A 55691-nucleotide genomic window follows, 5' to 3' on the forward strand; every position below is an offset into this window, starting at 1 on the left:
CTAACATTTCCATGGTGATCACCCTTTCTCTCCTGCCTAGAAATTAGGCAGGGCAAGTAGAACACCTGGGTCAGTTTTGAATCGGCACTAGCACTTTGGCTGGGTCAGTTTTCGGTCAGCCGCAACAGCTAAAGCACTGAAGCAGGCTGAAGCCGATGGCATTGTGGCGCCACATGAAATTCACCAGTTGATGGCGGAAGCCGGCGGCACGATGTTGGACCGCCAGCCGGGACTACGCGCGTTCAAAGCGATTTGGGGCTCCATGTTCGCCTTGGCCGAGTCGGTCAATCGGCGCATGACGTTTATCGCAGCGTTCGAAACGGCAACGGAAGAGAAAATCAAAGATCCTTACCAATTCGCTGAACGTGCAGTACAAGAAACGCAGGGCCTGTATAACCGGGGTAACCGGCCGAATTGGGCACGTGGCGTCATCGGTGCGACGGTATTTACTTTCAAGCAATACAGCATCAGCTATCTGGAAATGTTTAAACGGATGGACAGACAGGGGCAAGCCATCGCCTTGGCGGTGCTGCTGTTGGCTGCTGGTCTGGAAGGACTGCCCTTTGCCGAAGACATCCAAGACTTGATCGATACGTTGGGCCGATTCATGGGGTACAACACCGACAGCGAAACGACGCTACGCCGTGCGGTGATCGGTACCTTTGGCAAGGCCATAGGCGGTATTGCACTGGATGGTGCCAGTGCCTTGCCCGGTATGCCATTGGATGTGCAAGGCCGTTTAGGACTGGGCAACTTGTTACCCGGTACACGCCTGCTGACGCCGTTCGAAAACAACAAGACGGATGATATTGCCCAGTTTGCGGGGCCAGTGGGTGGATTACTAGGTCAAGCAGGTAAAGCGTTTGGGAATTTGGCGAGCGGTGACGTAAAGGCAGCGTTTGGTGCGATAGCGCCAGTAGCGATCCAGAACATTGCCAAGGGTGCGGATATGGCCATGACGGGTATGTACCGTGATACCAAGGGCCGTAAGGTGATTGATACCAGCATTACGCAGGCACTTATCAAGGGAATTGGCTTTCAGCCGAGGGAAGTGGCGGAGACGCAGCAGGATATGGGACAGGAAATGCGCCGCATCGAGCTGCATAGAAGCGTCAAACAGTCGATTGCCGATCAATTGGCTCAAGCCATTGCGCTGGGGGATAACGAGGGGAGGGCGGAAGCACTACGCCGCCTGAAGGCATGGAATGCCAAAAACCCAGGCACGCCGCTTCAGATTACTCGAACGGCGATTGGACGACGAGTAAAAGAAATTCGGATGAGTAAACAGGAACGGATAGCAAAGAGAATTCCGCGGGAACTCCGGGGAGGTTAATGCACGAAATGACGAGCAAGTGGCCCTATGGCAGGTATGCCAATAGTCTGACAGAGCACACCATAAATCACCTTGCTTCAGGTTGGTTATGACTGGAAATCAATAGGCAGGCGGCGGCAAGCTATTGATTACAAAGAGGTGCCAGTTTCACTCGTAAGACTCAAAATCCCCCGCCGCAAGGCGTGTCGGTTCGAGTCCGACCCCGGGCACCAAATATAAAAACCCCGTAAAGTTTTAAGCTTTACGGGGTTTTTTGCTTTAGCTCTCTTCATCGCTGCCGGTTCTACAGCCTGCACCGGTTAAGCTTTTGGCGCGCTGAAAGTTACCTGTGCGAAATTTATCCAGCAGCGTATGTCGTTTCGAATGATCCCCCTATTGATGGCACGCGCGGTATAGCCCATTCCATCTGTCTAGAAAATAGTACACAACAGAGTTATCCAGTGGTGGATATTGCCTGAAACAGTGTCGGAATGAGGCTAAGACTGCCTTTTACCATGTGGCGCATTCAAATTGTATTGCATATATGAGCTGCTATTAAGGAGAGATGTTCTTAACTCCAGCTAGGGTGATGTGATGACTAGGACCGCCAAGCCACGCAGACTAACGCCACTATTTCTTATAGTGGGAGCTATATTTCTTCCAGTAGTAGCAGATGTAGGTCCCCCAAAGAAAAACAATGCGCCCACTTCATCTGTGAGAAAAACACAGGACTATGAGAGTTATGAACGCAATTTACAAAATGTTCAGCAACAACGAAGCATGCAGAAAAAAGATGTCGCTGCAGAGGCAAAGAATAGCGGATGTAGAATAGGCGATATGGCTGCAATGAGTGGCGATAGCTTAATAAAAGAGATCCAATCTCTTAATTGTTTTGAAATGCTTTTTTATACTAACGGCTATGAGCGGTCCTTATTTGAAGAATCAAAAATGAAGACTGTTGCCGATGAGTTGGTGCGTCTGACTTATAGTTATGAGACCTCATATAAAACCAATGAATTATCTGCAATCTTGGCATATCTTCAGGCGGGCTATACTTATCGATACTATAACGATGATAAATTTGAATACAGCTATGCATTAAAGCAACGAGTTAAGCAAGGGCTTGAATATCTATTAAATAGTGGTACTAGTCGAATAGTTGACTATAATAATCAAGATAATATTGGCAGGGCTTATAGAATAATTTTCTATTCTAGGGATTTCGCAAATTACTTGCCTGTTCTAAAGACTAAGCTGTTGGAAACAAGAAGTGATTTTTTTAGAGATAACAAGTCACTTGATACAATGAAAGTAATGTTTTTGATATGGACGGCGGCTACTCGGGTTGATCCTAATGATCCATATTTAAAGGATATGCCTGCCTATAAAATTGACGCGAATAAAATAGTTAGGAATGATTATTCATATTTTTCAGCATTCAAAACTTTTTATGATAATAATATTTCGTTATTGGGAACCAATAACGATGATGTACTCATGAGTGCAGCAAGCAATTTGGTTAATGGGATGTACCAGGAGCAATTCAAGTCGAGAATAAAATCAGAAGTAAAAGGAATTTTAAAAGGTATTGATCTTTATGGTAAGGGTAATGGTGTGTATGTTACTTTAGCAGGAGCGCTGGATGAAATTGATATAGATGCAAAAACAAGGAAAAGTAACTGCGCTGAATATAATACATGTAATTTAAAAGATGCTTGGGTGGCAAGATATATGCCGTCAAGGAAATCTTGTTCGCCATATATCAGGCTAATAGCTCAGCCTGATATTCCATCAGGACGGCTGGATGAGGCTTGTCAGTTAGTGCTGGCAGAGGAAAAGTTGTTTATTAACGCCTTGTTTGGAGTAAGCCCTGATAAGGCATATATGGTGGCGGGTCCCAAAGACAAGCCAAAATTTGATAGTGGTATAGAAATGACCTTTTTCAAAAGCAAAGAAGACTATGCGAAATTTGGTAGGGCAGTTTTCAAAATAGATACAAATAATGGTGGGTATCAACTAGAAGGTGATACGAGTAATATTGGCAATATCCAACACTTTTGGGCCTACCATAAAGATGGTGTAGATGGGACAAATGAATTGGAAGGGCAATATATTTGGAATCTGAAGCATGAATTTGTACATTATTTGGATAATGTATTCAACCATGGAAATTATGGTGGCTTTTATGAGAAAGAGAATCGCTTAGTATGGTGGATGGAAGGTGTAGCAGAATATATTTCCCATCAAAATGTATATCCTCAAGCAATAGAAGCGGCACGTAAGAAAACCTATACACTCAGTAATATATTTAACCATACCTACGATATGAGCGATTACTTTGGCCGTGCTTATACGTGGGGGTATTTAGGGGTGAGGTTTATGTTTGAGCGGCATCGTAATGATGTAGAAAAGATGCTGGTTACGCTTCGTAACGGTCAACCAGAAGCGTATCAAAAACTGCTATTTAGTGATATTGGTACGCGTTACGACAATGAATTTACTCAGTGGTTAAGCACAGTAAGTGATGGTGGGGAGTTCGCAGGAGCGAAGTATGCGGGAGGGATTAACGTAGCAACACCGAATCGAGGCGTGGGTAAGATAACTTTTGATGCGGCCCGTGAGTATAAACATAGTGATTCTGTGCTGATTTATGGAAACCCATATACCTATTCCTTGCTAGAGAATGGCCAAGTCAATAGCAAAGATTCAACAACTGGTTGGCGGTGTATTCCTTTAACTTGTAATAAGACATTCCCTTATCAGTGGAGCAGCCAACTTGGATATTGGACACCTGGGGGCACTGGCACAACGGGTGGCGGGACTACGGGCGGTGGTACAACAGGCGGTGGCACAACGGGTGGTGGCACAACGGGTGGTGGCACAACAGGTGGAGGTACAACAGGTGGAGGTACAACAGGTGGAGGTACAACAGGTGGAGGTACAACAGGTGGAGGTGCAGGCGGTACGTACGATGGCGGTGCCAAATACAAGAATGGCGATGTGGTCGAAGTAGGTGGCAAGCGCTACACCCTTACCGTACTGGTAAACAATCAGCCTGGTGGTACTTATTTGATCTGGGGGTCATACTGCGATCCTGCTGTTTGTAGCGAAGATAGGCCCTATAAATTCGGCGGTTGGCTGCATGCCTACTGGGCTACTGTGGGCAGCGGAGGGGGCACTACAGGCGGTGGCGGTACGAGAGCGACTGGCACTTTCGATGAATACCGTCAATATCGGAATGGTGACAAGGCGGTTTTCAATGGGCAGAGCTACACCCTTACCATCACTGTCGATAGGAATCCGGTGGACAACTATCCAATTTATGGCGCGACTTGTGTACCTACACGTTGTACGTATTCTCAACCGTGGGTTAACACAGATGGTCGCTCCTCTGCATACTGGCAGTAAATAGGCTGAATCTTTTATATTCCCCTGAGCTTGGGCCAAGTCAGGGGAATATTTCGACTTGCCTATTGGATTTGAGATGTTCGTTTGATCTGAAAGTCTATATATTTTGAATGATTACTGTTGTTTATAATTGCCGGTAAAGGTGACATTCATACCGCCGCACTGGTTGTTGTCTTTTACTACCAAGTTTGGTTTCTTGAGGTCTATTTCAACCTTGCAATTACCCTCCTGCAAGGAAAATGAAGCTTGCTTATTATTTACATTACCAAATCCGTCTATATCACCAGTATGTGTACCACGGCTTGAATAAGTGCCAAGTGCGTATCCATAGACATAAATTCGATTGACTTTCAGACCAAGCAGAAAAAGATTTGCAGGTGTGCCATGGTCAACCTTTCCATTTGAATATCTTGCGTACTCACCAGTCCAAGCACCTATTTCACCTTCTGTAACGACGCTTTCCAGTAATTCAGTTCGTTTTGATATTTCTGTTTTCAAGCAATCAACAGTCTTACATTTCTGTATATCACTTAGCCAAGCCTTCTGTGAGGTCTTGAAAAGAAACTTGGTGTTCATACGGGAAAGGACTGTCATATAAGCCTCACTAAGCCTTTCATCAAGTTCTGAAAGTTCTGGCGTTGTACAAATAAGCCGTTCTGTTTCTGTTTTGGCCTTGGCACAATCAAAACTTGCGGCAGATACAGAATATGCAAATATCGATGCTGATATAAATATAAGGGAGCGTGTAAACAATTTCGTTCCTTCAATTGGTTATCTATAAAGTGACGTGCTTAGAATTCAATTTCATGTGTAAAATAAAAGTCAGTGCCAAATATTGAAATAGACAGTCAATATCAGTTTGGTTTACAAGCATGGCAGCTTATCTGCTATGTGGCTCAGCTAACAGTTAGAGCAGATAAGCTAGCTGAACAAACTGGGGTTTGTCTACTGTATTCCTGATACAGGTAATCCAAATGGTCTGCGGAACAGTGGGGTGCTTCATTGAGTTTTTGGCTTGCCCCGATAGGCCTGGCTATTTCAGGTAACTGTGCGTGGCTTGATTATCGAAACTCGAAATCTAACTGGTAGGGCTTCAAAGTTTCACGCCATATCGGGTCGGATGCCATGTTGGTTACGATGGTGATTAGTCGCTTGGCAAGCTCAGGCTGCTTTTTGTTGATGAGGATATGCCGTGTGAAGGGAGGGTCGCCAGGGATAGGCAAAGCGACCAGCTGCTCTGCAAATAAATTTTCGCGATATAGGGCGGTAAAGGTGGAATTGGCCAGTTGCGTAAAATCGATACGATTGGCTTGTAGCAAATTAAGGTTGAATAGCTCGGATGTCCCGTCGATGCGGGTAATCACGCCGGCTTTGTTCATATCATCGAGATCTTTGTAACGATTTTCCAGAATCGCCCCGAATCGCATGCCTTGCAGCGTCTTCAGATCTTTAATTTCAGTTGGCGCCACCAGCTTACGGAAGATCAATACATTCTGGTCTTTAAATAATGCGGGGGTCCATAAGAAGTGCTGCTGGTTGGCATCGTCCACAAAGCGGGGGTTAAGGAAGAGCACTATCCCATCCAGGCTTTCTTCGCGCTTGATCATGCTGCGAACCAGACGCGAGCGTGGCATGTTGATGAGCTGTAAACGGTATTCACCCAGCAGTTTCTGATTGAGATAAGTGACGAGATCGGCAGCCAAGCCGCCATTCTGGGCAAGATAGGGGGGGAACAGATAGGTATTGTAAGTGTTTACCGAGATAGGCTCGGCCCTGGCCAAGCCGTTGAAAAACAGTGCGAGTATCAGGCAACCGTGGCGTAGGAGCGTGTAATAAAGGCGCATTAAACTGGTCTCGTGTAGGTTACCGCTCCAATGTCCTTCCAGTAGCCAATATAGCAGTAAGAACCTGTTCAACGTCTGCTGTACGTCAGCAATACGACGTCATGAACCTCATCAGTATGCTCATTTACCCCTTGTAGATTCTGTTTTCTCAGTTGTTTTCGCCTTGCTTTGCCTTAGCAAGCAGATTGATGCTTCGAAGGCTTTTCCAGCCTTATGTATGGAAGTTACTGGCTTGTATTCCCAAGTAGTTGCGTCAGACTGGATTGTCTTGATGGCAGAAAACCACCCGATCCTTCATGAAAAAACTGACCAAATTACTTGCCGAGCGGCGAAAGCTGCGTAAACCCACGGCCTTTCATATCGCGGTCGCCGACCGGATTGCCCAGTTGAATTTATCCGAGTGGGCTTCACTGACAGCATCAGACAGTTACTTCCTGTCTGCTGACTATCTGGCCATGTTGGAAAAAGTGGGGCCAGCGAATCTGGAACCCAAATATGCGTTGATTTCAGATGATGAAGGGCCGGTAGCTGCTGTAAGCATGCAGGTGGTCAAGGTCACAGCCTTGCACAATTGCGGGAAGCCAATGAGGCCTCGTCGATATGGGGATTGGGCGCGATTCATAAAGGTAAACACAAACTGGAACGTGCGTTAACTCAGCGTGTTCTGGTCTGTGGGAATTTGCTGACCTATGGCATGCATGCTGCTGCATTTGCACAGGACGTCGACCCGGTAGTGGTGTGGCCCGCTATTGCTGAAGCGCTGTATCGCGTGCGGCGAGCCGAGAAGATCGCCGGGCAGACCAATATCGTACTGGTCAAGGACTTGCCCGATGCCGACTTCGAGCAGAGCAAGGCACTGAGTAAGCTCAGTTACGGCATGGTAGAGACCGAGCCGAATATGGTGCTGATGCTGGATGCTGCCTGGAAGAGCCATGCCGATTACCTGGCCGGCATGGTGTCGAAGTACCGCAGCGCGGTCAAAAAGCAGGTGTTTGAGCCAATTGAACAGGCGGGTTGTACGGTGGAAGTCTTGGAGGACATTGCCAGCCACGCAGAACGCCTACAGGCACTTTACCTGGAAGTACAGGGCAAGGCGGGTGTTCGGCCATTTACCCTGCGGGCGGAATATTGGCCGGCGTTGGCGGCATTCGGGCCTGAGCGTGTGTGCTTCAATGTCATCAAGCGTAATGGCACTCTGTTGGGTTTTATTGTGACCCTGAAGGACGGTGACATGGGATATGCCTACCACATCGGTTTTGATCGCACTGCGGCGTCGGAAGGATTGCCAATCTATTTACGTCTGCTGCACGCAGCCATAGCGCAATCCATTGCGTTCGGGTGCAAGCGGGTCTCGTTTGGCCGTACTGCGTTGGAACCCAAAGCGCGATTGGGGTGCCAGCCTGAGACGATACGGGTATGGGTACGCCATCGCCAGCCATTGCTGAATCAGTTTGTGAAACCGATGCTGAAACTGATTCAGCATGAGGAAGCGCCGGAGAATAACCCCTTCAAGAAGCCCGCCAAGTCATCGAATTCAGTCAGTGAAGCGTAAGATTGTATTGCTCATCACTGTCCGCCGTGCATTAAACGAAAAGCCCCTCAATAGAGGGGCTTTTTGCTGCTTAACGGTTACAGCGTGCTGACCGGTATCTTGCCGATTCTGGCCTGCCACTCTGCAGGGCCAGTCTTGTGTACCGAGCTGCCTTGCGAATCCACCGCCACGGTTACCGGCATATCGACTACATCAAATTCGTAGATCGCCTCCATGCCCAGGTCGGCAAAGCCGACCACACGTGACGCTTTGATGGCTTTGGAAACCAGGTAGGCTGCACCGCCTACCGCCATCAGGTAAACAGACTGGTGCTTCTTGATGGCATCCAGCGCTGTCGGTCCGCGTTCTGCCTTGCCAACCATGCCAAGCAGGCCGGTCTGCGCCAAAACCTGTTCAGTGAACTTGTCCATGCGGGTGGCGGTAGTCGGGCCTGCTGGGCCAACCACCTCGTCACGCACAGGGTCGACCGGGCCGACGTAGTAGATGAAGCGGCCTTTGAAGTCGACCGGTAAAGCCTCGCCTTTGTTCAGCATGTCCACCATGCGCTTGTGGGCAGCATCGCGGCCAGTCAAAAGCTTACCGTTGAGTAGCAGCGTTTCGCCGGGCTGCCAGCTGGCGACGTCTTCCTTGGTCACCATATTCAGGTCGACACGACGGGCGTTGGCTGAGGGCGACCAGGTCACATCCGGCCAGTCTTCCAGCTTGGGTGCTTCCAGTTTGGCTGGACCACTACCGTCCAGTTCGAAATGGACATGGCGTGTAGCAGCGCAGTTGGGGATCATGGCGATCGGCAAGCTGGCGGCGTGGGTAGGGTAGTCGTTGATCTTGATATCGAGCACGGTGGCAAGTCCGCCCAGACCCTGTGCGCCGATGCCAAGTGCGTTGACCTTCTCGTACAGCTCGATGCGCAATTCTTCAGCGCGAGTCTGCGGGCCACGGGCGATCAGGTCCTGGATATCGATCGGGTCCATCAACGATCGCTTGGCGAGCAGCATGGCTTTCTCGGCAGTACCGCCAATACCAATACCGAGCATACCCGGCGGACACCAGCCGGCACCCATTAACGGCACGGTTTTCAGCACCCAGTCGACGATGGAGTCGGATGGATTGAGCATGGCGAATTTGGATTTGTTTTCCGAACCGCCACCCTTGGCTGCAATGTGAACTTCCACAGTATTCCCCAACACCAGGTCGATATGGGTGATACCCGGGGTATTGTCCTTGGTGTTTTTGCGGGCGCCGGCCGGGTCGGCCAGTACCGAGGCACGCAGCTTATTGTCCGGGTGCAGGTAAGCGCGGCGGATACCTTCGTTGACCATGTCCTCCACGCTCATGGTGGCGTCGGCCCACTGCACACCCATGCCGATAGTGACAAAGGCACAAACGATGCCGGTGTCCTGGCAGATGGGGCGATGGCCTTCCGCGCACATACGGCTGTTGGTCAGGATCTGCGCGATCGCGTCTTTGGCTGCCGGGCTTTCTTCCAGCTCGTAAGCACGGCCCAGGGCATCGATATAGTCCTTGGGATGGTAATAGGAAATGTACTGCAGGCTGTCGGCAATGCTGTCGATGAAATCCTGCTGGCGGATAACAGTCATGGGGTATTCCGGTGCAATCGGGAGAACTTTGATTATACCGGAGTCGGCTAAAGGGTTTTGAGGGCGGCGCTACCGCAAAGAACCGGTTTTCTCGGTAGACTCTCGCCTGTTTCTATTTTTTTGCTGATTTTTTGTCATGTTGATCGATGCTGCACAACTCACCGCCGAACAAACCGCTATCGTGGCGATGGGGCAGCGTAACCAGTTGGTGTTTGCGACAGCGGGCAGTGGTAAGAGCACGTTGTTGGCGCACTGGGTATTGGCCCGGTTGGCGCAGGGTGCAACGTCTGACCGTATTTTGTGTACCACCTTCAGTAATACCGGTCGCAAACGGCTGGAAATTCTGCTGCAAGCGTGTGGTGTGAACGCGCCCAAGGTACATACCGTGCATGCGGTCGGTTTTGCTGCATGTAAGCGTTTGGTAGACACCGGTTGGCTGCACAGCATGCCCAAGGTACTCAACCCTGCAGAACCAGATGACGCCGATATCTTGCGCGGCCATTTATTCGCCACCATGGAAAAGCTGGCGGAAACGCGGCGCGATTTCGACGCTATCGACCCGACCAATCAAAATTGCGATGACTTGCTGCACCTGTTTGACCGTATCAAGGCGGAGCGTAAGTTTGCCGATTTCAGCAGCGAAGATTGGCATGACGAATGGGCTGCCGAGCGCCTTGGTATAGAAGAGCGAACGCTCGTGCTCTATATCGAATTCGAACGCCTGCGGCGCCAGCATGGGTTTTATACTTTTGCCGACTTGATTCATGAGCCACTGCAGCTACTTGCCCGTGAGCCGGAAGCAAGGCGCGATCTGGCCGGCCGTTATGATTTCGCCGTGCTGGACGAAATCAATGACCTGAGCCTTGCGCAGCTTCAGTTGTTACGTGCTGTGTTGGGGCGTAAAGCGGTAATGGTTGCCGTCGGTGATGAAAGCCAGTGCATCCATGCTCAGCAAGGGGCTGATCCGAGCCTGATGCGTGAACAGTTCGTCGCATGTTTTCAAGACCTGCACGAGGGACGTTTATCTGGCTCTTTCCGGTTTGGGCCGGAGCTTGCCTATGCGATGAATCAATTCATGCAACGGGCACAGCCTGCACCCACAGTGGTTTGCCGGTCACTCAGTAAGCAACCCACCCGTATTGTGCGTATGTACCGCGATGACGAGCCCGAGGCGGTTGTCGGGGTACTGAAGAAAGTACTGGATGAGGGCAGGGCGCTGCATGATTACGCGGTGCTGTTTCGGACCCCTGCAGATGCAATCGCAACTGAATATGCGCTGATCACAGGGGGTATCGCCTATCAGTATGTCGATACGCCGCCTTTTGGCCAGCGTAATGAAGAAGCGGGTCTACTGGGCTTGCTGGCAATGGGAGGAGGCCGTCTGCAACGATTGCCCGAAGCACGGCGTGTTTTCTTGTTGCAAGCGGCTATGGGCTTACTGGCGCCAGGACTGAGCCGTGCTGTCGACCCGCAAACTGGACGGGCCGATTGGCTGCAGCAAGGTATTCGGCAGTTGGCGCAGCAACCCAGCTTGCTTACAGATTTCGATTACTTGTTACGCGCTGCAGAGAAGTTGCGTGATACCTATCCCGATTCCCCTCAGGCCCGTCGGCGTGCAGAGCGTCTGATCCAGCATCGCGCTGCGTTGTTGGGGCTGGAAGATGATGCACCTGCTGCTGCCAGTTTGATCACCCTATTGGAAGTCTTCGAAGTAAAGGATGAGCTGGGGAGAATGTTGATCGATCGCGAGAAGTTAACGGAGCTGCGGCACGCATTCCAGCAGACTATCGATTTCTTTGATCGCCAAGGGTGGGGTGTTGCCGCAGCGATTGCAGCGCTGGAGAAGTTGAATAGCCATACTGCCCGCCGCACCAACCGGCATGGTGCGCAGTTATTGAGTTATACCCAGGCAAAAGGGCATGAATGGTCGGTGGTGATTCTGCCCAGTCTTAGCCGCGACAAACTGCCGCGTCGTCAGCAGGGAAACTGGTTGGATAGCGCCCGACACAGCCTTACCGAACGGCGGCTTTTTTATGTGGCGGCGACACGCGCAAAGGATGCACTGGTACTGATCGCACCACAGGACGAAGCCTTGAAGGCATCCATGCGTCAGGCCCAATACAGTGCCCCACCGGCTGACCATCGCGCTTCGCGCTTCTTATATGAATTGCAGTTGCGTGCGGCGAGGGATGCGGCAAAGCCGGCTTAGCGCCTGTCTACGATCCTACTGCGCAGCCGTGATCAGGGCTCATGTGCTGCTCGAAATCCTCATGTACCTAAGTACACTCCGGTTTCTGCGCTGCGCTTCACCCTGCTGACGACTGCTCGCGACAGATCGTAAGTAGGTTCTAAGAATCTGCTCAAGGTCTCGCGAGCTAGAGCAAGACAAGGCGAAAACGCCCGAGGAAGCGGAGTTTACAAATGGTAAATGCGCATTCTGAGGACGTTTTTTACGCCGTATTGCCGACGCGTAGCAGACTTTAGACAGGTTCTTAGCCATTCAGCGCGTAGTCCTGCAACGCAACCAACTCCTCTTCCTGAAAACCAGCACGTAAGCGGGCTTCTATGTTGAGTTCGCCAATCTGACGTGGCGCGCGGTGGGTGGTGAGCAGCTCACGGAAGGTTTGTACTGGGTCGAGATTACGCTCGGCGCAGCAAAATCGGAACCAATGGTTACCAACCGCAACATGGCCGACTTCGTCGCGAAAGATGATATCCAGAATGGCGACCGCTGCTGGGTCGCCCGCTGCCAAAAGGCGGGCCTGCATGCCGGGTGTGACGTCGAGGCCACGAGCTTCCAAGAGGCGCGGTACCAGTGCCATCCGTACCAGGACATGATCGGCGGTTTTCTCAGCCATTTCCCATAGGCTGTTATGGGCAGGGAAGTCACCGTAACGGTAGCCTAAGGTCTGTAGGTGATCGCGCAATAGGCGAAAGTGTCCTGCTTCCTCCGCAGCAACCCTGATCCAGTCACCATAATAGTCGTCAGGCATGTCGGGAAAGCGCGCCGCGGCATCCAAGGCCAGATTGATGGCGTTGAATTCAATGTGGGCAATGGCATGCAGTAACGCTGCCCGCCCCTCAATACTGCCTAAACGTCTACGGGGTACCTGCTGGGGCGGTAGCAGAATTGGTTTTTCTGGGCGGCCCGGCCGTTGTGGTGGTGTTTGCCAACCGATTGTGTGATTGAACTTACCGGCTTGCCAACCATCCCAAAGTAGATCAGCAAGTTTGGCTTTGCTGTCCGGGTCGGACTGGCTTAGCGCTTCACCCAGCGTGGGGTAGAGGGCAATCTTCATGTGGCTTTGGCAGCCCGGCGCGCAGCTTTGGCAGCATTCACTGCGGCTTGCGCCGCCATCTGGTCCCCCTGCTGTGCGATAACGACTTCGCTTTCATCTATAGCCTTGAAGCGGGCGTGGAATTCATCGCGATTGCGTACCCATAATCCTGGATTGAATGGCCAAAGATGTTCATAGATAACGACGGGTCCATTGGTATCGGCAGACATGGCGTCTGCGACAAAGCGATAGAGCCCGCCATCCAGGTGGCGGTAAAAGCGGTCAGACATGAAAGTGCCCGGTAAATTGAGAAAAAAGGATTTTATGGTTTCCGGGAAACTTTGGTTGCAATCCTTGTGGAATAGAGCCGCAAAGCGCCAGATAGCAATTTGCCTTAGAACCTGTTTACGATCTGTCACGAGCAGCTGTCAGCAGGGCGCGGAGCAGCACAGAAACCGGAGTGTACTTAGGTACATGAGGATTTCGAGCAGCACATAAGCCCTGATCACGGCTGCGCAGTAAGATCGTAAGCAGGTTCTTACGCATTCCGATAGACGCGTACCAAGATAAGGACTACTCGATGAAAACAGCATTGATTGTCATTGATTTCATTAACGACATTGTGCATGCGGAAGGGAAGATTCCCAGTTGTGCTGCGCATGTCGAAGAACGCCAAGCGATTACCAAGGCTAATACCGCTTTGCAATATGCCCGGGCAAATGGCTGGTTGCCGATTCTGGTGAAGGTGGGATTTTCAGCTGCCTATCAGGAACAGCCCAAGGATTCGCCTATGTTTGGAAAAGCACATTTGGGCAAGGTGCTGACATTGGGGGAATGGGGTACGGCGTTTCATGCTGATCTGGACGTACAAGCTAGCGACGTCGTAGTGGTGAAGCCTCGCGTTAATCCATTCTATGCCTCGGTACTGGAAGCGGCGTTACGGGCAAATAAGGTAGAACGCCTGGTGGTGTGCGGTGTCAGCACCACTTGGGCGATTCAATCCACAGTGCGTGATGCGCACGATCGTGACTATCAGATAGTGATTCTGGAGGATGCGTGCGCAGCTGCTGATGAACAGGAACATCGTGCTTCAATTGCGCAGCTGATCCGTATCGCCAAGGTGGTTACAGTGAGCGAGTTGCCCAGCTTGAACTGATAAAGCCAGTGCGTATACTGCCGGCCTTGTACTTTACCCTGAATCACCCATGCAAGCCTTTTTCGCCCAATTAAGCGCGCTGACACAGCTCGAAATAGTCGGTTTCATACTGACCATTGCCGGTATCTGGCTGGCTGCGCGTAACCATTGGCTGACCTGGCCTTTGCAAATGGCGGCGGGCATGCTGTACGTGGGTCTTTTCGTGCAGTTTCATCTATTCGGTGAGGCGGCACTGAATGGGCTATATGTCCTGCTTGCGATCTTCGGCCTGTTTCAGTGGCGACGAGGGGTTACCAAGGCTGAATTGCCCATCAGTCGGATGAATCGGCAGGACTATGTGCTGTTCTGGGGGATAGGCGTGCTGAGTACCGTGATCGTGGCGAATCTCCAGGTCAATTTCCTGCCGACTGACCTGCCATGGCTGGACTCCACCGTATTTGTCTTTGGCGTATTGGCCCAGTGGTTACAAGCCCGGCGCAAATTAGAGAACTGGCCTGCCTGGATAGCACTCGACTTGCTTGCGGCGGGCATCTACTTGCATAAAAATCTGCAGGTGACGGGGGTGCTCTACCTGTTGCTGGCGGTATTGGCAGCTTACGGTTGGTGGGACTGGCGCAAGCTGATGCGGAATACAGCCGATGCGTAAACTTGCCGTGGTTGGGGCCGAGTCATCTGGCAAAACGACTTTGACGCGGGATCTAGCGGCAGCGCTTAGTGCGCCTTGGGTGGATGAGTACGCCCGTGCTTATTTTGCTGCGAAGGGTGATACGTCTTACGTATTGGACGATGTGATTGCTATTGCCCAAGGCCAACATGCCAGCGAGTGTGACGCGGGGCGGTGGCATGGGCAAATGAGCGATGAATGGCTGGTGTGTGACACGAACGCGCTCGTGTGCAAAATCTGGGCGGAAGTGCGATTTGGTCATTGCCCTGTGGCGATTGAGATGGCGTGGCCTGCACGGGATTACGCGCTGCATATCCTGCCTACACCGGACATCGCCTGGGAAGCCGACCCGCTACGCGAGAACCCAAATGACCGGCAGGCCTTGTTTGCCCGTTACGAGGCGGCATTACAGGCGGCTGGTGTGCCGTATTGTGTGGTCAGTGGAACACCCGATGAGCGTGTGACGATGGTTTTACAATGCTTAGGAGCTATTGCTTACCCAAAGTGACGCGATCTGTCACGAGCAACACACAAGCCCTGATTACAACTGCGCAGTAAGATCGTGAAGGGTTCTTAGGGTGTTTGTGGACGTAGGGTAATCGACTCCCCCGGCGCCAACATAGCCTCCGTACGCAAGCGCCAATCGCTTTTCCCGTCATGTGCATTTTCTTCCAGCTGCACCAGCCAGCGTTGGGTTGGCAACGGTTTCTCCAGTTGGACCACCAGCATACCGCCCTCTTCTGGTTTTAATTCGAACACCTTGTCCATGCCTGCACGGGTTGGGTGGGATAGCCGTAGAGTGACCGGCTGGGATTTGTCGGGCAGCGGGATCATCAATGCGCGGAGACTGAGGCCATCCTGGGCAAGAAAAAGCTGGGCTGATAGTCCGAGCTTGGCAGCCTCTGTATCGCGGGACATCTCCATGCCGATTTCGTTACCCTGCTTGTAATAGTCATCAGTCACCAGACCATCGTCGGTTTTGACTGCCACAAACATCAGGCCGATACAGGCAACGACAGTTACCAATAACAAACTGAGAAAAAGCAGAACAACGGGCTGGCGATACCAGTGGCTGGATTCAGACATAGGGTGTAACTCATATTGAAAGTAGGGGAGGTGGTGTATCGCGTACAAATACACCACCAGAAGATTCTTACTGCCCGATAAAGCTCGATTTCTCACGTACCTTGAGGGTCAGGTCATCCGCTGCTTGAACTTCAAAGTAGATTTTCTTGGAGCCACGTGAGACGAACTGTGGTTCAACCTGTACCCGTATCCCAACCTGGGCTGAGCCGTTGGCGGGGACTTCGACGATTTCACCTTGGTCTGTCAGTACTTTCAAGTCGGGTAATCCGTCAGCACGGATGATAAAGCGGTGGCCCTTTTCATCCGTATTCTGAATCTGCAATCGGTAGCTGTTCTCCAGCAAGCCTTCATCGGTTTCACGTACCAGTGCGTTACGGTCCCGCATGACGTTGACCTTGCAAGGGGACTTGAACATCAGCGACATGACCACGCCAGCTGTGACGACCATCAACATGACGCTGTAGAGGATCACCCTGGGGCGCAAGATGTGGTTGGCGATTTCCGATTCCGGGTACTTGTGCGCCAAGGCATTTTCTGTGGTGTAACGCACGAGGCCACGTGGGTACTCCATCTTATCCATGATGCTGTCACAGGCATCAATACAGGCACCGCAGGCGATACATTCGTATTGCAAGCCATCGCGGATATCGATACCGACTGGACAGACCTGTACGCACAGCTTGCAGTCGATGCAGTCACCCTTGCCTTCGGCTTTATAGTCTTCCCCTTTTTTACGGCTACCACGCGGATCGCCACGTCCTGTGTCGTAGCTGATGATCAAGGTATCGGAATCGAACATTGCGCTCTGGAAACGCGCATAGGGGCACATGTATTTGCAGACCTGCTCACGCATCCAGCCGGCATTGCCGTAGGTGGCGAATCCGTAGAACAGGATCCAGAAGGTTTCCCAGGGGCCGGTGCTCAAGTTGAGTACCGAGGAGGTCAACTCGCGAATAGGCGAGAAATAACCGACAAAGGTGAACCCAGTCCAGGCTGCAATCACAAGCCAGATGGCGTGCTTGGTGTATTTGAGTCTGAGGCGACGCGCATTCATCGGGCCATTGTCGAGCTTCATCCGGGCCATACGGTCGCCTTCGACCCACTTCTCGACCCATAAGAAGATTTCGGTGTAGACCGTTTGTGGACAGGAATAACCGCACCAGAGCCGCCCCCCGATCGAGGTCCAGACGAAGAGGCCGAATGCGCTCATCAACAGCAGCGCTGTCAGGTAGATGAAGTCCTGCGGCAGGAAGATGAGGTTGAAGATATAGAACTTACGATCGACCAGATCGAACAGCAGCATCTGCCGATCGCCCCAATTAAGCCAAGGCATGCCATAGAAGAACACCTGGGTGGCGACCAGCCAAAACCAGCGCCATTGGGTGAAGCGGCCGGTAATCCAGCGTGGGTAGACTTTCTTGGCTTTGGCATAGAGGACGCGATCTTCGTATTCAACAGCGTCTTCAGCCGGTTGTGCCGGTAGCACCTTGATGGGAATGTTTTTGAAGGATTGTTGGGACATAGGTTCTGTGACCTTTGGCAACCATGATCGGGTTCATGTGCTGCTCGAAAGCCCCCACAAGGGGGACGTCGAACTGTTAAGAACTGGTTCTCGATCTTGCTGTGCAGCGGTGATCAGGGCTTACGCACTACTCCGCACCCTGCTGACAGCTGCTCGTAACAGATCTTGAAGAACAAGTTCCAAGGCGCTTCGCGCCAAGAAGTTCTTCGCCTCCTATAGAAAATTTCCGGCTTTTGCTTCTTGTTCTGCTGACGACTGCTCATGAATAGCCATGAACAGGCTCAACGGTCCGGAAACGGTTTTCAAAAGCCACTGGGCTTTGGGAAGCCGTCTACGTGTTAGTTACACTTAAGAGCGTACCGGACAACGCCGCATCCGGCCTGCGACTTGCTGTCGCACTAGAGGCCGCCATGTCGTGGGTAACGACATGGCGGCAATGGGTCTATTTGTTTTGTGCTGCTTGTTCGTGGTGCGACAAGCCATAAACATAGGCAGCTAGCAGATGCACTTTGCCGTCACCTAAAGCATCTTTCCAAGCAGGCATGCGGTTCTTGCGGCCATTGGTGATGGTTTCGATGATGGCGCGTTCACTGCCGCCATACAGCCAGATCTTGTCGGTAAGGTTAGGCGCGCCGATCAATTGGCTGCCCTTGCCATCGGCCTGATGGCAGGCCACGCAAACCTGGGCGAAAGTTGTTTCACCACGGCCTGCACGTACCGCGTCGTAATTCCGGCTGGCGAGCTTGAGCACGTAGTTGGCGACGTCCTTGACCTTTTCTTCACCAAAGGCCGCGCCAAAGGCCGGCATTTGGCCCGAACGACCATTGTTTATGGTTTCCACGATTTTTTCGGGCGTGCCGCCATAAAGCCAGTCGTTGTCGGTGAGGTTCGGGAAGCCTTTCGCACCGCGTGCATCGGAACCATGGCACTGCATGCAGTAGGTCAGAAACAGGCTCTGGCCGGACTTGTGTGCTTCCTCATCCTTGGACAGCGCAACGATATCGACTTTCAGGTACTTATCGTACAGGGGTTTGATAGCCGCTTCCTTCGCAGCCGACTCCTGCTCGTACTGACTGATCTTTGTCCACTTCAACACACCCGGGAAGCTGCCCAGACCGGGATATAGAACCAGATACACCACTGCGGTGACGATGGTGATGTAGAAGAGTCCCATCCACCACATGGGCAGGGGATTGTTGTACTCCTCCAGATCTTCGTCCCACTTGTGGCCGGTTACATCGGCCTGTTGCCCTTTGGGTAGCTTGACCACGCTCTGCGATCTGAGCAGATAGGTCAGCCAGATCAGCGACAGCACAACGATGCCGGTGACCCAGTAGCTCCAAAATTGGCTAATAAAATCGCTCATTTACTTACTCCCGGCCTGCTCATGGGGCAGGTCGTCGTCATTGATCGGCTGCATGGCGGCTTCGTCAAACCGCTGACTGGCTGGTTTGCCATAGGCCCATAGGGCGATGGCAACGAAACAAGCCAATCCAGCCACAGTGAGTACTTCCCGAAACAGATTGATATCCATGGCAAAGCTCCCGCTTAGCGTATGCCCTTCAAAGCAAGGCCCAGGCCCTGCAAGTAGGCGACAACCGCATCCATTTCCGTCTTGCCGTCCACAAGCTTTGGTGCTTCAGCAATTTCAGCATCGGTGTAGGGCACGCCAACCTTACGCAGTGCCGTCATGCTGGCTTGTACTTTGGTTGGGTCAACCTTGCCGGATGCCAACCATGGGAAAGCGGGCATGTTCGATTCGGGCACAACATCGCGTGGATTGGTCAGATGCACCACATGCCATTCATCCGAGTAACGGCCGCCGACACGCGCCAGGTCGGGACCGGTACGCTTGGAACCCCACTGGAACGGATGGTCATAGACGGACTCGCCAGCAACCGAATAATGGCCATAGCGTTCGGTTTCGGCACGGAAGGGGCGGATCATCTGCGAATGGCAGTTGTAGCAACCTTCGCGCAGGTAAACGTCCCGACCTGCCAGTTGCAGTGCGTCATATGGCTTTACGCCTGGCGTGGGCTGCGTGGTGGACTTGGAGTACATCAATGGCAGGATTTCCACCATCATGGCCACGCTGATAATCAGTATCGTGAATACGATCAGGTAGCCGACATGCTCTTCGATCAATCTTTGAATTCTGTTCATGACGTCTCTCGGCTTAAGCGTGGGCGTGTTGCAGAGCAGGAATCGGCGCATCCACCGACTTCCCCTGCATGACGGTGCGGGCCACGTTGTAGGCCATCACGAACATACCACTAAGGAATAATGCTCCACCCAGTACGCGGATGTAGTAGTAGGGGTAGCTGGCCTTGACTGAGTCAATAAACGCGTAGGTCAACGTGCCATCCGCATTGGTGGCACGCCACATCAAGCCTTGGGTCACACCCGAGATCCACATCGCGGCGATATAGAGCACCACGCCCAGCGTTGCCATCCAGAAATGTGCTTCGATCAAGGGAATGGAGTACATCTTGTCACGGCCCCACAGGCGTGGGATCAGGTAGTAGATGGAACCAATCGAGATCATGGCAACCCAACCGAGGGCGCCAGAGTGCACGTGGCCAATGGTCCAGTCGGTGTAGTGGCTCAGTGCATTGACGGTCTTGATCGACATCATCGGGCCTTCAAAGGTCGACATGCCGTAGAAAGACAGTGCAGTAATCAGGAACTTCAGGATCGGGTCGGTACGCAGCTTATGCCACGCGCCGGACAGGGTCATGATGCCGTTGATCATGCCGCCCCAGCTTGGCGCCAACAGAATCAGGGAGAAGACCATACCCACGCTTTGCGTCCAGTCAGGCAGCGCGGTGTAGTGCAGATGGTGTGGTCCCGCCCACATATAGGTAAAGACGAGCGCCCAGAAATGCACCACCGACAGGCGATAGGAATAAACAGGACGGCCCGCTTGCTTGGGGATGAAGTAGTACATCATCCCGAGGAAGGCGGCGGTCAGAAAGAAGCCCACCGCGTTATGGCCATACCACCATTGCACCATGGCATCCACAGCGCCGGCGTAAGCCGAGTAGGACTTCCACATGCTGACGGGTACGGCCATGCTGTTGACGATATGCAGCAACGCCACCGCCAGGATGAAAGCACCGTAGAACCAGTTAGCCACATAGATGTGTTTTTGGGTACGTTTGGCAATGGTGCCGAAGAACACATAGGCGTAGGTAACCCAGACTATCGTGATCAGCACATCGATAGGCCATTCCAGTTCTGCGTATTCCTTACCCTGGGTATAACCCAGCGGTAAAGTGATCGCGGCGAGGACGATAACGAGTTGCCAACCCCAGAACGTAAAGGCTGCGAGTTTGTCGGAAATCAGGCGTACGCCACAGGTGCGTTGCACGACGTAGTAGCTGGTGGCGAACAATGCGCTGCCGCCAAAGGCGAAGATGACCGCATTGGTATGTAGTGGACGTAAGCGGCCGAAATGGAAATAAGGACCGTAATTCAGTTCTGGCCAAGCCATCTGAGCGGCGATGACTACGCCGGCCAGCATACCCACAATCCCCCAGACTACCGTCATGATGCTGAACTGCCGCACCACTTGGTAATTGAAGGTTTCCACCCCGTGATGGGGTTCAAGCGCCGAATTGGCTTGCATGGAAGTCTCCGAAAACGCGTATAAAACAAACAGGCCGTATTGCGATACCGTACGCAGCCTGAGGTAAACAGGGGGCGCGACCGTAGCAGAACCGGATTTGTTGGTGGTTGCTGCAGCGTAGGTACCAGGGGGCTCGTTCAGCCTACCGCAGACACCGGATGTCGGCCTTGACTTATATCAACCGCGTCAGCGGCGCACTGAATAAGTACGGGACGAGGCCGAGAAAGTACCTGCATATCAGTACTTAAATCTTTGCTGCGAAACCGCAAATCTTACCGTCAGCTAGGGCGGCGGGCAATCGAGCATTTACTCCCAAAGGTCCATGTAGAGGGCAATTCAGCTTGCTGGAGGCTACTCATCAAGAACGGTTCTCATTTTTTAAGGACAATTTCTTAATTACGGGTATGGCCGGCTTGTCTGCTGACTCAGCCAAGCAATTGTATCGAAAGGCATTTCGTCGGCATCTCTGCTAGCTATAGTCCGCGGCTGAGCAGAAAACAAAAACAAAAAACGGCGAACCTGGGTTCGCCGTTTTTTTCGGGGTCGCTACTTAGATTTAGTGATGATGACCATGTGGGCCGTGGACGTGGCCGTGGTCCAGTTCTTCCTTGGAAGCAGCCCGGACTTCTGCAATCGTAGCGACAAAACGGATGCGCTTACCGGCCAGCGGATGGTTGCCATCGACCACGACTTTGCCGTCGGCGATCTCGGTTACGGTGAACAGCATCACGTCACCGCTTTCAGGGTCATCGGCTTCAAACATCATGCCGACTTCCAGTTCTGCCGGGAAAACGTCCTGGGATTCAATACGCACCAATTCAGCGTCGTATTCGCCAAAAGCATCGTCGGGCTCCATGGTCACGTCGATTTTCTCGCCGACTTTCTTGCCATGAAGGGCTTCTTCCACCACAGGGAAAATGCCGTCGTAGCCGCCATGCAGGTAAACCATCGGCTCGTCTGGCTGGGTTTTGTCCAGCGAGGTGCCTTCGGCATCAAACATTTCATATTGCAGGGCGACTACCGAGTTCTTCGCGATTTCCATGGGCGGATTTCCTTGGGGTGATGCCAGTCAGGCATCAAGTTGCTGAATGAGTTTGAGGACATCCGCCGCATGCCCGCGCGGAGCAACGTTATACAGCGCGTGGCGCAGCGTGCCTGAGCGATCGACGATGAATGTCGAGCGGATGGTGCCGAATTTTACCACGCCATTGCGTTCCAACTGCCGAAGTGTGTGGTAGCTCTTTGAAACTTCTGATTCGCTATCGGATAAAAGCCGCACCAAGAGGCCGTGCCTGTCGCGAAAAACCTCATGGCAGAATGGGTCATCCAGGCTGACACCGAGCACCACGGTGCCGGACTTCGCAAAGTGTTCGGCCAGATCAGTGAACTCCAGGGCCTCCACTGTGCACCCTGGTGCGTCATCACGATGATAGAAATACAGTACGACTTGCTGTTTATTGCGATAGTCAGACAATCTGACCATATCCATTGCGGCGTCGGGTAGCTCGAAGTCGGGTGCAGCTTGGCCTGGTGTCAGCATATGTACCTCGGTGAATTTCCCCCTGCTGCATGGTCTGGCCTGGGATGCGATAATCGGGGCCACCTTACTTTTCCCCTATATAGCCCAGATGCCCAAATCGCTACTCGGGAATCTGACAGCCGAGCAATTTCTGTCCGATTACTGGCAAAAGAAGCCCCTCTTGATTCGCCAGGCCGTGAGCCAGTTCGACTGGCAACCTGAACTCGCCGATCTGATCGCGCTTGCAACGCAGGATGATGTCGAGTCCCGCTTGATTGAGAACAAACAGGGTAAATGGTCTTGTGAATCCGGACCTTTTCGGCCGAATCGCTTCAAACGCTTGCTGCCCACGGATTGGACTGTGTTGGTCCAGAACGTCAACCATCATGTTCCGTTTGCAACCGAGTTACTGTACCGATTCGACTTCATTCCCCATGTGCGCCTCGATGATTTGATGATCAGCTATGCGCCAGCCGGTGGCGGCGTTGGTCCTCACTTTGACAGTTATGACGTCTTTTTGCTCCAGGTTGGCGGCAAAAAGCGTTGGCGTATTTCCGCGCAAACTGACCTGGATTTGGCGGAAGATGCGCCGCTCAAGATATTGAAGCGCTTTGAAGCCGAGCAGGAATGGGTGCTGGAACATGGCGACATGCTCTATCTGCCGCCCAAATACGCGCACGAAGGCGTAGCGTTGGAGGCAGGGCAAACGTGGTCTATCGGTTTTCGTGCGCCGAGCGCGCAGGAGATGGGCGGGGCATTCCTGGATTTCCTGCGGGATCGGATCGAACTTGATGGCTTATATGCCGACCCTAATCTGCAAAAGCCCATTGATCCAGCACGGGTGCCCTACGATTTTGTAGTACGCATTAAAGCCATGCTGGATGGCATACGCTGGAATGAGGCTGAGGTGCGTGAATTCATTGGACATTATTTTTCCGAACCCAAAGCCCACGTGTTCTACGACTCGCCGGACGAAGAGGACAGCGAGCCCGCCTTTGCCCGCAAGTTGGCCAAGCAAGGCGTTCAGTTGGACATGAAAACCGTACTGCTTTTTGACGACGCACGCTTTTACATCAACGGCGAAACGCTGGACGCAGGGCTGGATGCAATTGAACATTTACGACAGTTAGCTAACCAACGTCGACTGCCACCCGCCGTTTATCCTGCTACGCTCATTGCTGCGCTTTACCCCTGTTACCAATACGGATACCTGCATCTTGGCTAAGTACGCCTTCCCTTCTGACTGCCCCTGCGGCAGTGGCAAGTCCTATAAAGACTGCTGTTTTATGTACCACATGGAAAAAATCCACGCACCGACGCCAGAGGCGCTGATGCGTTCGCGTTATGCCGCTTACGTGCTGAAGAAGGCGGATTACCTCTTGTACAGCTGGCACCCGGATACCCGGCCGGCCGAGTTAGACCTTAACGACGATGTGAAGTGGGTTGGCCTTACCATTGTTGGGACGGAGCTTGGCGTGGATGGTCTGGAGGGTACGGTTGAGTTTGTCGCCAAATATAAGATTGGTGGCAAGGCAGCCAAGATGACGGAAAAGAGTAATTTCGTCCGGCAGGGTAATCGCTGGTATTACTTCGACGGGGACGTCGAGGAGTGAACTGCTAGCAGCGGTAGATGCCATCTGCCTTGAGCACAGCTGCAGCAAGATCATGTTGCTCAGCAGTACTGAGCGCGAGGATGCCCATCGCTTTTTTGAACAGAATGCCTATCAAGGCGACCGCAAGCGTGGTTTTGTGAAATATCGTCGATCTTTCGGCAACCCGTTTTCGGCAGGCGAGCCCTGCGCTGCATTGGTTGAAAAGGAAACCCTATGAGTAAGCTAACGATTAGCACCCAGTTTGATTCTGGTTCTATCGAGGTGGTCAGTTTGGTTGATCATCGTGACATCCAATTGCGAATCAAGCCTGACAATGCGAGTGAATTCGCTCAGTGGTTTCATTTCCGCCTGCAAGGGGCTGTAGGGTTGCCGACGCAGCTGCGGTTTTTAAATGCCGGCAAGTCAGCATATCCGGATTGGTATGGTTACCGCGTGGTGGCTAGTTACGACCGCCAGCACTGGTTCCGTATCCCCACGGAGTTTGATGGTCAGGTCATGACAGCGAGTGTCACCCCTGTAGCCAACAGTATTTACTTCGCCTATTTCGAGCCGTACAGCTATGAGCGGCATCTCGATCTGATCGGCTTTGCCGGTGAATCGGACAAGGTCGAGCTGGAGCATCTTGGGAATACCCTGGATGGCCGGGACATGACACTCTTGCGCATTACCGATGAATTGGCGCCTGTACCGCTGGGGAAGAAGAAAAAGGTTTGGCTGACTGCACGGCAGCATCCAGGTGAAACCATGGCTGAATGGTTTATCGAAGGTTTTCTGGAACGCCTGCTTGATGTGGACGACCCGGTCAGCAGGGTATTGCTGAGTAAGTGCTGTTTCTACGTCGTGCCAAATATGAATCCAGACGGTGCGGCAAGGGGTAATTTACGGACCAACGCGGCGGGCGCCAACTTGAATCGCGAGTGGCAGAACCCATCCATGTCACATAGCCCGGAAGTGTTCCTAGTTCGTGAGAAGATGCTGGCGACAGGTATCGATCTTTTTCTGGATGTACATGGCGATGAAATCCGCCCTTATAACTTCGTGGCTGGTTGCGAGGGAAACCCAGGTTATAGCGACAGGTTGCATAAGTTGGAAAATGCTTTTAAAGCTGCTTGGATGGCCATCTCACCCGATTTCCAGGACGTTCATGGCTATGAAAAGGAAGCCCCGGGCCAAGCCAATCTGACCTTGGCAACGAACTGGGTCGGGCAGCAATTTGATTGCCTTGCCTACACCATCGAAATGCCCTTCAAGGACAACGCGGACCTGCCCGATGAGGAATACGGCTGGAGTGGTGAGCGTTCCAAGAAGTTGGGAGCTGGCGTGTTGTCGCCTATTTTGGCGATGGTTGATCAGGTCCGTTGATTACAAAGGGCTTCCTGGCTAAAAGACACCTCGCTGGTGCGAGGTGTTTTGTTTTCTAATGGCACCCGTATGGAAGGAATATTTTTGGTGCATCTCGCGCAGGCATTTCTTTCAGCACATGAAATAGTCGAGTAAAATCCTCGGCCTTTTCCGACGCTTCCCAGAGCCATCAATGTTTGCGCGACTACGTGAAAATATCGCCATTGTTTTCGAGCGTGATCCGGCTGCACGCTCGACGTGGGAAGTGCTCACCTGTTACCCCGGTTTGCATGCGCTGACATTCCATCAACTCGCCCATATGCTTTGGCGTAACAATTTCAAGTGGTTGGCGCGCTTTACCTCGCATATCAGCCGCTTTCTGACGGGTATTGAGATACATCCTGGCGCTACGATAGGACGATGTGTGTTTATCGATCATGGCATGGGTGTGGTGATCGGTGAGACGGCGGTGATTGGGGATAATTGCACGCTGTACCACGGTGTGACCTTGGGTGGAACGAGCTGGAATAAAGGCAAGCGCCACCCAACGTTGGAAGCCGGCGTGATTATTGGTGCTGGCGCGAAGATTTTGGGACCGATCACATTACATGCTGGTACCAAGGTCGGCTCGAACGCTGTAGTAGTCAAGGATGTGCCGGCCAACGCGACAGCTGTGGGCATACCCGCCCGTATTGTAGCGAGCGAGGCCGCCCAAGTGCGGGAAGCTGCTGCGGAGAAGATGGGGTTTTCGGCCTATGCGATTTCAAGTCAGATGAATGACCCGGTCGTGCAGGCTATCCATGGGCTGGTTGACCATAGCGCGAATATTGATGCGCGGATAGAAAAGATACTGCAACGCCTCGAACATCTGGGTGTGGATTGCGCAGAAGAGCGTGCTACTGCCGATAAATTTGATCCTAATTATCTGAACCGAATTGTTGACTAAATCAGTTGGTTAAAAGCTTGACTAAAAAAGTCGGGTATTTTATTCTTCGAGCTATACATACTCAGGAACGCATATGCGTTTAACCACTAAAGGCCGCTTTGCCGTCACAGCCATGTTGGACTTGGCCCTGCGTGAGCAGAAAGGGCCGGTTACCTTGGCGGGTATTTCTGAGCGGCAGCAGATTTCACTTTCCTATCTTGAGCAGTTGTTCGGCAAACTGCGCCGCAATAACCTTGTGGATAGCGTGCGTGGCCCCGGTGGGGGTTACTGCCTGGCGCGGCCGGTGGCGGCTATTTCGGTGGCCGACATCATTACCGCGGTGGACGAGCCCTTGGATGCCACTCAATGCGGCGGTAAGGAAAATTGTCTTGAAGATAACAAGCGCTGCATGACGCACGACTTGTGGTCTGACCTTAACCGTACCATCTATGAATACCTTGCATCGGTGAGTTTGGCGGACCTGATCGAGAAACAGCGTGGTCAATGTCCTGCCGCGCAAGCCAGCCCTGAATGCAGCGTATTGCACGACAAGCGCAAGAGCACGCAAGAACAACAGATCATCGTTTGATCTGTTGATGTAGAGAGGCCAAAAGGTCCTTTTTCAACTGGGAGTTGATGTACCGCATGGAGCGTAGTAAATGAAACTGCCGATTTACCTCGACTATTCCGCCACCACACCGGTGGATCCGCGTGTTGCCCAGGCAATGATTCCTTGGTTGACTGAGCAGTTCGGCAACCCGGCCAGCCGTTCTCATCCTTTTGGCTGGGTAGCGGAGGAAGCCGTTGAGAATGCCCGCGAAGAAGTGGCCAGACTGGTTAATTGCGATGCCAAGGAAATTGTCTGGACGTCTGGTGCGACCGAGTCCAACAATCTCGCCATCAAAGGCGCAGCGCATTTCTACCAAGACAAGGGTAAGCACCTTATTACCATGAAGACCGAGCACAAAGCGGTGCTCGATACCATGCGGGAGTTGGAACGCGAGGGTTTTGAAGTTACTTACCTGAGCCCGCTGGAAAATGGTCTGGTCGATATGGAAGTGCTCAAGGCTACGCTGCGCGATGACACCATTCTTGTGTCCATCATGGGTGTGAACAATGAAATCGGTGTGGTACAGCCAATAGCAGAGCTGGGCGAATTGTTGCGTGAGCGCGGCATCTTGTTCCATGTCGATGCAGCCCAGGCGACCGGCAAGATTGTGCTAGATCTTTCAGTACTGAAGGTTGATTTGATGAGCTTCTCGGCCCACAAGACCTACGGCCCGAAGGGTATTGGCGCGCTTTACGTGCGCCGTAAGCCGCGTGTTCGCCTGGAAGCACAGATGCACGGTGGTGGTCATGAGCGTGGTATGCGTTCTGGAACCTTGGCGCCGCATCAGATCGTTGGTATGGGTGAGGCTTTCAAGCTTGCACGGGAAGAGATGGCGACCGAGCTGGATCGCATTCGTATGCTGCGTGATCGCCTGTGGCATGGCATCTCCGGCCTGGAAGAGGTTTACCTGAACGGTGATATGGATGCCCGTGTGCCCCATAACCTCAATGTCAGCTTCAACTATGTCGAAGGTGAATCACTGATCATGGCCTTGAAGGACTTGGCCGTATCGAGTGGTTCTGCGTGTACTTCAGCCTCGCTGGAGCCCAGCTATGTGCTGCGAGCCCTGGGCCGTAACGATGAGCTGGCGCATTCGTCGATCCGTTTCACCATCGGTCGTTTCACCACGGTGGAAGACATCGATTACGCCATCAAGCTGATTCACGAAAAGATCGGCAAGTTGCGCGAACTCTCTCCTCTGTGGGACATGTTCAAGGAAGGCATCGACCTGAATACGGTGCAATGGGCGGCGCACTAAGAGCTGGTTAAAAGTCTCGCGAGCTAAGACAAGGCAAACGCACCCGAGGAAGTAGTGCTTAGAAGGGGTAAGTCAGCATTCCGAGGGTGTTTAACGCCGTATCACTGGCAGCAGATTTTGAACAGATGCTAAGTGCATCGCTCTGATTCGTTCCCGTACGGATCACTGAAATAAAAGCGGAACAACTGGGGTCCCGCTAAGGAGTTAGAAAAATGGCATATAGCGAAAAAGTCATCGATCATTACGAAAACCCGCGTAACGTCGGCTCTTTTGAAAAGGGTGACGAATCGGTAGGAACCGGCATGGTAGGTGCGCCTGCCTGTGGCGATGTGATGAAGCTGCAGATCAAAGTGGGTCAGGACGGTGTGATTGAAGACGCCAAGTTCAAGACCTACGGTTGCGGTTCGGCAATTGCCTCAAGCTCACTGATCACCGAATGGGTGAAGGGCAAAACCCTGGATCAGGCCATGGCGATCAAGAATACGCAGATCGCTGAAGAGCTTGCGTTGCCACCGGTCAAGATTCACTGCTCCATCCTGGCTGAGGATGCCATCAAGGCAGCTGTAGCCGACTACAAGGCCAAACACGAGGCTTGATCATGGCGCTTACTCTGTCGGAAAAAGCGGCCAAGCATGTTGCTAACTACATTGCCAAGCGTGGCAAAGGGGTTGGTGTACGGCTTGCTGTGCGTACATCGGGCTGTTCGGGTATGGCTTATAAGCTCGAGTTTGTCGATCAGGCTTCGGATGATGATTTAGCCTTCGAGAGCCACGGCGTCAAGATTTTTACCGATGCCAAGAGCCTGCCTTATCTGGATGGCACCGAGCTTGATTTCGTCAAGGAAGGCTTGAATGAGGGCTTCAAGTTCAATAACCCGAACGTGAAGGACGAGTGCGGCTGCGGGGAAAGTTTCAATACCTGAGCACCTGTTCAGTTGTTCCCTGCAGTAAGGCTGTGACAGGTTATGAGCTCGTGATGAACCGGGCGAGAGGAAATCCAGCGCCGCCCATAAGCGGCGTTGCTTTTTATTGCACCGGGTAAACAGGTTGGAACACCATGGCTTTTGATTTCTCGTTGGATCATTTCTCTTTATTTGGCTTGCAGCGTACGTTTGCGTTGGATAGTGCCGTGCTGGAGTCAGCATATCGGGCGTTGCAGACGCAATATCATCCGGATCGCGCCGCCAGTTTGCCTGATGCCGACAAACGACAGGCATTGCAAGCGGCCACCCGCGTGAATGAAGCTTTCCAACTTCTGAAGTCCCCCATATCGCGTGCACGTTATCTGCTGCAGCTGGTTGGGGTTGATACGCAGGAAGAAACGAACACCAAGATGCCGGTGGCTTTCCTAATGCAGCAGATGGAATGGCGTGAAACGGTAGCGGATGCACGCGCCAGCCAGGATATGCCGGCATTGGACCAATTAGCCGAAGATTTGGGCAAGGAAAGACGCGGATTGGAAGCAGCATTGGTTATTGATCTGGATGTACAGCATGACTATGAGCATGCAGCCCTGACGGTGCGCAAGCTCAGGTTTCTGGAAAAGCTGGATCAGGAAATAGGTGATGCTGTCGAGGTGCTGTTGGACTGAATCATGGGTACAGCGTCAGTTTGGCTAACTAACTGCAATTGAAAGGATGCTGCAATGGATACCAGCAAACATGATTTTGGCGGGCTGTTTGCCCAATTGGGGTTGCCGAACGATGTGCCTGCAATGAAAGCCTTTGTCGCGGCGCACTCTTTGCCCCCCGGTGTTGCGTTGTCGGAAGCTGACTTTTGGCAGCCTTTTCAGTCCAGTTTCCTTGCAGAGGAGTTGGCCGAGGATGGTGATTGGGCCGAGGTGATAGATGAGTTGGCGCTGCTGTTGAGTAAATAGCGACCAGTTAAAGAAGGGCAACGGCCCGTTGGCCAACCCGGACATATGCAACGCTTTGTCCGGGGTTATGAAGATGAAAGTGATATGGCTTTATTTCAAATCGCCGAACCGGGCGAGGCTCCTGCTCCCCATCAGCATCGATTGGCGGTCGGTATTGACCTTGGTACGACCAATTCGCTGGTAGCGACGGTGCGTAGCGGGTCCGCCACTGTGCTGTCGGACGAGCGAGGTCGCAATCTGTTGCCTTCGGTTGTGCATTACGCGGCAGATGGCCAGATCACCATCGGCCATCGTGCCCAAGCCAAGCAGACAGAAGATCCGCGAAACACCATTGTGTCGGTCAAGCGTTTCATGGGCCGCGGTGTGAAAGACCTGCCGGATTCGGCCGCAACGCCGTATCGCTTTGTCGATGCGCCGGGCATGCTCAAACTCAAGACGATAGTTGGCGAAAAAAGCCCCGTGGAAGTCTCGGCTGAAATCCTCCGTGTACTTAAACAACGGGCAGAGGCCAGTCTTGGCGGTGAACTGATGGGGGCGGTGATTACGGTTCCTGCATATTTTGATGATGCACAACGGCAAGCTACCAAGGATGCAGCCCTGCTGGCGGGGTTGAATGTGCTGCGTCTATTGAATGAGCCCACAGCCGCTGCCGTGGCATATGGTCTGGATAACGCAGCTGAAGGCACTTATGTAGTCTACGACCTTGGTGGCGGTACTTTCGATGTCTCGATCTTGAAGCTGACACGAGGTGTTTTCGAAGTATTGGCAACATCGGGAGACTCGGCGCTGGGAGGGGATGATTTTGACCAACGCATTTTCTGCTGGATTGCCGAGCAGGCAGGCTTAAGTCTGCTGGGCGACCAAGATACCCGCTTGTTGCTTACCCGCGCGCGTGAAGCCAAAGAGGCTTTATCCGAGCATGATGCCACCCGTATCACAGCCAAGCTGCAAAGCGGCACTGTGATTGATGTGGAATTGAACGTCGAGACTTTCGAGACTATCAGTAAGACCCTGGTGCAGAAGACCATCAACCCTTTGCGTAAGGCAATGCGGGACGCGAAACTCGGTGTCGACGATATAAAGGGGGTTGTGATGGTTGGGGGGGCTACCCGAATGCCCCATGTCCGCCGTGCAGTGGCTGAGTTCTTCGGTCGTGAGCCATTGACCAATCTTGATCCCGACAAAGTGGTTGCCTTGGGGGCAGCCATGCAGGCCAATGCCTTGGCCGGCAACAAGAGCGACGATGAATGGCTGCTGTTGGATGTGATTCCGCTTTCATTAGGGTTGGAAACCATGGGTGGTCTAGCTGAGAAGGTCATCCCACGCAACAGCACGATCCCGACTGCACGTGCGCAGGATTTCACCACCTATAAGGATGGCCAGACTGCGATGGCTATCCATGTCATACAAGGTGAGCGCGAACTCGTTGCCGATTGCCGCAGCCTTGCGCGCTTTGAGCTACGTGGCATTCCGCCGATGGCAGCGGGTGCGGCCCGTATCCGTGTCACTTTTCAGGTGGATGCCGATGGCCTCTTGGCTGTTTTCGCACGGGAGCAGTCGACCGGGGTTGAAGCCAGCATTGCAGTGAAGCCGTCGTATGGCTTGGCTGACGATGAGATTGCCAAGATGCTGCAGGATTCGCTGGCCAATGCCGGTGCCGACATGAAAGCCCGTAGCCTGGCAGAAGCGAGAGTCGAGGCCGAGAGTCTTATGACGGCGACGACAACCGCCCTGGCCGTGGATGCTGCGCTATTAAGCGAAGCGGAACACAAGAAAGTGCAGGCAGCGATTGCGTTGCTGCACGAGGCCACGGGTGGTGAAGATGCTGCGTTGATTCGTACGCGTACCGAGGAATTGAATCAAGCCACGGCTGATTTTGCAGGACAACGTATGGACCAAGCGGTGAAGCGTGGATTGACTGGCCATAAGTTGAGCGAGCTGGGTTAAGAGCCGCTAACAAAACCCTTATGGCGTTGTTGTGTAAGCTTGCCGTACCCGCGTACTGTCTGCGCGTACACGCCTAGCCAGAACTGCTTCGCTGGGTTTTGTTAGTGGCTCTAAGCCGGCAGATCGATAGCTAGATTGTGGATCCCTGGCTTTGGCGTGCAGCGCATCTGCGCAATCCTGACGGCAACTGCATCATTCTTTTTCTACGCGGGTGAGAACTGACTTAGCCCGCGCTGGTATTTGCAAGACATTTGAAGAAACAGCGAGAGGCAAATATGCCCATCATCACCGTACTACCCCATGCCCAATTGTGTCCCGAGGGTGCGACCTTGCAGGTTGAGTCTGGCGAGACTATCTGCGATGCCTTGTTGAACAACGACATTGCGATTGAACACGCTTGCGAGAAGTCATGCGCCTGCACCACCTGCCATGTCATCGTGAAAAAGGGCTTCAATAGCTTGGCCCCGAGTGAAGAGGAGGAGGATGACCTGCTCGATAAAGCCTGGGGGCTGACGAGTGTCTCGCGCCTATCTTGCCAAGCGGTTGTGACGAAGGATGACCTTACCGTGGAAATTCCCAAGTACACCATCAATCATGCACGTGAGCACTACGACAAAGACTGGGACGTTTAACCGTCACGGCAAAGGAGCAGATCATGAAATGGACAGACTCACGTGAGATTGCCATCGCGCTTTGCGACAAATTTCCGGATACCGACCCCAAGTCCATACGTTTCACCGACTTGAGGCAATGGGTGCTGAAATTGGAAGGGTTTGATGACGACCCAGCACATTGTGGCGAGAAGATTTTGGAGGCCATCCAGCTGAATTGGATGGACGAAGCAGAGTAGTTCCCATCGCTTTGCTGCAGGAGTACAAAAAGGGCGCATCAGCGCCTTTTTTGTTTTGGTGTGGCGCTTGTGCACGGTAGGATTGGCTACATCGCAAAACAACGAGAGGATAGCCATGCTGATGCAGGCTGATAATTGCACGCTGCTGGTTGTGGATGTGCAGGAAAAGCTGATTGCTTCCATTGTCGAAGCGCCGCGATTGGTGGCATCGATGAAGTGGTTGGTGGATGCCGCCCGTATGAATGGTGTGCCCATCGTGGTGTCGGAGCAATATCCCCAAGGACTGGGCCATACTTTGCCTCTTCTTACGGATGCGGCAGCCAACCACGTTGTCGTCGGGAAGACAGTTTTCTCCTGTGTCGCAGCTGATTGTTTGAAGGGTACGCTGCTTGAGGTTCGCCAACAGGTTGTGATCTGCGGGATCGAAGCACATGTTTGTGTGTTGCAAACAGCATTGGACCTTAAAGCCGTAGGAAAAGAGGTCTTCGTGGTGGCGGATGCCGTGGGTTCCCGCAGCCAGGAAGACAAGGCTGCGGCTTTAGCCCGTGTAGCGGCGGCAGGTGTGCAGGTGATAACGCGTGAAATGGCGCTCTTCGAGTGGATGCGCGATAGCCGTGCACCGCAATTCAGAGATGCGAGCAAGCAATTATTGCAAGTGCCGCCAGCGTTGAAATTCTCGGAAGTGCTGGCTTGTCTGCCGCGTGTTGATCGTCTAGGTGGCATGCAGTTGTGGCGCGAGGGCAAGCTTGAAGCTGTGATCGAGAACCGTCCCGGCCAAACAGGCTCTTTGGCGGTTTACCATGCCCTCTATCGTGACTATGGCGCGATCACGCCTAAAGCCGCGCGGCTTGGACAATGGTTGTATAGCGAACATGCTGAAGACGCTCGCACACACCCAGGCAAGCACCCAAATATCGACCGCTTGTTCTCGTTGGAGGTTCTGGGTGGCGGGTATGGTGTACGGTTGCTGATGCAATGATCTGAATATAAAAAGGCTGGTTCCAAACCAGCCTTTTGATTGGCATCAACCTACGCAAGACTTTAGTCATATTCCTGCTTATAACCAGTTCCAAGTCTTGCGAGTTGGGGTGCTTTTAACGCTATATCGCGGTGTCTAGCAGGTATGGAAAGACCATTAGAACCCGTTTACGACCTGTCAAGAGCAGCTGTCAGCAGGGCGCAGAGCAGCGCAGAAACCGAAGTGTACTTAGGTACATGAGGATTTCGAGCAGCACACAAGCCCTGATCACAGCTGCGCAGTAAGATCGTGAGCAGGTAATTAGTCCATGATCCAGGCTTGGCTCCCTTTAGGCTGTTTATACCACCTCGGGTCTTGATAGTCGCCATGTGCCAAGTCCGGCCGCACTTTCAGTACCGTAAACATCCCACCCATTTCAATGGGGCCGTAGGGGCCGGTCCCGGTCATCATCGGCAGGGTATTGGCAGGCAAAGGCATCATCTCGTTCATGGATGCCATATTCTGCATTTCAGCCATACCAGTGCTGCCCATGGCCATATAGTGCTTGCCCGGTAGCAGCTGTTCGAGATGATGAGAGAGCTTTTTCTGGTCCACGCCCAGCATATTGGGGCCACTATGGCCCATCGGCCCCATGGTGTGATGTGACTTGTGGCAGTGAAATGCCCAGTCTCCCGGTGCATCGGCGATGAATTCGATCACCCGCATCTGGCCAACGGCAATATCGGTGGTTACTTCAGGCCATTGTGCTGCAGGGGGAATCCAGCCGCCATCAGTACCGCTCACCTTGAAAGTATGGCCATGCAGGTGGATGGGGTGGTTGGTCATTGTGAGGTTACCCACCCGAATCCGAACCCGCTCGCCCTGACGCGCCACCAGTGTCTGGATAGCGGGAAAAGTACGGGAGTTGAAGGTCCAGAGATTGAAGTCCGTCATCGTCGATGTTTTCGCGGTCATCGTATCTGGTTCAATGTCGTAGGCGGCCAGCAGGAACGCGTAGTCACGGTCGACCCGTCGTTCATTCGGGTTTCTTGGGTGAACGATGAACAATCCCATCATACCCAGCGCCATTTGTACCTGTTCATCGGCATGCGGGTGATACATGAAGGTACCGGATTTACTGAGGGTGAACTCATAGACGCAGGTCTTGCCGGGTGGAATCTGTGGTTGGTTCAACCCGCCTACGCCATCCATGCCATTCGGTAGCAGTAAGCCATGCCAATGGATGGTGGTGTGTTCCGGCAGCTTGTTGGTAACGAATATGCGGATCTTATCGCCTTCGACAGCTTCGATGGTTGGGCCCGGCGAGCCACCGTTATAGCCCCAGAACTTCGCCTTCATGCCCGGCGCAACCTCTTGTTCTATGGGTTCCGCAGTCAGGCGAAACTCCTTTACCCCATCCTTCACAGTCCAATCCAGCGACTGACCATTGAGTGTGACAACCGGTGTGTGACCTTCCTTTGCAACCATCCCCGAGGGTTTGCCAGAAGGGGTGTTAACGGCGACGCGTTCTGCTGCATGGGCAGCTGGCAGCGCGGAGAGGGCAGCCATAGAACCTGCGAAGCTGCTGAGAAATGTACGTCTTTGCATGGCTATTCCTTTTCCCCTCTCAATGGTGCTTGGTGGGGGCTTCAATGATGCTGGGGATGGACTTGATAGTGGGTTGCTCGTAGTTCGGGGTAGGCAGTTTGCCCCCGACCAAAGATTCGAGCGCCAGCCAAGCCAACCAGTAGTCCCGTTGGGCGATTATTAGCCGCTGTTGGGTTGCCAGCTCTGCCATTCGTGATTTCAACAGTTCATCCACGCCTCGAAGCATGCCGTTGTAGTGTTTAAGCGCTTCTGTGCTGGCGGCTTGTCGTTGGGGAAGTATCTCCTGCGCAAGGGCTTGCCAACGTTGCTGTGCCAGAGCCAGCTTGCTTTCGAGCTCAGTAAGTTTGCTGGCCAGCTCGTGTACATCGGTTTCGGCTGCCAAACGGGTTCCGAGCTGATTTTCCTTATGACCGAGAGCATTTTTGCCACTGAACAAGGGCAAGGTGGGGACAGTCTGGCGCAAGGTGTTTTGTTCACTAACGCTACGATCTTGGCTAAGCGTATTTAGTACGTGGCGAAGCGGGAGGTTGTACTGTTTGGCGAGTTCCAGCAGTCCTTTGAAGCGGGGAATGCCAGCAGGTGGGGTGGGTAATGGCGCCAGCTTTAATGGCGTATCGGGATTTATGCCCAATTCACGACGTAGATCAAGCAAAGCCATTTCGCCTGTTTGGCGTTCTTCCATCACTTCCAGCCGGGTATCGCCGACTTCGGCCAATGCTGTCGCCTCATCCAGTCGTGAGAGGTTGCTTGCATCGCGTCGGCTACGAGCCAACTCCATCAATGCCTCAGTAGCAGTCTGTTGGTCTGTAAGGGCAGGGCGTAAGGCCTCTGCGGCAGCGGCACGGTACCATGCTTCTTGAACGATTTGGCTGCGATGCAGCAGGTTCTGCACCAGTTTACTGGTTCGGTCATCCAACTGGGATGGATTACCGATCAGCTCCTGCCACAGGTCCAGTTTGCCTTCGTGCAGCCAGCCGGCAGCAAGCAGTGCATTTGGTGTGGTGCCAAGGTCCAGGAGGGTATTACGGACTTCTGGATGTTGCAGCAAGGCCAGCCTTACAGCTGTGGCAGCATCAAAAGGTTGAGCCAACCGGTTTTGTACGGTGGTTTGCGCCGCAGCGTCAAAACGGGCCAGCGACGGGAATGGAATGGGTTCGGCAAAGGCCGTCGATAAGCTGAGCGCGATCAGCCATCGAATAGGAAAACGGGAAATTGTCACGATCGAATCTCCAAAGCAGCCATGTATAGATGGCCGAAGGTGAGCCGCAAAAGCACTAATAAATGCTACGGCTACGCTTTTCCAGCCTGATCACGATAGCTCATGAACAGGTGCTGGTTGGGGATCAGATCAATTGGGGAGGACGTTCCGGCTGTGGAAGTGTGGTGCTGTCAAAGCTCTCGGCCAGCAATGGGGTCTGGCAACCGGGCCGGCTTGGGATGATGCCAAATGCCAAACCCAAGGGGGTGGGCTTGATGTTTTGGCTGACACATTTGGCTATGCAGTCCGGATTATCACTACTGCAGCAATCAGCCTTGGCATGGACCTTGGATTTCTGACTGTTGGATGGCGTACTGCTTTCATTGGTATGGCAGGCTTGGTTGGCTTCTTTGAGATTGGTGGGCGTACTACTACGTATTGTTACTGCCTGGGCAGGCAGCAACGTCAGCAGCGCTATACAAAGTGCTGGTAACAAACGCAACAGAATCGCGATAAAAGAAGGCATCTATAAAGTTTAACCAAGGGGTAGGAGCTCTGACCAGCACAGATAGAAAGGAGTTCCGGTATATCTTGTTACATTCTCTGAATTAACCGGAGTTCTTACGGTACAAATAGTAACGTTCATTGCGGTCGCCCGGACGCCCACCTTGCCAGACCTCCTGCCAACCTTCTGGTACAGACAATGATTCCCGACCACCCTGGCGTAGTAGCCAGCGACAGTTGGTGTCAACATTCACTTCGCGCCGGTCGGTCTGCAAGCCTAGGTAGTAGTGAAGCGCCGCGCGCTGATTGCTTTGCAGGTTCTCACTGCTGATGCAGCTGTCCGTGGGTAGCTGATTGGCAATGCTATGGGCAAAGTCACGATAACTGGTTCGTGCATTGACCCAATCAGTGGCAAATGCGGTAGCCAACCCCCAACACAGCGTAATGCCTGCTGCCCAGTTAGTCACAGCTTGTCGCCCCATGGGTCGGCTTCGGGAAACCGCCCAGACCCAAAGCAGGGTAAACGTGATACCAAATAATAAGGCTGCAATCGAAAGCTCTGCCTGGAAGCTGGGCGCCAGTTCGTTGATTCGCACGGTAAGCCTGGCCGGGTAGCCCAAGTGCATGGCGGACCAGATTACCCAAAGGCATATGGCAAGCAGGCCAAAGGTGAATATGCCAAACCAGTTGATGAACGAAGCTGCACCACGGCGCAATACATCCAAACCCACCGCACCGATCAACGCCAGCGGTGGCAATAGCAACAGCGCATAGCCGCTGCGGCCGCTATCGGACAGGAAGAGGCAAAGCAAGGTCAGAAACCCGGCCAACAACGGTAACTGGAATTGGGTCTGGTTAAGCCGGTCTCGTTGCATCCATAAGGTGGCACCGGCAAGGAACCAGCTGGGCCAGGCAAACCAGGGCAATAACTTCAGGTAATAGCCGAAAGGGTGCATGGCTCGGACATAGGCAAAACCGCCGAAAAAGCCCAATGAATACCAGTCGTACCAATTTGTGAAAGCGGCCGGGGAATTTTGGTATAGCGCCAGTGCCCAGCTGGCAATCAATGGAATCGCCAGCGCCAGAGCAATCAATAGCGTCAATCCATAGCGTTGGAAGCGCCATGCTTTGAATATAGGAAGCAGGATCGCCAAGACGAGCAGTAAGGCTGCTTCAGCAAGGCTACCGCTCAGGCCGCAGGCCGATAGCGCTATTCCCAGTATGACTCCTGCAATCGAGGGTCGACGGGGCGCCAACGCTGTGGCATAGATACCCCAGCACCAAGCGGATAACACGGCGATATCGCCATTGAGTGCATGACCCGGCATCAGTAAACCAACACAACCAATTAGTATGAGTACGCCGCTGCGCCCATGGCGACGGCCGACCAATTCCCGTGCTGTCAGGCCCACACCCCAAAGCGCCATCGCCATAAATCCACCCGTGGCTAGGCGAGCGCCTTCATGCAATGAAAGGCCAAGCCACTGACCAACCCATGCGAATACCGCAGCTGCCCAGTAAAACAGTGGCGCGCGTTCCAGCCAAGGCTCCCCGGCGAGCATGGGCAGGCTCCAGCTCCCTTCGCTCAGCAGGTTACGGACGATATCGGAAATCACAATCTCGTCGGGCTTGAGTGGTTCCAGGCGAAGCAGTCCAGGTAATAGCCAAGCCAGGCAGAGTAATAACAACAGCCATGGTTTTTCTGTAGCCTGAGGTAGGTCTTGTTCGTTTGGCGGGGTGTAGGTGAGCATTGGCGCGAGCGGCTGGATGGTGCTTGAAGTCTAACAGGGCATAGGCTCGGGCAACGAAGCTTGGTTTCCCGGGGAAACAAAAAAGGCAGCCTTGGCTGCCTTTTTCTTGGTAAGCAGGAATTACTTCTTGCCGTACATCGAGAACTTGTTCTTGAACTTTTCGATACGGCCAGCGGTATCGACGATCTTTTGCTTACCGGTGTAGAAGGGGTGTGATTCGGACGATACGTCCAGACGCACAACCGGGTAATCCTTGCCATCAGTCCACTTCATGGTTTCGGAACCACGGGCCTTCATTGTGGTGCGGGTCAGGAATTTGAAGTCAACGCTTGCGTCAAAGAAGATGACTTCGTTGTATTCGGGGTGAATGCCAGCTTTCATTTCGGGGGTCCCTTAGCTAAAGGTGGGCCTGGGTTGTGCAGCGCCCGTCTTACGTAGAAAAGTTCGCGATTATGCGTGAGAACGCTTTGATTGGGCAAGAGATTCTGTGTTTTAGAGCCTCTTTAAAGTCTGCTGCGCGTTAGCCTCCTCACTTGCTTTTGCCTTGTCTTGTTCTGGCAGGCGAGATTTTGAGGAGGTTCTTGGCATTTGTTCAGATCTGTCAAGAGCAACTGTCAGCGGGGCACAGAACAGCGCACAAGCCCCGATCACGGCTGCGCAGTAAGATCGTAAGCAAGTTCTTAGTCCAAAGAAAAACCGGCCTGGGTGCGGCCGGTCTTCTTTAACCAGAACAAGATGTTAACGACGCATCGAATCGAAGAAGTCGTTATTGGTCTTGGTCTGTTTGATCTTGTCGAACAGAAATTCCATCGCTTCCAGCTCGTCCATTGGGTAGAGCAGTTTGCGCAACACCCAGATTTTCTGCAGCTGTTCTGGGGGAATCAATAGCTCTTCGCGGCGCGTGCCTGAACGGTTGACGTTGATGGCAGGGTAAATCCGTTTCTCGGCCATGCGGCGGTCGAGATGGATTTCCATATTGCCTGTACCCTTGAATTCTTCGTAGATCACATCATCCATACGGCTGCCAGTATCGATCAAGGCGGTGGCGATGATGGTCAGCGAACCACCTTCTTCGATATTGCGGGCTGCACCGAAGAAGCGTTTGGGTTTTTGTAGTGCATTGGCATCCACACCACCGGTTAATACCTTGCCCGATGCCGGGATCACGGTATTGTAGGCGCGGGCCAGACGAGTGATCGAATCGAGCAGAACGACCACGTCCTTCTTGTGTTCGACCAGACGCTTCGCTTTTTCGATCACCATCTCGGCGACCTGTACGTGACGCGTTGCCGGCTCATCGAAGGTGGATGCCACGACTTCACCGCGTACATTGCGGCTCATCTCGGTGACCTCCTCGGGCCGCTCATCGATCAGCAGCACAATCAGCACCACATCAGGGTGATTGGCAGTGATGGCATGGGCGATATTCTGCAGCATCACCGTCTTACCGGACTTGGGCGGCGCTACCAGGAGGCCGCGCTGACCTTTGCCGATGGGGGCGACTAGGTCGATGATACGTCCGGTAATGTTTTGTTCGGACTTGATATCCCGTTCCAGTTGTAAACGCTTGGTTGGAAACAGGGGGGTCAGGTTTTCGAACAGAATCTTGTTCTTGGCGGCTTCGGGCGGTTCACCGTTGACCTTATCTACCTTGACCAGGGCAAAGTAGCGTTCGCCATCCTTGGGTGTACGGATCTCGCCTTCTACCGTGTCACCGGTGTGCAGATTGAAGCGGCGGATCTGTGAAGGCGAGACGTAGATGTCGTCAGGGCCTGCAAGGTAGCTGGTATCGGGACTGCGCAAAAAACCAAAGCCGTCGGGCAGCACTTCCATCGTGCCGTCGCCGTAAATACTTTCGCCTTTTTTGGCCTGACTTTTCAATAAAGCAAAAATCAGGTCTTGTTTGCGCATCCGGTTTGCACCGTCAATATCTGTGGCCATGTCGACCAACTCGGATACGTGCTTGTGCTTTAGGTCGGACAAATGCATGTGCGGATAGACTTTCCAGTCTGGGTGGAGGGAGTTGTTAAATGTAGGGGTACTTAGATGGATGATGCGGCAGGGCGCCGACCTAATTGCCGGAACGAATACTACGGCAATTCTCTAGAACAGATATGCAGGGAGCTTAGATGCGCCTTTGCAAGCTGTCAACGAACAAAAAAAGAAAACCGCATGTCTGTCGTAAAGCAGGCACGCGGTTTTTGGCCGGTGAGGTGCTATCGGCCTACAAATTGCTGTCGATAAAGCTCATCAATTGGGACTTGCTGAGTGCGCCAACCTTGGTTGCAGCCACTGCGCCACCCTTGAAGATCATCAAGGTTGGAATGCCGCGGATGCCGAATTTGGGCGGGGTTGCTTCGTTATGATCGATGTTCAGCTTGCAGACTTTCAGCTTGCCGCTGTATTCGCTGGCTACTTCATCCAGAATGGGCGCGATCATCTTGCAAGGTCCGCACCATTCAGCCCAGTAATCTACCAGCACTGGGCCATCGGCCTTCAGTACATCGTTTTCGAAGCTGGCATCGCTTACGTGGTGAATCAGCTCGTTGCTCATAATTTCTCCAATGATCTAGAACGCGCCGGTATTGCCGGCTACACAGATTGAATCGTAACCGATCATGCGTTCAACCGGAATGCATCTGGCGATTGAATGTTTAGATTGGCTCGATAGTTCACTCGCCACGCATGGCTGCCACAGCCTGGTCGAGCCGCTCCACTGCGGTGATTTGCATACCTGCGATGGGTTGCTTTGGTGCGTTGGCTTTGGGAATGATGGCACTGGTGAAGCCTAGTTTTGCTGCCTCCTTCAGCCGTTCCTGCCCTCGTTGTACTGGTCGCACTTCGCCTGCGAGCCCGACTTCGCCGAAGACCACCAGCTTTTCCGGCAACGCTCTGCTGCGTAAAGAAGACACAATGGCCAGCAAAACGGCAAGGTCGGCTGCCGGCTCGGCAATCCGTACGCCACCAACTGCATTCACAAAGACATCCTGGTCGAAACAAGCCACACCGGCGTGGCGATGCAACACCGCCAATAACAAGGAAAGGCGGTTCTGTTCCAAACCCACAGCCAGCCGTTTGGGGTTGGGAGCATGAGCCTCATCGACCAGCGCCTGAATTTCGACCAACAGGGGGCGCGTGCCTTCCTGGGTAACCAATACACAGGCACCAGGAACGGGTTCGGCATGCTGGCTGAGGAACAAAGCGGAAGGGTTGGTGACGCCGCGTAAGCCCTTGTCGGTCATCGCGAATACACCAAGTTCATTGACGGCGCCAAAACGGTTCTTTTGGGCGCGGATCAACCGAAAGCTTGAATGGGTGTCTCCTTCGAAATACAACACCGCATCGACGATATGCTCCAGAACACGTGGGCCGGCTAGTGCACCATCTTTGGTCACGTGGCCCACCAACAGGATGGTGGTACCGGTGGTTTTTGCGTACCGTGTCAATTGGGCTGAACATTCTCGCACCTGGGCGACAGAGCCCGGTGCTGATTGCAACTGTTCGCTGTAAACCGTCTGGATGGAGTCGATTACGGCAATCTGTGGCTTTTCATGGGTTAAAGTCGCAAGAATCGTCTCCATATTGATTTCGGCCAACAGTCGTACGGGGCCCGCTTCCAGCGCCAAGCGGCGGGCTCGCAACGCGATCTGCTGGGCAGACTCCTCGCCGGAGACATACAACACCCGTTGTTCTTGGCCCAAATGGCAAAGCGCTTGTAAAAGCAGCGTGGATTTGCCGATGCCGGGGTCACCGCCAATCAATACGACAGCGCCCTTCACGAGTCCACCACCAAGCACACGGTCGAGCTCTTCACTGCCGGTGTGGATACGGGGCGCTTCCGCAGTTTCAACATCGGTGAGTGACTGTACGCCGCCGCCTGCTGCAAGTGAGTGAAAGCGGCTGTTGGCGGATTTTGGTTCAGCTGCGATGGTTTCTGTCAGCGTGTTCCAGGCATTGCAATGCGGGCACTGCCCCTGCCACTTGGGATTGACGCCCCCGCATTCAGAGCAGGTATAAACAGTCTTAGTTTTGGCCATAAGCGTTTACGATCCCGACTTCATAATTCATCGAGCGCTTCGACGTCTAAATGTGCAATATCGCCCCATTGCTCGATATGAAATTGGTTTGCCGTAAATCGCATCCGGTTGATGCTGGCGTTGTGTAAGGGGTACTTGCGTGGCTCGGATAAGGCCATGCCGTGAGCGGCTCGATATGCGCAATCAAGGACGCCACCATGCGCAACGATGATGACAGCCTTGCCAGCATGTTCGCGCGCGATAGTGCCAAGTGCACCAAGTACACGTTGATTGAACTGAATCAGGCTTTCTCCTTGTGGCAAGACGTAAGCCGGATCGCGCTGTTGCCAACGGCGGTAGGTTTCGGGATGTTCCTGTGCCATTTCTTCTGGTGTCAGCGTCGAAAGCACGCCGTAGTGTCTTTCCCGCAGGCGGGCATCAAGCCGCATGGGTAACTTGATGGCAAGACCAGTCGGCTCAGCAGTACGGCGGGCACGGCATAGGTCGCTGCTATAGAGTGCGACAAACGCTTGTTGGCTGTGTTGGTGTATCAGGCGTTCTGCCAGCTTCTTTGCTTGCCAGGCGCCATTGGCGTTAAGAGGAATATCGGTGTGGCCTTGGAAGCGGCGTTCCGCATTCCAGGCTGTTTCGCCATGGCGAATCAGCCAAAGTTGTGTATTGGGCATGGTTCAGACTGTGGTTGTGGCCAATGGTGCGTAACACCAGTGCCAAGGTTCGTAGACGATGCCTGTAGGGTTGTCGCGAGGGTAACTCAGGTGAAAACCGAACCGTTGTGCGTGCAGTACCAGCCAGGCAAAGGCCGGCGTATTTTCAAAGCTTTCCTCCAATGCCTCACTGTTGGGTGTGGTGACGTCCAAAGCACGGCCGGTGTGGTGTTCGCTATGGCCGGGTGCTGCGCTGACTTGCAGAATAGTGTCAATGGTTTGGCCTTGCGCCAATTTGCGTTGGATCAGGCCAACCTGATAATCGACACTGCGAAAGGCGGATGCGAGTTGCAGCACAACACCATCTGCCGATGCAGCAGCCTGCATGATCCGCCAGGCTGCAGCGGTAGCCGGCTCGGCGAATTGGTCTCGACCAAAGGCATCCAGGCCAAGCGGCACCAGCAGTGGTGCTTCCTGGCAAAGTGGCAGGGCTTGTAACTGAGGATGTCCTGCAGGAATGCCCAAAGTTGCATGCAGTGCGGCGATGCGGGTGGTGTAGTCCGACATGCGAGGTCAACCGAGAGGCGTAGAAACCGACAGTGTAGGCGTCGTAGGCACTATGCTGAAAGTGTATCGAATCGAAAGTCACTGCCATGTTGCTTGCCCTGATGACGGACCTTCATGCCAATCGCCCTGCACTGACTGCATGTCTTGAAGATGCGGCTTCCTATAACCCGGGCCGATATATTTTTCTTGGCGATTATGTCGGATACGGTGCCGAGCCCGAATGGGTAGTCGACAAGGTGATGCGCTTTGTGGAAAAAGGCGCTATCGCGGTATTGGGCAATCATGATGCCTCGGCAGTTGGCATTCTGAATCAAAGGATGCGGCCTGATGCGCAGGCCGTGATTGATTGGACCAAGCCAAGGCTCAATGCAAACCAGATCAAGTTCCTTAAAGGCCTCCCGATGACTGCTGAATTGGCGGGCTGCTATTTCTCACATGCCAATCCTTGGCTGCCGGAAGACTGGGACTATGTGCTCAATGCTGCCGATGCGGCTTATGCATTGTCGGTGGTGCCTCATAAATTCATTTTCTGCGGTCATACCCATGACCCTGCTTTATACAGCGTATCTACCTTAGGCAAGTCAAGCCACGCTTTGCCCTTGCCGGATCAACCATTTTCCTTGGATGGCCCTATGCGCTGGCTGGCGATACCAGGGTCATTGGGGCAGCCTCGAGATGGTAATCCGGACGCAGCCTATGCTTTGTTCGATACCGACTTGCAAGTATTGACCTATCGGCGTGTTCCCTATGATGTAGATACCGCGGTTGGGGCTATGCGTATGGCAGGTTTGCCGGAAGGGTTGGCACAGCGATTGGAAAGGGGAGGGTAGAGCCCCGTACAAAATCTTACTGCGCAGCCATGATCAGGGCTCATGTGCTGCTCGAAAGCTCCCCAAGGGGACGCCGTACTGCTACGGCGCGACACGCCAAGAAGTTCGCAGCCTTATGTACTTCAAGTACATTCTGGTTTCTGCGCTGCGTTTCACCCTGCTGATGGCTGCTCGTTACAGATCGTGAACTGGTTCTAAATTACTTGTTCAATTCCTTCGTGCATAAGCACGCCTCATTTCACTTTGGGTGCCCCAGGTAACTATTTACCCTTTGTAGATGATGCTTCCAGCATCGCTTCTACTTCTGATCGGCAAGGCTCATCTAGTCTGAGATTTTTCCTGAAAAGTCTGTGTTGGCACAGTCAGCTACCAGTTCAGCCGACCAACTGTCTTGCTGTTGTGTCTGACAACGCAGACAATCAACAGACAGTTCGGACAATTTACCAAATCATGTATCACGTTAAGCTTCTAAGAACCTGTCTTAAAGTCTCGCGAGCTAGAACAAGACAAGGTGAAAACAGCCGAGAAAGCGGAGTTTACCCATGGTAAATGAGCATTTAGAGGGTGTTTTCAACGCCGTATTGCTGACGCACAGCAGACTTTAGACAGGTTCTAAGCGTTGGTGGCGGTAGCGTGCTGTAAAAGAGTTTGTCCGGACCGAAACATCCTGTTGATATAACTTTAGAAGCCTGTCATGACTCCCCTAAGTGTCGATCACGCAGTTGCGCGTCCGTTGGTTGAACAGATCGTTGAACAGTTCATCACCCGAATTGGCGACAAGAGTTTGCGTTCAGGCAGCCGCTTGCCATCCATCCGGCGTTTCGCTGCCGATTACCGCGTATCTAAATTTACTGTGGTCGAGGCTTACGACAGATTGGTTGCGCTGGGTTATGTTCAGTCGCGTCGTGGGGCGGGTTTTTTTGTCGCGTCGCGTATGGAGGCCAGCTCGCATTTGTCGCCACGCCGTGAGCCCCCATTGCGGCGTTGCATGGATAGCCTGTGGTTGTTGCGGCATGATGCTCTGACATCGGATACCAGCCTGCTGCGACCTGGTTGTGGCTGGTTGCCGCCCGATTGGATGCCACAGGCGGAATTGGAAAAAGCCTTACGGGATCTGACCCGCCGGCCGAATTCCCGGTTGACCTCGTATGGCGAACCCTTTGGCTATCGGCCGCTAAGGCAGCAGCTTTGTGTGCGTTTAGCTGAATTGGAGATCGAAGCGCAGCCCGAGCAGATTGTGCTGACGGCTGGCGCAATGCAGGCGCTGGATTTGATAGCCCGCTATCTGGTTGATGAAGGGGACACGGTACTGGTTGATGAGCCGGGCTTCTTTAATCTTTTCGCCAACCAGAAGTTGCATGGTGCGCATTTACTGGGGGTGCCGCGTACGCCTAATGGCCCCGATGTGGTGGTGCTGGAGCAGTTGTTGATCGAGCATAAACCCAAGCTGTTCATTACCAATAGCGTGTTACATAACCCCACGGGTACTAGCCTCAATCGTGCCAATGCTTTCCGGATTCTACAGCTGGCCGAGAAATATGACCTGACCATCGTCGAAGACGATATCTTCAGTGACTTTCAAACTGGCCCGGGAGAGCGGCTTGCCGCACTCGATCAGCTCAATCGGGTGATCTACATCGGCAGTTTTTCCAAGACGCTTTCCGCCAACCTGAGGGTGGGTTATATCGTTGCGGACCCTCGCCGCGCGCAGGATCTTTGCGATCTGAAGTTGCTCACTTCGTTATCGACGCCAGAAGTCTCGGAGAGAGTGATGCATGCCATGCTCACTGAGGGCGCATATCGCAAGCATATGGAAAGGGTGAAGAATCGCCTGAAGCAGGCAACCGACATGGTATTGCCTCGGCTGGAAGCCATGGGTTTCAAGTTATGGGCCCAGCCGACGGGGGGCATGTTCTGCTATGCCTGCCTGCCCGGTATTACCGACTCTGCACCACTTGCCGAAGCGGCGGTCGGAGAAGGTTTGATGTTAGCGCCGGGTGCGCTGTTCTGCCCGCGCGGTGAGACAACGACATGGCTACGTTTCAATGTGGCACATATGGATGACACAAGGGTTTGGGACTGGTTGGCACGTGCATCGGCTGGGGAGCCCGTCAAAGCGCTATAATCATGTTTATCTGAATCAATTTTCGGCAACGGCGGTGCCCGCACCGCCGTTTGTCATTGGAGTTTTCTTATCATGGCCCCGCCTCGTAAACCCACCCCGAAGTCCCCTACTGATTATGCTGGTTCCTCCGCCGGCTCGCGCGATAGCGGCCGAGTTCGTTCTCATTCCAACGCAGCTGGCGGTACGGGTCGTGGTGATGCGCGCGGTCAGCCAATTGATGAAGGTCGGCGTAGTCGGAGCCAAGGTGCTTCGATGGCTTCGCGTGGTCCTCGTAGTACGGCGCAAGAAGGGCGCGGGGAGCCCAGTCGCGATACACGGCGTAGCCCAGTAGCGGATACAACAGGCACCCGGGGCCAGGAGCGCGTGAGTTCGCGTGGTCCCCGTAGTGGCCAGGCAGGTTCTACTCGCGGAGAGGGACGTACTCGACAGCCTGGTGATACATCTGCCGCTGATGGCCGTAAGCGCCAGTTTGAGCAACATTCTATGCAGGGACGTGCATTCAGCAGTGTGGAAGACCGGCAGCGTAAACGTTACGGTGCAGATAAGCTTGAGCGGGGCGACGAGCAGGCTGCTCGACCGGTCCAGAATCAGCATCTGGATGCCAATGCCCGCCGTGAGATGCGTAAGGCGAATTCAGTACCTACCGCCCCAGTTGTTGAGCGCGCCAAGAAGCTGCGCGTACGGCGTGGCAGTGAAAAGCAGGAGGCCGATGCCCAGCAATTGCGCGAAAAGCGTGTGGAGACCAAGTACATTGGTGAGCTACGTATCCAGAAAGCGTTGGCTTTATCCGGCGTGGGATCGCGGCGTGATTGTGACGAGTGGGTGACCCATGGTCGTGTATCCATTAATGGCAAACTTGCGGAACCGGGCTCACGTGTCAAACCGGGTGATCAGGTTCGTTTTGATGGCAAGCAGATCGATATTAAATGGCCGGATCGTCTTCCACGCATTGTGATGTATCACAAGCAGGAAGGTGAGTTGGTCAGCCGTGATGATCCGGAAGGACGTACCACGGTGTTCGATCGTTTGCCCAAAGTGCAATCTTCAGCCTGGGTAGCCGTGGGGCGTTTGGACTTCAATACATCGGGTTTGCTGATTTTCACGACTTCGGGTGACCTCGCCAATCGGATGATGCACCCAAGCTTTGAAGTGGAGCGGGAATACGCAGTACGGGTGCTGGGTAGCCTGACAGAAGCACAACGCCAGCAGATGCTGGATGGTATCGAGTTGGAAGACGGCATGGCCAGCTTCCAGGCGATGCAGGACCACGGTGGCGAGGGGACCAACCACTGGTACCGTGTCATCTTAAAGGAAGGCCGGAACCGTGAAGTGCGACGGATGTTCGAGCACTTTGAACTGACGGTTTCCCGGCTGATGCGGGTTCGTTTCGGTATGCTGACTTTGCCCTCCCGCCTCAAGCGTGGTCAATACTATGAGTTGGATGAACGTGAAGTACTGGCTGTGCTGAAGTGGGCGGGCTTGAATATGGCTGGCCGTACGCCTGATCGTTGAACTGAAGCCAGATCATGAACAAGGCTTTTACCCGTGAGAATGACGGCGATGACGATGAGGCATTGCCGGAACACCTGCAGCTGCCAAAATCGACCAAGAACTACATGACGCCTGGCGGATGGGAACGCATGCGGGAGGAGTTGCATAATCTGGTCACCAAGGAGCGGCCGGCATTGACGCAAATGATCAACTGGGCGGCAGGCAATGGTGATCGGTCGGAAAATGGCGATTACATCTATGGCAAGAAACGTTTGCGAGAGATAGATCGTCGTATCCGCTTTCTGACAAAGCGTATGGAAAACGCAGAGGTCGTCGACCCGGTATTGCGGGAAGCCACGGATCAGGTCTTTTTCTCTGCTACGGTAACGGTGCTGCGTGGCAATGGCGAAGAGCAGACAGTAAGCATTGTTGGCGTCGACGAACTAGACCTCGACAAAGGCCATATCAGTTGGATTTCGCCATTGGCGCGATGTCTGTTGAAGGCGCGGGAAGGTGATGTGATTGTGCTGCGTGGACCGGGTGGTGAAGAGGAGATCGAGATTTTGGCGGTGATGTATGTTGATTTGGGTTAAATCACCTCACCTTGCTAGTTGATTTTACTTTTGTGACGTGAAGTAAACCTATTCCATGCTACAAGTTCCCTATAAAGAAGCAGTCCAAAGTCTCGCGAGCTAGAGCGAGAAAGTCCGGTCAAGCGATTACAAGCCGGTTGCTGCAACATCTCCTCTCCCCCCAAACGAGAATAAGTTGGAGGAAATCTTGATATCCGTGGTTCCCTTGGTTCTTTGTGGTGGCAGTGGTTCAAGGTTATGGCCCTTGTCTCGCAGTACTTACCCCAAGCAGTTTCTTGCTTTGACGGGAGCAGATTCTTTATTGCAGCAGACCTTGGCGCGGATTCCAGCCAATGCAAGCCAGCCGATTGTTGTGACGAATGCGGATCATCGCTTTATGGTCGCTGAGCAATGCCGAACCATTGGGGTTAAACCGACGCATATAGTATTGGAACCGGTAGCCCGTAATACGGCACCGGCCATAGCGGTGGGGGCAATGCTGGCATTGCAATCAAATCCAGATGCGGTTTTGTTGGTGCTAGCAAGTGACCACGGCATTCAACGTCCTGATGTATTTCACACGTGTATCGAACAAGCGCTTCCAGCTGCTCAAGCTGGCAAGCTGGTTACATTCGGTATCGTGCCGGATTCTCCTCACACCGGGTATGGCTATATCCAGCGTGGGGAAGCAACCACCGGCGGTCTGTATGCTATTCAACGTTTTATCGAGAAGCCGGACACAGCACGCGCACAGTCCATGCTGGATGAGGGAGGGCATTATTGGAACAGCGGGATGTTCCTGTTCCGGGCAGAAGCTTTCCTTGCTGAATTGAAACGTTTGCAGCCTGCAATGTTTGAGAAAGTTGAAGCGGCTGTTGCCGGTGCGGAGCGGGATCTGGACTTTACGCGTCTGGATAAGGCAGCCTTTGAAGCATGCCCCAGTGATTCAATTGATTACGCGGTTATGGAGCACACCCAACTAGGTGTTGTGGTTGCGGCGGACATTGGCTGGAGCGATATCGGATCCTGGTCTGCATTGGCTGATATTCTGCCAAAGGATGCCAACAGTAATGCATTGATAGGCGATGTGGTTGTACAAGACAGCCATGATTGCCTGGTGCATGCCAGCAACCGCTTGGTGGCCGCGGTCGGGGTGCAGGACCTGGTAATTGTCGAGACAGCCGATGCCGTGTTGGTCGCGCACAAGGACAAAGCCCAATCGGTCAAAAAGATCGTAGAGAGTTTACAGTCCAGTGGCCGTAGTGAGTGCGATACGCATCGCAAGGTTTATCGTCCTTGGGGCAGTTATGAAGGGATTGATGCTGGCGGCCGTTTCCAGGTCAAACGTATCGAGGTGAAGCCTGGTGCAGCTTTGTCATTGCAGATGCACTACCACCGTGCTGAGCATTGGATCGTCGTGCGTGGTACTGCCAAGGTGACTTGTGGCGATAACGTCAGTCTTTTGACGGAAAACCAATCCACCTACATTCCTTTGGGTACAACCCATCGTCTGGAAAACCCCGGCAAGCTGATGCTGGAATTGATCGAAGTGCAGTCGGGTGCTTATCTGGGCGAAGACGATATCGTCCGCTTTGAAGACACTTACGGCCGGCGTTGATCCAATCGCTTATTCATCCGAGAACTTGTTCAAGATCTGTTGCGAGCAGCAGGGTGCAGAGCAGCACATGAGCCCTGATTACAGCTGTGCAGCAAGATCGTGAATAGGTTCTGATGTGGGCGGTTGGCCTACCCACAATTTCTTACTTATCTGATCTGCTATGACCCGTTCCCTCAATTGTTTTAAGGCTTACGATATCCGTGGCCGTCTTGGCGACGAACTCAATGAAGAGATTGCCTATCGTATTGGGCGTGCTTATGCGGCGCATCTGCAACCCAAGCGTGTCGTGCTGGGTTGTGATGTGCGTTTAAGCAGTGAGTCGCTGAAACAAGCATTGGCCAATGGTTTGATGGATGCCGGTGTCGATGTGATCGATATCGGGATGACGGGTACTGAGGAAGTCTATTTCGCAGCTTTTCATCTGGACGTAGATGGTGGTATCGAGGTGACGGCCAGCCATAACCCAATGGACTACAACGGCATGAAACTGGTCCGGCGCGGAGCGCAGCCAATCAGTGGTGATACCGGCTTACTGGCTATACGAGCCTTGGCGGAGTCGGCTGTGTTCCCGGCAAGCGAACGGCGTGGCATGCTGCAACGGCAGACTATCCTTGCCGACTATGTAACGCATCTGCTTACTTACATCGACTCAGCCAAGTTGCGGCCGTTGCGTCTGGTCGTCAATGCCGGAAATGGGGCTGCCGGTCACGTTATTGACCAGATCGAGGCTGAATTCAGTCGCCGTAATGTACCGATCCAATTTATCAAGGTACACCACGAACCAAACGGTCATTTCCCGAATGGCATTCCGAATCCACTGTTGCCTGAAAACCGGGCCGATACAGCGGAAGCTGTGCGTAAGCATGGTGCGGATATGGGTATTGCCTGGGATGGAGATTTTGATCGTTGCTTCCTGTTTGATGAGCGCGGCGAATTTATTGAGGGCTACTACATTGTGGGTCTGCTGGCTGAGGCGTTTCTACAAAACAAGCCAGGGCAGAAAATCATCCATGACCCCCGTCTAACCTGGAATACGGTTGAAGTGGTCGGGACAGCTGGCGGTACGCCGGTGCTTTGCAAGACTGGCCACGCATTCATCAAGGAACGTATGCGACTGGAGGATGCGGCCTATGGCGGTGAGATGAGTGCGCACCACTACTTCCGTGACTTTGCCTACTGTGATAGCGGCATGATTCCATGGTTATTGGTAGCGCAGCTGTTGTCGACCAAGCAGCAGCCTTTATCAAGCATGGTCAGCGAGCGTATTGCACGTTTCCCCTCCTCCGGGGAAATCAACCGGCGTCTCGAGGATGCGGCTGCCGCTATAGCCCGTGTTGAGGCGCACTATGCGCCTGATGCTTTGGAGATTGACCGTACGGATGGCATCAGTCTGTCGTTCGCAGATTGGCGGTTCAACCTGCGCTCTTCCAATACCGAGCCGGTTGTGCGGTTGAATGTGGAATCCAGAGGTGACATTCCTTTGATGCAGCAGAAGACGGAAGAAATCTTAAAGCTATTGGGCGGTAGCGAATAAGAACCTGTTCAGATCTTACTGCACAGCTGTGATCAGGGCTTACGTGCTACTCGAAAGCCTCGGTAAAGTGATGCCGAAGCGCACCAAGACATTGAGCTGGATCATGGCTGATAGGGGCGATAGAGCGGGTGGTTGAGACGTACAGGCGTCACGTCGACATAGATGTTTGCCACCGTATAGTCTTCTCCTGCAGCGCTGCCAGCATACCAGCCCATGCTGTCCCTACCTTTTCGGAATCGGAATTCGAACCCAAGCTCCGGTTTTTCGCCTTGTGGGTCGCCAAATGCTAGGCCAATGGTTTCTTGTTGCACGCTATCAATGAGGTTGCTCATCACATCTACCACGGTGCTGTTGCCTAGAATGTTTGGCGCAAAATTGGGTATCTTGTGGTAGGGCTTGTAGTGGGCGTCGTTGGGGTCTATTTTAGGTTCGTTTATTTTGGCTGCGGAGGGAGTGAGGGCCTTGCTGCCGAAGTTATATCGATCGCCGTGGTCCAGGTAACTGAGTTTGACATTGCGGATATTGAAGGCTGGTAGCTTGTTATCGCTGCTTGACTCGCTTAAGTCCACTACCAGCGCACCCCTGTAGCCAATCACTTCCGCCTCTTTGCCATGTACAACTACTGCAGTGTTTTCGTCGATGCCGATACCTTGTTGGTAACCCCACATGTGCATGATCTGGAACATGCGGGCAAATCGGCCTCGTATCAGTAGATGCTGGTCCACAAAGATATCAGGCCCGATAAAACCAAGCCCACGTGCGGTTTCTTTACCTTCGTACATGCCATTTTTCAGCATTGTCAGAGGGTCTTTCGGGTCACCAAACATACTGGTTGACATGATGGCGGCCCCGGCTGATGTGCCGGCAATCACACCGCCTTTGCGATATACAGACCAGATAGCATCCAGGACAGGGGTATTCAGGCCTTTGTCGTTATAGAGTGCCTGGACGATGCGCAGCTGATCACCGCCGGTGAAATAGACGCCTTTGGCTTCCATGATTTGTTTGACCAAGCGCGGGTTATGCACTTCTGCCTTGTAGTCGACATCCATTTGCCGTAAGCCTATTGGCACAAAGAAAGCATCTGCGCCCGCTTTGTTTAAAGCCGAAATGGCGCTGTTGGCCGTGCGGGTCGGATTGTCAGATGCAGTGCCGAAGACCGCGATTTTTGCGCCATGCCCCCCCGCCAGATTCACTACCCGTTGCCATATCTCGGTATTGTCGTAACGTAATGCACCGCCAATCATCACGAGCGAGCCTTCGGCATGTTGAGCCATCGTCGGAGTCAGCAATGTGGGGACGAGCACTATGGGAGTAGCAAGCCAACGTTGAATTGAAGCCATGCTTATTTCCTAGTTATGCAAGAAGTACCGATAAGCTGCTTTTAGCAGGTGCTTTCGGTCTCGTTGACGGGGATCAGTAAGTCAGATCACAGTGGGTTATCAGTAGATTTTAGCTAATGCTGGGAGCGGATTTACTATCTACTTGTTCACTCGTCGTGGGGGTGACGATAACAAACGACAGTACAACTAAACTGGTAGGAGCAGCATGCTCTGATAAACTCGGCCGTTGAAGGAGTCGCCATGTTGCCCATTGATCTGCACGCCCATTCAAATATATCTGACGGTATGTTGCCACCCCGTGAAGTGGTGGCGCGTGCGCATGCTCGCGGTTGCAAGTTATTTGCACTGACCGACCACGACGATGTGCGCGGGTTGGCTGATGCCGCAGATGAGGCAAGCAAGCTTGGTATGCGTTTTCTGCCTGGCGTAGAGGTTTCTGTCACTTGGCGTAAACACACGCTGCATATCATCGGTTTGGGTATTGACCCTACCCATCCTGTTTTGTTGGCTGGTCTCGCCAGTGTACGGCATGGTCGCGATGCCAGAGCCGTGCGTATGGATGCAGAATTGGCAGCTATTGGCGTACCAGGTGTATTGGAGGGAGCCCGGAAATTTGCCGATAGCCCGGAAATGATAGGGCGTGCTCATTTTGCGAGACACTTGATTGAGCGTGGGCTCGCAAAAGATATGAAAGGTGTTTTCAAGCGTTATCTGGCGCGTGGCAAGCCCGGCTATGTTTCGCATCAATGGGCTAGTTTGGCAGATGCAGTCAGTTGGATATGTGCTGCGGGAGGCGTGGCTGTCATTGCTCATCCAGGACGATATGAGTTTGGTCGACAGACCATGGGTGAACTGATTGAAGAATTCAAAGCAGCAGGTGGCGAAGGCATAGAAGTCGTGTCGGGTAGCCATAATCCCATCGACTTCGAGCGTTATGCCCAACTGGCTGAGAAAAATGGTTTGCTGGCTTCTGCTGGTTCGGACTACCACGCAACCGGAGAGGGCGCGCGTGAACCGGGTATTTTGCCGGATATGCCGATTGGCCCGACACCAGTGTGGCAACGCTGGGTAGCAGATAGCGCTCTGAATACGATTTGAGTCCAGCGAATTCCTCGCTTGGCAGGGTTAAATCAGCTTGAACCTGCGTGCGCTGCACTGCACAATTAAAGTTGCTATGGCCTACTATCTTCCTATTCATCCCGATAATCCTCAGCCGCGTACTATCAAGCAGGCGGTCGAAATCATCCGTTCTGGCGGTGTAATTGTTTACCCGACTGAGTCGTGCTTTGCGCTGGGATGTCAACTTGGGGACAAGGCGGCGATGGAACGTATCCGTCGTATTCGTCAGGTGGATGATGCCCATCACTTTACCTTGCTCTGCCGTGATTTGTCGGAATTGGCCACCTATGCCAAAGTTGACAATCGTCAGTACCGCTATTTGAAGAGTGCAATGCCTGGGGCTTACACAGTCATTTTGCAGGCTACACGCGAAGTTCCGCGCCGGGTCATGCATGCAAAGCGTTCAACCATTGGTTTGAGAGTTCCTGTCAATGCGGTGGCCCGTGCGCTGTTGGACGAATTGGGGGAGCCGCTTCTTTCTTCGAGCTTGTTGCTGCCAGGTGAGGCTTGGCCTCCTACGGAAGGCTGGGAAATCAGCGAGCGATTGGAACATGAAGTCGATGCTGTGCTGGATGCAGGGCATTGTGGTACGGCGGTGACTACGGTGATTGATCTGACGGATGATGATCCTGAACTGATTCGCCTAGGAGCGGGTGATCCTTCGGTGTTTGGTTTGAGTTAGGGTCTGTTGACGTTTCACATAGGTAGCCATAGAAACCCACAGGCCATGGCAGCCATGCTTTCATAGTTCCGTTTCAGTTTGTCGAACCGGAACGCCACTGCACGGTAATGCTTCAGCCTCGCAA

The 55691-nt window shown here is 53.2% G+C and carries 54 protein-coding genes and 2 pseudogenes; 31 read left to right on the top strand and 25 right to left on the bottom strand.

Annotated features, from left to right (window positions below; all coding sequences use genetic code 11):
* Positions 1-130 precede the first annotated feature (130 nt).
* Positions 131-1333, top strand: a pseudogene (locus ACUHMQ_RS09930) (PLxRFG domain-containing protein); the annotation flags it as partial.
* A gap of 573 nt (positions 1334-1906) precedes the next feature.
* Complete coding sequence (locus ACUHMQ_RS09935) at positions 1907-4720, top strand: collagenase (protein WP_445295307.1); 2814 nt, start codon at positions 1907-1909, stop codon at positions 4718-4720.
* Between the two features lie 114 nt (positions 4721-4834).
* Here ACUHMQ_RS09935 and ACUHMQ_RS09940 read toward each other — a convergent pair whose 3' ends face one another.
* A complete protein-coding gene (locus ACUHMQ_RS09940) occupies positions 4835-5473 on the bottom strand; it encodes a lysozyme inhibitor LprI family protein (RefSeq protein ID WP_445295308.1) in 639 nt (212 codons plus the stop codon).
* 308 nt (positions 5474-5781) lie between these two features.
* Positions 5782-6564: a substrate-binding periplasmic protein gene (locus ACUHMQ_RS09945; protein ID WP_445295309.1), complete on the bottom strand. Its 783-nt coding sequence runs from the start codon at positions 6562-6564 to the stop codon at positions 5782-5784.
* A 296-nt stretch (positions 6565-6860) separates the two neighbouring features.
* Here ACUHMQ_RS09945 and ACUHMQ_RS09950 point away from each other — a divergent pair, with 296 nt between their 5' ends.
* Both ACUHMQ_RS09950 and ACUHMQ_RS09955 read left to right on the top strand, forming a co-directional pair.
* Positions 6861-7217 (top strand): hypothetical protein, encoded by a 357-nt coding sequence (locus ACUHMQ_RS09950; protein ID WP_445295310.1) that lies wholly within the window; start codon positions 6861-6863, stop codon positions 7215-7217.
* A gap of 41 nt (positions 7218-7258) precedes the next feature.
* Positions 7259-8116: a GNAT family N-acetyltransferase gene (locus ACUHMQ_RS09955; RefSeq protein WP_445295311.1), complete on the top strand. Its 858-nt coding sequence runs from the start codon at positions 7259-7261 to the stop codon at positions 8114-8116.
* A 77-nt stretch (positions 8117-8193) separates the two neighbouring features.
* Here ACUHMQ_RS09955 and ACUHMQ_RS09960 read toward each other — a convergent pair whose 3' ends face one another.
* Positions 8194-9714 carry a fumarate hydratase gene (locus ACUHMQ_RS09960; RefSeq protein WP_445295312.1) on the bottom strand — a complete coding sequence of 507 codons (1521 nt, stop codon included), beginning with the start codon at positions 9712-9714 and terminating at the stop codon, positions 8194-8196.
* A 136-nt stretch (positions 9715-9850) separates the two neighbouring features.
* Between ACUHMQ_RS09960 and ACUHMQ_RS09965 the strand changes: the two genes are divergently transcribed.
* Positions 9851-11923, top strand: a complete 2073-nt coding sequence (locus ACUHMQ_RS09965; RefSeq protein ID WP_445295313.1) for a UvrD-helicase domain-containing protein — start codon at positions 9851-9853, stop codon at positions 11921-11923.
* A gap of 283 nt (positions 11924-12206) precedes the next feature.
* Here the strand turns inward: ACUHMQ_RS09965 and ACUHMQ_RS09970 are convergent, their stop codons facing one another.
* Positions 12207-13013, bottom strand: a complete 807-nt coding sequence (locus ACUHMQ_RS09970) for a ferritin-like domain-containing protein (RefSeq protein WP_445295314.1) — start codon at positions 13011-13013, stop codon at positions 12207-12209.
* Positions 13010-13282, bottom strand: coding sequence for a DUF1653 domain-containing protein (locus ACUHMQ_RS09975; protein WP_445295315.1), 273 nt, complete (start codon positions 13280-13282; stop codon positions 13010-13012). Before ACUHMQ_RS09975 ends, ACUHMQ_RS09970 begins: the two co-directional genes overlap by 4 nt.
* 290 nt (positions 13283-13572) lie before the next feature.
* On the opposite strand from ACUHMQ_RS09975, the gene ACUHMQ_RS09980 reads away from it, so the two are divergent.
* From ACUHMQ_RS09980 to ACUHMQ_RS09990, 3 genes are read left to right on the top strand one after another with little or no spacing between them, the layout of a single operon-like run.
* On the top strand, positions 13573-14148 hold the full coding sequence (locus tag ACUHMQ_RS09980) for a cysteine hydrolase family protein (RefSeq protein ID WP_445295316.1): 576 nt from the start codon (positions 13573-13575) through the stop codon (positions 14146-14148).
* A 49-nt stretch (positions 14149-14197) separates the two neighbouring features.
* A complete protein-coding gene (gene pnuC / locus ACUHMQ_RS09985; protein WP_445295317.1) occupies positions 14198-14794 on the top strand; it encodes a nicotinamide riboside transporter PnuC in 597 nt (198 codons plus the stop codon).
* Positions 14787-15320, top strand: a complete 534-nt coding sequence (locus tag ACUHMQ_RS09990; protein ID WP_445295318.1) for an AAA family ATPase — start codon at positions 14787-14789, stop codon at positions 15318-15320. The genes pnuC and ACUHMQ_RS09990 overlap by 8 nt, the downstream gene beginning before the upstream one ends.
* 65 nt (positions 15321-15385) lie before the next feature.
* Here ACUHMQ_RS09990 and ACUHMQ_RS09995 read toward each other — a convergent pair whose 3' ends face one another.
* The 8 genes from ACUHMQ_RS09995 to ACUHMQ_RS10030 form a co-directional block, all read right to left on the bottom strand.
* Positions 15386-15898 (bottom strand): FixH family protein, encoded by a 513-nt coding sequence (locus ACUHMQ_RS09995; protein ID WP_445295319.1) that lies wholly within the window; start codon positions 15896-15898, stop codon positions 15386-15388.
* A 67-nt stretch (positions 15899-15965) separates the two neighbouring features.
* The gene (gene ccoG, locus ACUHMQ_RS10000) at positions 15966-17420 is read right to left on the bottom strand and encodes a cytochrome c oxidase accessory protein CcoG (RefSeq protein WP_445295320.1); all 1455 of its coding nucleotides are present in this window, start codon (positions 17418-17420) and stop codon (positions 15966-15968) included.
* Between the two features lie 442 nt (positions 17421-17862).
* Complete coding sequence (gene ccoP, locus ACUHMQ_RS10005; protein ID WP_445295321.1) at positions 17863-18786, bottom strand: cytochrome-c oxidase, cbb3-type subunit III; 924 nt, start codon at positions 18784-18786, stop codon at positions 17863-17865.
* Complete coding sequence (locus tag ACUHMQ_RS10010; RefSeq protein WP_445295322.1) at positions 18787-18954, bottom strand: cbb3-type cytochrome oxidase subunit 3; 168 nt, start codon at positions 18952-18954, stop codon at positions 18787-18789. It abuts the gene before it with no gap.
* 14 nt (positions 18955-18968) lie between these two features.
* Entirely contained in the window at positions 18969-19583 is a 615-nt protein-coding gene (ccoO, locus tag ACUHMQ_RS10015) for a cytochrome-c oxidase, cbb3-type subunit II (RefSeq protein WP_445295323.1), read from the bottom strand.
* 13 nt (positions 19584-19596) lie between these two features.
* On the bottom strand, positions 19597-21048 hold the full coding sequence (gene ccoN, locus ACUHMQ_RS10020; protein ID WP_445295324.1) for a cytochrome-c oxidase, cbb3-type subunit I: 1452 nt from the start codon (positions 21046-21048) through the stop codon (positions 19597-19599).
* 556 nt (positions 21049-21604) lie between these two features.
* The gene (locus tag ACUHMQ_RS10025) at positions 21605-22090 is read right to left on the bottom strand and encodes an FKBP-type peptidyl-prolyl cis-trans isomerase (RefSeq protein ID WP_445295325.1); all 486 of its coding nucleotides are present in this window, start codon (positions 22088-22090) and stop codon (positions 21605-21607) included.
* Between the two features lie 27 nt (positions 22091-22117).
* Entirely contained in the window at positions 22118-22588 is a 471-nt protein-coding gene (locus ACUHMQ_RS10030) for a peroxiredoxin (protein WP_445295326.1), read from the bottom strand.
* Positions 22589-22598: 10 nt separating this feature from the next.
* On the opposite strand from ACUHMQ_RS10030, the gene ACUHMQ_RS10035 reads away from it, so the two are divergent.
* The 15 genes from ACUHMQ_RS10035 to ACUHMQ_RS10105 all read left to right on the top strand — a co-directional run bounded on the left by ACUHMQ_RS10035 (position 22599) and on the right by ACUHMQ_RS10105 (position 33965).
* Positions 22599-23792 (top strand): JmjC domain-containing protein, encoded by a 1194-nt coding sequence (locus ACUHMQ_RS10035; protein ID WP_445295327.1) that lies wholly within the window; start codon positions 22599-22601, stop codon positions 23790-23792.
* Positions 23785-24180: a YchJ family protein gene (locus ACUHMQ_RS10040; RefSeq protein ID WP_445295328.1), complete on the top strand. Its 396-nt coding sequence runs from the start codon at positions 23785-23787 to the stop codon at positions 24178-24180. Before ACUHMQ_RS10035 ends, ACUHMQ_RS10040 begins: the two co-directional genes overlap by 8 nt.
* A 52-nt stretch (positions 24181-24232) precedes the next feature.
* The gene (locus ACUHMQ_RS10045; RefSeq protein WP_445295329.1) at positions 24233-24397 is read left to right on the top strand and encodes a hypothetical protein; all 165 of its coding nucleotides are present in this window, start codon (positions 24233-24235) and stop codon (positions 24395-24397) included.
* A complete protein-coding gene (locus ACUHMQ_RS10050; RefSeq protein ID WP_445295330.1) occupies positions 24394-25542 on the top strand; it encodes a M14 family metallopeptidase in 1149 nt (382 codons plus the stop codon). Before ACUHMQ_RS10045 ends, ACUHMQ_RS10050 begins: the two co-directional genes overlap by 4 nt.
* Positions 25543-25714: 172 nt before the next feature.
* Positions 25715-26467, top strand: coding sequence for a serine O-acetyltransferase (gene cysE, locus ACUHMQ_RS10055; protein ID WP_445295331.1), 753 nt, complete (start codon positions 25715-25717; stop codon positions 26465-26467).
* Between the two features lie 73 nt (positions 26468-26540).
* On the top strand, positions 26541-27035 hold the full coding sequence (gene iscR / locus ACUHMQ_RS10060; protein WP_445295332.1) for a Fe-S cluster assembly transcriptional regulator IscR: 495 nt from the start codon (positions 26541-26543) through the stop codon (positions 27033-27035).
* Positions 27036-27105: 70 nt separating this feature from the next.
* Positions 27106-28314, top strand: a complete 1209-nt coding sequence (locus ACUHMQ_RS10065) for an IscS subfamily cysteine desulfurase (protein ID WP_445295333.1) — start codon at positions 27106-27108, stop codon at positions 28312-28314.
* A 212-nt stretch (positions 28315-28526) separates the two neighbouring features.
* On the top strand, positions 28527-28910 hold the full coding sequence (gene iscU / locus ACUHMQ_RS10070; protein WP_445295334.1) for a Fe-S cluster assembly scaffold IscU: 384 nt from the start codon (positions 28527-28529) through the stop codon (positions 28908-28910).
* Between the two features lie 2 nt (positions 28911-28912).
* Positions 28913-29236, top strand: coding sequence for an iron-sulfur cluster assembly protein IscA (iscA, locus tag ACUHMQ_RS10075; RefSeq protein WP_445295335.1), 324 nt, complete (start codon positions 28913-28915; stop codon positions 29234-29236).
* A 134-nt stretch (positions 29237-29370) separates the two neighbouring features.
* Complete coding sequence (hscB, locus tag ACUHMQ_RS10080) at positions 29371-29904, top strand: Fe-S protein assembly co-chaperone HscB (protein WP_445295336.1); 534 nt, start codon at positions 29371-29373, stop codon at positions 29902-29904.
* A gap of 54 nt (positions 29905-29958) precedes the next feature.
* On the top strand, positions 29959-30189 hold the full coding sequence (locus ACUHMQ_RS10085) for a DUF2789 domain-containing protein (protein WP_445295337.1): 231 nt from the start codon (positions 29959-29961) through the stop codon (positions 30187-30189).
* Between the two features lie 84 nt (positions 30190-30273).
* Complete coding sequence (hscA, locus tag ACUHMQ_RS10090; protein ID WP_445295338.1) at positions 30274-32136, top strand: Fe-S protein assembly chaperone HscA; 1863 nt, start codon at positions 30274-30276, stop codon at positions 32134-32136.
* Between the two features lie 275 nt (positions 32137-32411).
* Entirely contained in the window at positions 32412-32768 is a 357-nt protein-coding gene (gene fdx / locus ACUHMQ_RS10095) for an ISC system 2Fe-2S type ferredoxin (protein ID WP_445295339.1), read from the top strand.
* A 23-nt stretch (positions 32769-32791) separates the two neighbouring features.
* Positions 32792-32986 carry a Fe-S cluster assembly protein IscX gene (gene iscX, locus ACUHMQ_RS10100; RefSeq protein ID WP_445295340.1) on the top strand — a complete coding sequence of 65 codons (195 nt, stop codon included), beginning with the start codon at positions 32792-32794 and terminating at the stop codon, positions 32984-32986.
* A gap of 115 nt (positions 32987-33101) precedes the next feature.
* Positions 33102-33965 (top strand): isochorismatase family protein, encoded by an 864-nt coding sequence (locus tag ACUHMQ_RS10105; RefSeq protein ID WP_445295341.1) that lies wholly within the window; start codon positions 33102-33104, stop codon positions 33963-33965.
* Between the two features lie 300 nt (positions 33966-34265).
* Here the strand turns inward: ACUHMQ_RS10105 and ACUHMQ_RS10110 are convergent, their stop codons facing one another.
* From ACUHMQ_RS10110 to ACUHMQ_RS10155, 10 genes are all read right to left on the bottom strand, one after another.
* On the bottom strand, positions 34266-35552 hold the full coding sequence (locus tag ACUHMQ_RS10110) for a multicopper oxidase family protein (RefSeq protein ID WP_445295342.1): 1287 nt from the start codon (positions 35550-35552) through the stop codon (positions 34266-34268).
* Between the two features lie 19 nt (positions 35553-35571).
* Positions 35572-36771, bottom strand: coding sequence for a TolC family protein (locus ACUHMQ_RS10115; protein WP_445295343.1), 1200 nt, complete (start codon positions 36769-36771; stop codon positions 35572-35574).
* A 124-nt stretch (positions 36772-36895) separates the two neighbouring features.
* Positions 36896-37276, bottom strand: coding sequence for a hypothetical protein (locus tag ACUHMQ_RS10120; RefSeq protein ID WP_445295344.1), 381 nt, complete (start codon positions 37274-37276; stop codon positions 36896-36898).
* Positions 37277-37358: 82 nt separating this feature from the next.
* Positions 37359-39005 (bottom strand): ArnT family glycosyltransferase, encoded by a 1647-nt coding sequence (locus tag ACUHMQ_RS10125; RefSeq protein ID WP_445295345.1) that lies wholly within the window; start codon positions 39003-39005, stop codon positions 37359-37361.
* A gap of 120 nt (positions 39006-39125) precedes the next feature.
* Positions 39126-39386 (bottom strand): type B 50S ribosomal protein L31, encoded by a 261-nt coding sequence (locus ACUHMQ_RS10130; RefSeq protein WP_445295346.1) that lies wholly within the window; start codon positions 39384-39386, stop codon positions 39126-39128.
* Positions 39387-39743: 357 nt separating this feature from the next.
* Positions 39744-40994: a transcription termination factor Rho gene (rho, locus tag ACUHMQ_RS10135; protein ID WP_445295347.1), complete on the bottom strand. Its 1251-nt coding sequence runs from the start codon at positions 40992-40994 to the stop codon at positions 39744-39746.
* A 235-nt stretch (positions 40995-41229) separates the two neighbouring features.
* Positions 41230-41559 (bottom strand): thioredoxin TrxA, encoded by a 330-nt coding sequence (gene trxA / locus ACUHMQ_RS10140; RefSeq protein WP_445295348.1) that lies wholly within the window; start codon positions 41557-41559, stop codon positions 41230-41232.
* Positions 41560-41677: 118 nt separating this feature from the next.
* The gene (radA, locus tag ACUHMQ_RS10145; RefSeq protein ID WP_445295349.1) at positions 41678-43042 is read right to left on the bottom strand and encodes a DNA repair protein RadA; all 1365 of its coding nucleotides are present in this window, start codon (positions 43040-43042) and stop codon (positions 41678-41680) included.
* A gap of 20 nt (positions 43043-43062) precedes the next feature.
* Positions 43063-43707 carry a histidine phosphatase family protein gene (locus tag ACUHMQ_RS10150; RefSeq protein ID WP_445295350.1) on the bottom strand — a complete coding sequence of 215 codons (645 nt, stop codon included), beginning with the start codon at positions 43705-43707 and terminating at the stop codon, positions 43063-43065.
* A 3-nt stretch (positions 43708-43710) separates the two neighbouring features.
* Positions 43711-44253 carry a M15 family metallopeptidase gene (locus tag ACUHMQ_RS10155; RefSeq protein ID WP_445295351.1) on the bottom strand — a complete coding sequence of 181 codons (543 nt, stop codon included), beginning with the start codon at positions 44251-44253 and terminating at the stop codon, positions 43711-43713.
* 86 nt (positions 44254-44339) lie between these two features.
* Between ACUHMQ_RS10155 and ACUHMQ_RS10160 the strand changes: the two genes are divergently transcribed.
* The 6 genes from ACUHMQ_RS10160 (at position 44340) to ACUHMQ_RS10185 (ending at position 52423) form a co-directional block, all read left to right on the top strand.
* Positions 44340-45083, top strand: a complete 744-nt coding sequence (locus tag ACUHMQ_RS10160; protein ID WP_445295352.1) for a metallophosphoesterase family protein — start codon at positions 44340-44342, stop codon at positions 45081-45083.
* 694 nt (positions 45084-45777) lie between these two features.
* Positions 45778-47208: an aminotransferase-like domain-containing protein gene (locus tag ACUHMQ_RS10165; protein WP_445295353.1), complete on the top strand. Its 1431-nt coding sequence runs from the start codon at positions 45778-45780 to the stop codon at positions 47206-47208.
* A gap of 72 nt (positions 47209-47280) precedes the next feature.
* Positions 47281-48720 (top strand): pseudouridine synthase, encoded by a 1440-nt coding sequence (locus ACUHMQ_RS10170; protein WP_445295354.1) that lies wholly within the window; start codon positions 47281-47283, stop codon positions 48718-48720.
* An 80-nt stretch (positions 48721-48800) separates the two neighbouring features.
* Complete coding sequence (gene greB, locus ACUHMQ_RS10175) at positions 48801-49292, top strand: transcription elongation factor GreB (RefSeq protein WP_445295359.1); 492 nt, start codon at positions 48801-48803, stop codon at positions 49290-49292.
* 196 nt (positions 49293-49488) lie between these two features.
* Positions 49489-50889: a mannose-1-phosphate guanylyltransferase/mannose-6-phosphate isomerase gene (locus tag ACUHMQ_RS10180; protein WP_445295360.1), complete on the top strand. Its 1401-nt coding sequence runs from the start codon at positions 49489-49491 to the stop codon at positions 50887-50889.
* A gap of 160 nt (positions 50890-51049) precedes the next feature.
* Positions 51050-52423 carry a phosphohexomutase domain-containing protein gene (locus ACUHMQ_RS10185; RefSeq protein WP_445295355.1) on the top strand — a complete coding sequence of 458 codons (1374 nt, stop codon included), beginning with the start codon at positions 51050-51052 and terminating at the stop codon, positions 52421-52423.
* Between the two features lie 101 nt (positions 52424-52524).
* Here ACUHMQ_RS10185 and ACUHMQ_RS10190 read toward each other — a convergent pair whose 3' ends face one another.
* A complete protein-coding gene (locus ACUHMQ_RS10190; RefSeq protein WP_445295356.1) occupies positions 52525-53766 on the bottom strand; it encodes a cyanophycinase in 1242 nt (413 codons plus the stop codon).
* Positions 53767-54006: 240 nt separating this feature from the next.
* On the opposite strand from ACUHMQ_RS10190, the gene ACUHMQ_RS10195 reads away from it, so the two are divergent.
* Both ACUHMQ_RS10195 and ACUHMQ_RS10200 read left to right on the top strand, forming a co-directional pair.
* On the top strand, positions 54007-54864 hold the full coding sequence (locus ACUHMQ_RS10195; RefSeq protein ID WP_445295357.1) for a 3',5'-nucleoside bisphosphate phosphatase: 858 nt from the start codon (positions 54007-54009) through the stop codon (positions 54862-54864).
* Between the two features lie 76 nt (positions 54865-54940).
* Entirely contained in the window at positions 54941-55567 is a 627-nt protein-coding gene (locus ACUHMQ_RS10200) for an L-threonylcarbamoyladenylate synthase (RefSeq protein ID WP_445295358.1), read from the top strand.
* Between the two features lie 14 nt (positions 55568-55581).
* Here the strand turns inward: ACUHMQ_RS10200 and ACUHMQ_RS10205 are convergent.
* Positions 55582-55691 (bottom strand): annotated as a pseudogene (locus tag ACUHMQ_RS10205) (IS5/IS1182 family transposase); the annotation flags it as partial.

The organism is Chitinimonas violaceus (genome assembly GCF_052601015.1).

Bases quoted from the DNA above. Each gene is read 5' to 3' on its own strand.
- ACUHMQ_RS10045 (WP_445295329.1), top strand. From the start codon at position 24,233: ATGTTGCTCAGCAGTACTGAGCGCGAGGATGCCCATCGCTTTTTTGAA.
- radA (WP_445295349.1), bottom strand. From the start codon at position 43,042: ATGGCCAAAACTAAGACTGTTTATACCTGCTCTGAATGCGGGGGCGTC.
- ACUHMQ_RS09965 (WP_445295313.1), top strand. From the start codon at position 9,851: ATGTTGATCGATGCTGCACAACTCACCGCCGAACAAACCGCTATCGTG.
- ACUHMQ_RS09935 (WP_445295307.1), top strand. From the start codon at position 1,907: ATGACTAGGACCGCCAAGCCACGCAGACTAACGCCACTATTTCTTATA.
- ACUHMQ_RS10050 (WP_445295330.1), top strand. From the start codon at position 24,394: ATGAGTAAGCTAACGATTAGCACCCAGTTTGATTCTGGTTCTATCGAG.
- ACUHMQ_RS10130 (WP_445295346.1), bottom strand. From the start codon at position 39,386: ATGAAAGCTGGCATTCACCCCGAATACAACGAAGTCATCTTCTTTGAC.
- ACUHMQ_RS09980 (WP_445295316.1), top strand. From the start codon at position 13,573: ATGAAAACAGCATTGATTGTCATTGATTTCATTAACGACATTGTGCAT.
- fdx (WP_445295339.1), top strand. From the start codon at position 32,412: ATGCCCATCATCACCGTACTACCCCATGCCCAATTGTGTCCCGAGGGT.
- hscB (WP_445295336.1), top strand. From the start codon at position 29,371: ATGGCTTTTGATTTCTCGTTGGATCATTTCTCTTTATTTGGCTTGCAG.
- ACUHMQ_RS09990 (WP_445295318.1), top strand. From the start codon at position 14,787: ATGCGTAAACTTGCCGTGGTTGGGGCCGAGTCATCTGGCAAAACGACT.
- ACUHMQ_RS09995 (WP_445295319.1), bottom strand. From the start codon at position 15,898: ATGTCTGAATCCAGCCACTGGTATCGCCAGCCCGTTGTTCTGCTTTTT.
- iscX (WP_445295340.1), top strand. From the start codon at position 32,792: ATGAAATGGACAGACTCACGTGAGATTGCCATCGCGCTTTGCGACAAA.
- ACUHMQ_RS09945 (WP_445295309.1), bottom strand. From the start codon at position 6,564: ATGCGCCTTTATTACACGCTCCTACGCCACGGTTGCCTGATACTCGCA.
- ccoO (WP_445295323.1), bottom strand. From the start codon at position 19,583: ATGAACAGAATTCAAAGATTGATCGAAGAGCATGTCGGCTACCTGATC.
- ACUHMQ_RS10125 (WP_445295345.1), bottom strand. From the start codon at position 39,005: ATGCTCACCTACACCCCGCCAAACGAACAAGACCTACCTCAGGCTACA.
- hscA (WP_445295338.1), top strand. From the start codon at position 30,274: ATGGCTTTATTTCAAATCGCCGAACCGGGCGAGGCTCCTGCTCCCCAT.
- ACUHMQ_RS10010 (WP_445295322.1), bottom strand. From the start codon at position 18,954: ATGGATATCAATCTGTTTCGGGAAGTACTCACTGTGGCTGGATTGGCT.
- iscU (WP_445295334.1), top strand. From the start codon at position 28,527: ATGGCATATAGCGAAAAAGTCATCGATCATTACGAAAACCCGCGTAAC.
- ACUHMQ_RS09975 (WP_445295315.1), bottom strand. From the start codon at position 13,282: ATGTCTGACCGCTTTTACCGCCACCTGGATGGCGGGCTCTATCGCTTT.
- ACUHMQ_RS10030 (WP_445295326.1), bottom strand. From the start codon at position 22,588: ATGCTGACACCAGGCCAAGCTGCACCCGACTTCGAGCTACCCGACGCC.
- ACUHMQ_RS10200 (WP_445295358.1), top strand. From the start codon at position 54,941: ATGGCCTACTATCTTCCTATTCATCCCGATAATCCTCAGCCGCGTACT.
- ACUHMQ_RS10195 (WP_445295357.1), top strand. From the start codon at position 54,007: ATGTTGCCCATTGATCTGCACGCCCATTCAAATATATCTGACGGTATG.
- ACUHMQ_RS10185 (WP_445295355.1), top strand. From the start codon at position 51,050: ATGACCCGTTCCCTCAATTGTTTTAAGGCTTACGATATCCGTGGCCGT.
- cysE (WP_445295331.1), top strand. From the start codon at position 25,715: ATGTTTGCGCGACTACGTGAAAATATCGCCATTGTTTTCGAGCGTGAT.
- ACUHMQ_RS10155 (WP_445295351.1), bottom strand. From the start codon at position 44,253: ATGTCGGACTACACCACCCGCATCGCCGCACTGCATGCAACTTTGGGC.
- ACUHMQ_RS10150 (WP_445295350.1), bottom strand. From the start codon at position 43,707: ATGCCCAATACACAACTTTGGCTGATTCGCCATGGCGAAACAGCCTGG.
- pnuC (WP_445295317.1), top strand. From the start codon at position 14,198: ATGCAAGCCTTTTTCGCCCAATTAAGCGCGCTGACACAGCTCGAAATA.
- ACUHMQ_RS10190 (WP_445295356.1), bottom strand. From the start codon at position 53,766: ATGGCTTCAATTCAACGTTGGCTTGCTACTCCCATAGTGCTCGTCCCC.
- rho (WP_445295347.1), bottom strand. From the start codon at position 40,994: ATGCATTTGTCCGACCTAAAGCACAAGCACGTATCCGAGTTGGTCGAC.
- ccoG (WP_445295320.1), bottom strand. From the start codon at position 17,420: ATGTCCCAACAATCCTTCAAAAACATTCCCATCAAGGTGCTACCGGCA.
- iscR (WP_445295332.1), top strand. From the start codon at position 26,541: ATGCGTTTAACCACTAAAGGCCGCTTTGCCGTCACAGCCATGTTGGAC.
- ACUHMQ_RS10165 (WP_445295353.1), top strand. From the start codon at position 45,778: ATGACTCCCCTAAGTGTCGATCACGCAGTTGCGCGTCCGTTGGTTGAA.
- ACUHMQ_RS10085 (WP_445295337.1), top strand. From the start codon at position 29,959: ATGGATACCAGCAAACATGATTTTGGCGGGCTGTTTGCCCAATTGGGG.
- ACUHMQ_RS10160 (WP_445295352.1), top strand. From the start codon at position 44,340: ATGTTGCTTGCCCTGATGACGGACCTTCATGCCAATCGCCCTGCACTG.
- ccoP (WP_445295321.1), bottom strand. From the start codon at position 18,786: ATGAGCGATTTTATTAGCCAATTTTGGAGCTACTGGGTCACCGGCATC.
- ACUHMQ_RS10120 (WP_445295344.1), bottom strand. From the start codon at position 37,276: ATGCCTTCTTTTATCGCGATTCTGTTGCGTTTGTTACCAGCACTTTGT.
- ACUHMQ_RS09955 (WP_445295311.1), top strand. From the start codon at position 7,259: ATGCATGCTGCTGCATTTGCACAGGACGTCGACCCGGTAGTGGTGTGG.
- ACUHMQ_RS09950 (WP_445295310.1), top strand. From the start codon at position 6,861: ATGAAAAAACTGACCAAATTACTTGCCGAGCGGCGAAAGCTGCGTAAA.
- iscA (WP_445295335.1), top strand. From the start codon at position 28,913: ATGGCGCTTACTCTGTCGGAAAAAGCGGCCAAGCATGTTGCTAACTAC.
- ACUHMQ_RS10170 (WP_445295354.1), top strand. From the start codon at position 47,281: ATGGCCCCGCCTCGTAAACCCACCCCGAAGTCCCCTACTGATTATGCT.
- ACUHMQ_RS09970 (WP_445295314.1), bottom strand. From the start codon at position 13,013: ATGAAGATTGCCCTCTACCCCACGCTGGGTGAAGCGCTAAGCCAGTCC.
- ccoN (WP_445295324.1), bottom strand. From the start codon at position 21,048: ATGCAAGCCAATTCGGCGCTTGAACCCCATCACGGGGTGGAAACCTTC.
- trxA (WP_445295348.1), bottom strand. From the start codon at position 41,559: ATGAGCAACGAGCTGATTCACCACGTAAGCGATGCCAGCTTCGAAAAC.
- ACUHMQ_RS09960 (WP_445295312.1), bottom strand. From the start codon at position 9,714: ATGACTGTTATCCGCCAGCAGGATTTCATCGACAGCATTGCCGACAGC.
- ACUHMQ_RS10065 (WP_445295333.1), top strand. From the start codon at position 27,106: ATGAAACTGCCGATTTACCTCGACTATTCCGCCACCACACCGGTGGAT.
- ACUHMQ_RS10025 (WP_445295325.1), bottom strand. From the start codon at position 22,090: ATGGAAATCGCGAAGAACTCGGTAGTCGCCCTGCAATATGAAATGTTT.
- ACUHMQ_RS10110 (WP_445295342.1), bottom strand. From the start codon at position 35,552: ATGCAAAGACGTACATTTCTCAGCAGCTTCGCAGGTTCTATGGCTGCC.
- ACUHMQ_RS10105 (WP_445295341.1), top strand. From the start codon at position 33,102: ATGCTGATGCAGGCTGATAATTGCACGCTGCTGGTTGTGGATGTGCAG.